The sequence below is a fragment of the Streptomyces sp. NPDC059740 genome (assembly GCF_042733155.1).
Lineage (GTDB): Bacteria > Actinomycetota > Actinomycetes > Streptomycetales > Streptomycetaceae > Streptomyces.
In genome coordinates, this window is the sequence record NZ_JBHWGP010000003.1 from 20,676 (window position 1) to 73,773 (window position 53,098).

General features: G+C 72.1%; 42 protein-coding genes. 13 read left to right on the forward strand and 29 right to left on the reverse strand.

Features of this window, described 5'->3' with window-relative positions; translation table 11 throughout:
• Nucleotides 1–534: 534 nt before the first annotated feature.
• On the forward strand, nucleotides 535–3,255 hold the full coding sequence (locus tag ACFV3R_RS04800) for a hypothetical protein (protein WP_385575563.1): 2,721 nt from the start codon (nucleotides 535–537) through the stop codon (nucleotides 3,253–3,255).
• A gap of 147 nt (nucleotides 3,256–3,402) precedes the next feature.
• Here ACFV3R_RS04800 and ACFV3R_RS04805 read toward each other — a convergent pair whose 3' ends face one another.
• Nucleotides 3,403–3,930, reverse strand: a complete 528-nt coding sequence (locus ACFV3R_RS04805; protein WP_385575566.1) for a hypothetical protein — start codon at nucleotides 3,928–3,930, stop codon at nucleotides 3,403–3,405.
• Between the two features lie 743 nt (nucleotides 3,931–4,673).
• Here ACFV3R_RS04805 and ACFV3R_RS04810 point away from each other — a divergent pair.
• Together ACFV3R_RS04810 and ACFV3R_RS04815 are read left to right on the forward strand one after the other, a co-directional pair.
• Nucleotides 4,674–5,021, forward strand: a complete 348-nt coding sequence (locus ACFV3R_RS04810) for a WXG100 family type VII secretion target (protein ID WP_385575569.1) — start codon at nucleotides 4,674–4,676, stop codon at nucleotides 5,019–5,021.
• 292 nt (nucleotides 5,022–5,313) lie between these two features.
• Nucleotides 5,314–6,426, forward strand: a complete 1,113-nt coding sequence (locus ACFV3R_RS04815; protein ID WP_385575572.1) for a PE-PGRS family protein — start codon at nucleotides 5,314–5,316, stop codon at nucleotides 6,424–6,426.
• 264 nt (nucleotides 6,427–6,690) lie between these two features.
• Here ACFV3R_RS04815 and ACFV3R_RS04820 read toward each other — a convergent pair whose 3' ends face one another.
• From ACFV3R_RS04820 to eccB, 7 genes are all read right to left on the reverse strand, one after another.
• Nucleotides 6,691–8,022: a S8 family serine peptidase gene (locus ACFV3R_RS04820; protein ID WP_385575575.1), complete on the reverse strand. Its 1,332-nt coding sequence runs from the start codon at nucleotides 8,020–8,022 to the stop codon at nucleotides 6,691–6,693.
• Nucleotides 8,023–8,107: 85 nt separating this feature from the next.
• The gene (locus ACFV3R_RS04825) at nucleotides 8,108–9,640 is read right to left on the reverse strand and encodes a WXG100 family type VII secretion target (RefSeq protein ID WP_385575578.1); all 1,533 of its coding nucleotides are present in this window, start codon (nucleotides 9,638–9,640) and stop codon (nucleotides 8,108–8,110) included.
• A 47-nt stretch (nucleotides 9,641–9,687) separates the two neighbouring features.
• On the reverse strand, nucleotides 9,688–9,996 hold the full coding sequence (locus tag ACFV3R_RS04830; RefSeq protein ID WP_385575581.1) for a hypothetical protein: 309 nt from the start codon (nucleotides 9,994–9,996) through the stop codon (nucleotides 9,688–9,690).
• Nucleotide 9,997: 1 nt separating this feature from the next.
• Nucleotides 9,998–11,209, reverse strand: coding sequence for a S8 family serine peptidase (locus tag ACFV3R_RS04835; RefSeq protein WP_385575584.1), 1,212 nt, complete (start codon nucleotides 11,207–11,209; stop codon nucleotides 9,998–10,000).
• Between the two features lie 246 nt (nucleotides 11,210–11,455).
• Nucleotides 11,456–11,746, reverse strand: a complete 291-nt coding sequence (locus tag ACFV3R_RS04840; protein WP_385575587.1) for a WXG100 family type VII secretion target — start codon at nucleotides 11,744–11,746, stop codon at nucleotides 11,456–11,458.
• A 115-nt stretch (nucleotides 11,747–11,861) separates the two neighbouring features.
• Nucleotides 11,862–12,185, reverse strand: a complete 324-nt coding sequence (locus tag ACFV3R_RS04845; protein WP_385575590.1) for a WXG100 family type VII secretion target — start codon at nucleotides 12,183–12,185, stop codon at nucleotides 11,862–11,864.
• A gap of 425 nt (nucleotides 12,186–12,610) precedes the next feature.
• Nucleotides 12,611–14,254, reverse strand: a complete 1,644-nt coding sequence (gene eccB, locus ACFV3R_RS04850) for a type VII secretion protein EccB (protein WP_385575592.1) — start codon at nucleotides 14,252–14,254, stop codon at nucleotides 12,611–12,613.
• 215 nt (nucleotides 14,255–14,469) lie between these two features.
• Between eccB and eccE the strand changes: the two genes are divergently transcribed.
• The 5 genes from eccE (at nucleotide 14,470) to helR (ending at nucleotide 23,192) form a co-directional block, all read left to right on the forward strand.
• Entirely contained in the window at nucleotides 14,470–15,834 is a 1,365-nt protein-coding gene (eccE, locus tag ACFV3R_RS04855) for a type VII secretion protein EccE (RefSeq protein ID WP_385575595.1), read from the forward strand.
• Nucleotides 15,834–16,670 carry a hypothetical protein gene (locus tag ACFV3R_RS04860; protein ID WP_385575598.1) on the forward strand — a complete coding sequence of 279 codons (837 nt, stop codon included), beginning with the start codon at nucleotides 15,834–15,836 and terminating at the stop codon, nucleotides 16,668–16,670. Before eccE ends, ACFV3R_RS04860 begins: the two co-directional genes overlap by 1 nt.
• A gap of 603 nt (nucleotides 16,671–17,273) precedes the next feature.
• Nucleotides 17,274–19,679, forward strand: a complete 2,406-nt coding sequence (locus ACFV3R_RS04865) for an SCO5717 family growth-regulating ATPase (RefSeq protein WP_385575601.1) — start codon at nucleotides 17,274–17,276, stop codon at nucleotides 19,677–19,679.
• 264 nt (nucleotides 19,680–19,943) lie between these two features.
• Nucleotides 19,944–20,498, forward strand: a complete 555-nt coding sequence (locus ACFV3R_RS04870; protein ID WP_385575604.1) for a GNAT family N-acetyltransferase — start codon at nucleotides 19,944–19,946, stop codon at nucleotides 20,496–20,498.
• Nucleotides 20,499–21,044: 546 nt separating this feature from the next.
• Nucleotides 21,045–23,192: an RNA polymerase recycling motor ATPase HelR gene (helR, locus tag ACFV3R_RS04875; protein ID WP_385575607.1), complete on the forward strand. Its 2,148-nt coding sequence runs from the start codon at nucleotides 21,045–21,047 to the stop codon at nucleotides 23,190–23,192.
• Nucleotides 23,193–23,217: 25 nt separating this feature from the next.
• Here helR and ACFV3R_RS04880 read toward each other — a convergent pair whose 3' ends face one another.
• The 8 genes from ACFV3R_RS04880 to rimP form a co-directional block, all read right to left on the reverse strand.
• Complete coding sequence (locus ACFV3R_RS04880; protein WP_385575610.1) at nucleotides 23,218–24,171, reverse strand: bifunctional riboflavin kinase/FAD synthetase; 954 nt, start codon at nucleotides 24,169–24,171, stop codon at nucleotides 23,218–23,220.
• Between the two features lie 123 nt (nucleotides 24,172–24,294).
• Nucleotides 24,295–25,233: a tRNA pseudouridine(55) synthase TruB gene (gene truB, locus ACFV3R_RS04885; protein ID WP_385575612.1), complete on the reverse strand. Its 939-nt coding sequence runs from the start codon at nucleotides 25,231–25,233 to the stop codon at nucleotides 24,295–24,297.
• An 87-nt stretch (nucleotides 25,234–25,320) separates the two neighbouring features.
• Entirely contained in the window at nucleotides 25,321–25,776 is a 456-nt protein-coding gene (rbfA, locus tag ACFV3R_RS04890; RefSeq protein WP_385575614.1) for a 30S ribosome-binding factor RbfA, read from the reverse strand.
• Nucleotides 25,777–25,968: 192 nt separating this feature from the next.
• Nucleotides 25,969–26,262: a DUF503 domain-containing protein gene (locus tag ACFV3R_RS04895; RefSeq protein ID WP_385575617.1), complete on the reverse strand. Its 294-nt coding sequence runs from the start codon at nucleotides 26,260–26,262 to the stop codon at nucleotides 25,969–25,971.
• A 294-nt stretch (nucleotides 26,263–26,556) separates the two neighbouring features.
• Nucleotides 26,557–29,649, reverse strand: a complete 3,093-nt coding sequence (gene infB, locus ACFV3R_RS04900) for a translation initiation factor IF-2 (protein ID WP_385575620.1) — start codon at nucleotides 29,647–29,649, stop codon at nucleotides 26,557–26,559.
• A gap of 93 nt (nucleotides 29,650–29,742) precedes the next feature.
• Nucleotides 29,743–30,081, reverse strand: coding sequence for a YlxR family protein (locus ACFV3R_RS04905; RefSeq protein WP_385575623.1), 339 nt, complete (start codon nucleotides 30,079–30,081; stop codon nucleotides 29,743–29,745).
• Nucleotides 30,082–30,351: 270 nt separating this feature from the next.
• Nucleotides 30,352–31,380 carry a transcription termination factor NusA gene (gene nusA / locus ACFV3R_RS04910; protein WP_385575626.1) on the reverse strand — a complete coding sequence of 343 codons (1,029 nt, stop codon included), beginning with the start codon at nucleotides 31,378–31,380 and terminating at the stop codon, nucleotides 30,352–30,354.
• 2 nt (nucleotides 31,381–31,382) lie between these two features.
• The gene (gene rimP, locus ACFV3R_RS04915; protein ID WP_385575629.1) at nucleotides 31,383–31,937 is read right to left on the reverse strand and encodes a ribosome maturation factor RimP; all 555 of its coding nucleotides are present in this window, start codon (nucleotides 31,935–31,937) and stop codon (nucleotides 31,383–31,385) included.
• Nucleotides 31,938–32,105: 168 nt separating this feature from the next.
• Here rimP and ACFV3R_RS04920 point away from each other — a divergent pair, with 168 nt between their 5' ends.
• From ACFV3R_RS04920 to ACFV3R_RS04930, 3 genes are all read left to right on the forward strand, one after another.
• Nucleotides 32,106–32,618: a hypothetical protein gene (locus ACFV3R_RS04920; RefSeq protein ID WP_385575632.1), complete on the forward strand. Its 513-nt coding sequence runs from the start codon at nucleotides 32,106–32,108 to the stop codon at nucleotides 32,616–32,618.
• Nucleotides 32,618–33,112 (forward strand): ferritin-like domain-containing protein, encoded by a 495-nt coding sequence (locus tag ACFV3R_RS04925; protein WP_385575635.1) that lies wholly within the window; start codon nucleotides 32,618–32,620, stop codon nucleotides 33,110–33,112. Before ACFV3R_RS04920 ends, ACFV3R_RS04925 begins: the two co-directional genes overlap by 1 nt.
• A 133-nt stretch (nucleotides 33,113–33,245) precedes the next feature.
• On the forward strand, nucleotides 33,246–34,154 hold the full coding sequence (locus ACFV3R_RS04930) for an aminoglycoside phosphotransferase family protein (RefSeq protein WP_385575638.1): 909 nt from the start codon (nucleotides 33,246–33,248) through the stop codon (nucleotides 34,152–34,154).
• A 199-nt stretch (nucleotides 34,155–34,353) separates the two neighbouring features.
• On the opposite strand, the gene ACFV3R_RS04935 is transcribed toward ACFV3R_RS04930, so the two are convergent.
• Together ACFV3R_RS04935 and ACFV3R_RS04940 are read right to left on the reverse strand one after the other, a co-directional pair.
• Entirely contained in the window at nucleotides 34,354–36,063 is a 1,710-nt protein-coding gene (locus tag ACFV3R_RS04935; protein ID WP_385575641.1) for a proline--tRNA ligase, read from the reverse strand.
• 98 nt (nucleotides 36,064–36,161) lie between these two features.
• Complete coding sequence (locus ACFV3R_RS04940; protein WP_385575644.1) at nucleotides 36,162–36,695, reverse strand: GNAT family N-acetyltransferase; 534 nt, start codon at nucleotides 36,693–36,695, stop codon at nucleotides 36,162–36,164.
• A gap of 75 nt (nucleotides 36,696–36,770) precedes the next feature.
• Here ACFV3R_RS04940 and ACFV3R_RS04945 point away from each other — a divergent pair, with 75 nt between their 5' ends.
• Nucleotides 36,771–37,538 carry an Asp/Glu racemase gene (locus tag ACFV3R_RS04945; RefSeq protein WP_385575647.1) on the forward strand — a complete coding sequence of 256 codons (768 nt, stop codon included), beginning with the start codon at nucleotides 36,771–36,773 and terminating at the stop codon, nucleotides 37,536–37,538.
• A 24-nt stretch (nucleotides 37,539–37,562) separates the two neighbouring features.
• Here ACFV3R_RS04945 and ACFV3R_RS04950 read toward each other — a convergent pair whose 3' ends face one another.
• The 10 genes from ACFV3R_RS04950 to ACFV3R_RS04995 all read right to left on the reverse strand — a co-directional run bounded on the left by ACFV3R_RS04950 (nucleotide 37,563) and on the right by ACFV3R_RS04995 (nucleotide 50,750).
• On the reverse strand, nucleotides 37,563–38,408 hold the full coding sequence (locus tag ACFV3R_RS04950; protein WP_385575650.1) for a GNAT family N-acetyltransferase: 846 nt from the start codon (nucleotides 38,406–38,408) through the stop codon (nucleotides 37,563–37,565).
• A 200-nt stretch (nucleotides 38,409–38,608) separates the two neighbouring features.
• The gene (gene ispG / locus ACFV3R_RS04955) at nucleotides 38,609–39,766 is read right to left on the reverse strand and encodes a flavodoxin-dependent (E)-4-hydroxy-3-methylbut-2-enyl-diphosphate synthase (protein ID WP_385575652.1); all 1,158 of its coding nucleotides are present in this window, start codon (nucleotides 39,764–39,766) and stop codon (nucleotides 38,609–38,611) included.
• A gap of 193 nt (nucleotides 39,767–39,959) precedes the next feature.
• On the reverse strand, nucleotides 39,960–41,264 hold the full coding sequence (locus ACFV3R_RS04960) for a M50 family metallopeptidase (protein ID WP_385575655.1): 1,305 nt from the start codon (nucleotides 41,262–41,264) through the stop codon (nucleotides 39,960–39,962).
• Nucleotides 41,261–42,532 (reverse strand): 1-deoxy-D-xylulose-5-phosphate reductoisomerase, encoded by a 1,272-nt coding sequence (gene dxr / locus ACFV3R_RS04965; RefSeq protein WP_385575658.1) that lies wholly within the window; start codon nucleotides 42,530–42,532, stop codon nucleotides 41,261–41,263. The genes ACFV3R_RS04960 and dxr overlap by 4 nt, the downstream gene beginning before the upstream one ends.
• A 146-nt stretch (nucleotides 42,533–42,678) precedes the next feature.
• Nucleotides 42,679–44,655, reverse strand: a complete 1,977-nt coding sequence (locus ACFV3R_RS04970; RefSeq protein ID WP_385575660.1) for an acyl-CoA dehydrogenase family protein — start codon at nucleotides 44,653–44,655, stop codon at nucleotides 42,679–42,681.
• 254 nt (nucleotides 44,656–44,909) lie between these two features.
• Nucleotides 44,910–46,031: an exo-alpha-sialidase gene (locus ACFV3R_RS04975; protein WP_385575663.1), complete on the reverse strand. Its 1,122-nt coding sequence runs from the start codon at nucleotides 46,029–46,031 to the stop codon at nucleotides 44,910–44,912.
• Nucleotides 46,032–46,270: 239 nt separating this feature from the next.
• Complete coding sequence (locus tag ACFV3R_RS04980; protein ID WP_385575666.1) at nucleotides 46,271–47,542, reverse strand: cellulase-like family protein; 1,272 nt, start codon at nucleotides 47,540–47,542, stop codon at nucleotides 46,271–46,273.
• A gap of 42 nt (nucleotides 47,543–47,584) precedes the next feature.
• Entirely contained in the window at nucleotides 47,585–48,454 is an 870-nt protein-coding gene (locus tag ACFV3R_RS04985; protein WP_385575669.1) for a carbohydrate ABC transporter permease, read from the reverse strand.
• Nucleotides 48,451–49,413 (reverse strand): carbohydrate ABC transporter permease, encoded by a 963-nt coding sequence (locus ACFV3R_RS04990; protein ID WP_385575672.1) that lies wholly within the window; start codon nucleotides 49,411–49,413, stop codon nucleotides 48,451–48,453. The genes ACFV3R_RS04985 and ACFV3R_RS04990 overlap by 4 nt, the downstream gene beginning before the upstream one ends.
• Nucleotides 49,410–50,750: an ABC transporter substrate-binding protein gene (locus tag ACFV3R_RS04995; RefSeq protein WP_385575675.1), complete on the reverse strand. Its 1,341-nt coding sequence runs from the start codon at nucleotides 50,748–50,750 to the stop codon at nucleotides 49,410–49,412. Before ACFV3R_RS04995 ends, ACFV3R_RS04990 begins: the two co-directional genes overlap by 4 nt.
• A 333-nt stretch (nucleotides 50,751–51,083) precedes the next feature.
• Here ACFV3R_RS04995 and ACFV3R_RS05000 point away from each other — a divergent pair, with 333 nt between their 5' ends.
• Nucleotides 51,084–51,821 (forward strand): FadR/GntR family transcriptional regulator, encoded by a 738-nt coding sequence (locus ACFV3R_RS05000; RefSeq protein WP_385575678.1) that lies wholly within the window; start codon nucleotides 51,084–51,086, stop codon nucleotides 51,819–51,821.
• Between the two features lie 157 nt (nucleotides 51,822–51,978).
• Here ACFV3R_RS05000 and ACFV3R_RS05005 read toward each other — a convergent pair whose 3' ends face one another.
• Complete coding sequence (locus tag ACFV3R_RS05005; protein WP_385575681.1) at nucleotides 51,979–52,851, reverse strand: D-alanyl-D-alanine carboxypeptidase family protein; 873 nt, start codon at nucleotides 52,849–52,851, stop codon at nucleotides 51,979–51,981.
• Nucleotides 52,852–53,098: the final 247 nt, after the last annotated feature.

Sequence of the window (53,098 nt, forward strand, 5' to 3'; positions counted from 1 at the left end):
TCCCCCCCTCTGCGGCAACGGGTGCATTTCCGGGGGGGGGGGGCGGTGTGGCGCCGGGTGGGGGGGGCGGCGGGGGTTGGGGGGGCCTCGGGTCTATCCGACCCGCGGCCCTTCTCGTTTCCGGTCCCCTTGCCCGATGTCCTTCCCGCCCCCGTTCTTCTCTCCTGTTTCTCGTCCCCTGTTTCTCGTCCCCTGTTCCTCCCATCCTGTTTCTCTGTCTCGTTCTCCAGTCCCGTTTCTCCTGTTTCGCGCTGCCCCTCCGGTCCCTTTCTCCTCGTTTCCTGCTCGTCGCGGTTTCTTCCGCCTTCCCTCCTCGCGCCTTCCGGAGCCCTTACGTCGGCCCTGCGGCCCGTGCGCCATCCTCGTGGCGGATACGCGGGCGGCGGGGAACCGCGGACAGCTCTGCGGTGGTCCCAGTCCACGGCCGACGTCACGGCCACCGGGCCGCTCCCCCGTCGTGCGGTGGGCCTTAGGATCGCGCCCGTCGGGACCGTTTGACCGCCGGTCGGAGTCCCACGGGAGAACAGGGGAGTCATGAGCGCCTCACACGGTGACCCGAACGCCGACTCCGGCACGTCCGCGGCGGTCGGTTCACGGGCCGAGGCGTCCGGCGCCCCGGACCGGGAGAGCGCGGCGGACGGATACCTGCCGCACCCCTACGTGGGTGGACGCACCGCGGTACTGCGGGCGCTCGCCGCGTGGCGGATGGAGTGGCCGGGCACGCCCCGCGTGATCGCCGTGACCGGGAGCCCCGGCAGCGGGCGCTCGCGCCTGCTGACGGGCTTCCTGATGCTCTGTGACCCCGAGCAGCGGTCCCGGCTGCCCGTCAACCGGATGGACCCGACGACGATCCCGCCCGACATGCCGGCCCCCGTGGTGCCCGAGGTCGTCGGCCGGACCGGTGAGGACCTCCTGTGGTCGATCGCCCGGCGGCTCGGCATGCACGTCTCGCGTCCCGAGCACGTCTTCACGCGGCTGGCGGTGGCGGCCGGGCCGGTGACGATCGTGGTGCCGGACGTGGACCGCGCCGGGCCGGTGCGCGCCGCCGGTGAACCGGAGCGGCTGGTGCGTCAGGTACTGCGCCGGCTGGCCACGACCCGCTCGGTGCGGCTGCTGGCGGAAGTGCCCCGGGACCTGGCCGCAGAGCTGACCTCCGCCCTCCCCGCAGGACAGGCCCAGGTCGTCGACCTCGACGAGGAGCGCTGGGCCGATCCCCGCGCAGTGGTGGACCAGGCGGCCGGTGCCCTCGACCCGGCGCGCGGCGGCCGGTCGTTGCCCTTCGCCGAGGACGCTGCGGCCAGGTCGGCGTTGGCCGAGGCGGTGGCGGCCGGCGCGGGCGGCAGCCGCCTCACCGCCCACCTCACGGTGCGTTCGCTGCTCTTCGGCCCCGAGGACTTCGACCTGGCCGAGGCGCCGAAGCTCCCCGCCTCCCCCGGCGAGGCACTCGACTTCCACGCCCGCCGGCTGGGTACGGACGCCGAGACGCTCCGTCTGCTGCTGGCCCCGCTGGCCTTCGCGGAGGGCGAGGGCCTGCCGGCGCCCTTCTGGGGCCCGCTGGCGCACGTCGTCGCCGAACGGGACCTGGGCAAGGAGTTGTCGAGCGTCACCGCGCTGGCGGCCCCCTTCGTCCAACGCGTCGGCTTCCGCGAGCGTCCTTCGGCCGTCCCCGGGGCGGCGCGGGCCGGCGCCCCGGCCGGTTCCCTGAGCGGGGAAGCCGCCGACGACGGGGACGAGGCGGCGAAGAGTCCTGAGGGGGGCGAGGGGGGTGAAGATTCCGGTGTCGGTGAGGAGGCGACGGCCGGGCGCGCGGTGGGTGAACGGGCGGCGGAGGACCAGGCGGCGGGTGAACCGCTGACGGACGCCGAGGCCGCTGTCCTGACCCCGCCCGGCGCGCTCCCCGAGGGCGGCCTCCCGACCTCCGAACCGGCCGGGGCCACCGTGACGGGCACCGGGGACATGGCGGCCACCGACTCCGCGGCCCGGCCCCGGCGGTTGCTGCGGCTGGTCCACCCCGCCCTGGCCGAGGAGATACGCACCCACCTGCCCGCCTCACGGGAGGCGCAGACCCGGTTGGCCATGGCGTTGCTGAAGTCGGTCCCCCGCCAGGACTGGTCCCGCGCCGACCCGTACGTCTGCGACCACCTGGCCGGTCACACCCTCGATGCCGGCCTGCTGCCGCAACTCCTCACCGATCCCGCGCTGTTCGTGTACGCCGATCCCCATCCGCTGCGTGCCGCCGTGGCCGCGGTGCCCCCGGAGTCGCTGGGCGCCCCGGCCCGTACCTACCTGCGCACGGCCGCGCTCCTCCCCCGCGGCCGGGAGGAGGCCCGCACCCGGGCGGCACTCCTGGAGACGGCGTTCGTGGAGGACGGCCTGCAGCCCTACGCCGAGGCACTGCACGGCCTGGGCCTGGACCTCCCCTGGCGGACCCTCTGGAGCGTCGACGTCTCAGGCGTCACGGCCGTCAGAACCGGTCTGCTCCCCCTCTCGCCCCCGAAGCCGTCGACGGACGCCGGGGAACCACCGGTCCGGCGCCGCGCGCACCGGGGTGGCGGGGCCGCATCGCGGTCGGTGGTTGCCCTCCTGGTGCCGGCAGGCACGCCTGGGGCCCGGCCGCTGACAGCCGTCCGCCTCGACCCGGACGCCGCGGGGGCGTCGGGGGCGTCGGGGGCGTCGGATGCTCCTGGTACCCCGGGTGCGCCTGGTGCGCCTGGTGCCCCTGGTGCCACCGATCCTGGGGCCGGTGTGCAGGCTTCGGGCGCGTCGAGTGGGGCGGGTGCGTCGAGTGGGGCGGGTGCGTCAGGTGACAGGGGGGTACCGGGGGACGAGGGTGCAGCGGGAGATGCGGGCAGCCGGGGCACCCGCTTCCCGGAGACGGCCGACGGTGTCACTCTCGCTGCGGAGCTCTCGGCGGCAGGGCTCTGGGACGGGGTGGAGGGCGTCGCGGTCCTCCTGCAGGGTCTGCACGAGTCCGGCCGGGTGGAGAGCGACCCGGGTGCCGTGCGCCTGCCGACGTCTGCGCTACGCGAGGAAGCGCCGCTGGGCATGCGGTTGGGGAGCGGCGGAGTACGCGTCTGGGACCGGGACTCTCACGAGACGATCGCCGAACTGCCCGCTCAGCCGACGTTCGTCGCAGCCGACCTCTCCTTCGACGGCGTCCTCGTGGTGGCGACCGCCGACAAGGTGAAGGCACTCCAGGTGGGGGAACGATCCTCCACACCGCACGCGCATCGAGCCGCCTCGCACGCACGCTGAGGAAGCGGCATCGAGGAGAGGAGGTTCTCCGGGCGGCGGAGGGAACGCCCGGAGCGGTACGGGGAGGCCGCTCGGAGCGATGGGGAAGTCGCTCGGGGCCGGGGAGACGTCCGGGGCCGGAGAGACGTCAGGGGGCCGGGTGGCCTCTCAGGGCAGCAGTCGGTCGGCGACGACGGCGGCTGCGAGGCCCACCACCAGCAACCAGGTACCCAGGCGCGTGCGGCCCTGCCGGCTCAGTTCGATCACTATGCCGCACAGGATCAGTGCCGCACCGTAGACACCGACCACCAACACCGAGGTGCGGGCGGCGAGCCGCACGACGAGCACCACGGCCATGACCACCATGAGGACACCGCCGGCGCCCATGCGCAGCCGTCGCGCCTGCCGCGGCGTCAACCTCGAGCGGCCTGCGCCACCGTCCACGACCTCCTCGGTGTCGTCCGCCTCACCGAACTCAGCCGGGGTGTGCGGCCCTTGCCCGGCAGCCGTGTCGTTTTCCTCTGCTGTTCCCCGGGCTGCGGACCCGCCGGCCTCCTTGACCGCCTCGGGCTCTCCGGCTTGGGGCTTGGCCTCGGACGCCGTCTTGCACCCCTTCCCGGACCGGCCGCCGACACCGACCTCGGACACGCCGTCGCCCCCGGAAACCTCGTCCGTCGAGGAGTTGGCCTCCGCCACGGGGAGCTCGTCCGCCGCTGCGAGATCGTCCGCAGGGCTCCGGGGCTTCACCACTCGCGCGTCACCGGCGACTTGACCGCTCGCCGTCGTCCGGCTGGGTACCGCGCCGTCCTTCTGCCCGGTCGCCGGCGCATCGGTGTCGGGTTGAGGCGATGCCGGGTGGGGCTGGGGCGGAGCGTCGGGGGCTCCCACTGCGAGGTCTTCCGTGGGTGTCGGCTCCGGGGACCGCCCTTCTTCGCCGACGGTGACCGCCCCGTGCGAGGCGCCCGCCGCTCCACGAGCCGCGGTGTCTGCGGTCGTCGCCGTCCGGGAGGAGTCCTCGCTCCTTGGTGCGTCCATGGCCCGACATGCTAGTGCCCCGGCCGGGGCGACCCTCGCCCGAAGCGGGTTACGAGGGGCTCCGGCTGGCGGTGAAACATCGCCGTCCGGTTATGACCAAAAATCCTCACCATCTCTTTACACGCACCATCTCGGACAGCAAGTCACCTGCCATTGCCTGACGTTGCCCTGATTCGCCCCCATAAACGGCAGGGACAGGAGGGATCAAATGGGACAAGAGTGTCGGTCCTGCCCCGCTCCCGGACCATTTGAACACCCCCCGCCCGCGCTCTAGGTTGTAGCCCCTGACGGGCTGTTCAAGCCGGACGGGCCACACAGGAAGTCCGGCCGACCCGCACATCACGATGAGACCGGACGCGCGGCCGTGAGGGTGACCGCGTCGTCCGACGGCTACCGGGGGACATGTGGCAGGCGGAACCTTCAACGTAGAACCAGACGTACTCCGTAACCAGGGAGACGTCTTCATCGGCCTGGGCAGCGACTTCACCAGTGCCTCCAAGCGGCTCCAGCAGACCCTCGAAGGCCTGAAGGACACCGAGGCCGACGGCGCGACCTGGGGCGAGGCCGACTTCGCGGACCTGTTCATCCAGATCTACGAGCCCATCCGCACGGGCCTCTTCGAGTCCATGGACTCCCTGGGTGAGCGCATCGGGGACATCGGCGACAAGCTGCAGGACATGGCGAAGCAGTACGCCGACGCCGATGACCAGAGCGTCATCCTGATGACCGACGTGCCCCAGCCGACGGTCTGAGGCGCCCGCACAGCGGTCCGCGACGCCTCGGCGGGACCGAAGCGGGACCGAAGCGGGACCGAAGCGAGGCCGGGGACGGTCCAGGTACCGGACATCAACTACCGAGTGTCCGTCCCGTGAGGTCTCTGCCCGGGTGCGGGGTTTCCCGCCCGGCGGTCGCACGTGATGAGAGACCGCGACCACCGTCCCGTACGCGCGTCTTTCCCTCACGCGTCGCACCTTCCGAGGCTCCCATATCCTCCGTTCCCTCTCTGAGAACGGCATCGACCACTTCACGCACGGGGATGAGAACGTGGCGCTGACACTGCCCGAGGAACTCACGTGGGTTCTGGACATTCTGGGCTTCGAATGGCCGAAGGCGGACGAGGACCAGCTCCACGCCTGCGCCCAGGCCTGGCGGGACTTCGCGAACCGGATCGACCAGATGGCACCTCGCGGCTCGTCCGCCGCGGCTGAGGTGACCGGCTCCAACTCCGGCGACGCCATCGACGCCTTCCGCAAGGAGTGGGGCGCCTTCGACGGCAGCGCCGGCGGCTCGGACAACTACTTCCGTGACGCCAAGGCGGCCGCGGAGGTGATCGCCCTCGCCTTCGACGTGGCCGCGGCGGCCATCCTCGCCGCGAAGATCGCTGTCATCGTCCAACTCGTCATGCTCGCCGCCGAGATCATCGCAGCCCAGGCGGAGGCGGTCTTCACCTTCGGACTGTCGGAGATCGGCGGCCTCGCCGCCACAGGACTGACGCGTGCCGCGGTGCGCGAGATCCTCCAAAAGCTGCGGCAGGAGGTGATGCGCGCGGCGACGAAGGCGATGGAACACGCCACGATGGACGCCCTGAAGAAGGTGGCGAAGAAGCTCGTCTCCAAGGAGGCCAGGAAGATGGCCCTCGACTACGGCAAGAAGGTCGTGAAGGAAGAGGTCAAGGAACGCGTCGTCGAGGGCGGCAAGAAGTTCGTGCAGGACGGCGTGGTCGGCGCCGCGAAGGACGAGGCCATCGGCGCCGGTGCGGACATCGCCGGCAACCTCGCCGCGCAGGGCATCGAGAACCACTTCGGTGCCCGTCACGGCATCGACTGGAGCGAGACCGGCGACATCGTCAAGGAGCACGCCGGCAGCTACGTCGACGACGTCAAGAAGGCGGGCAAGGAGTACGTCGACGGCGTCAAGGACCTGGGCGACCCGCAGACCTACGTCGACCACGTGACCAAGGACGCCGACAGCTACGCCAACACCCAGGCCGACCGCGCTCAGGGACACGTCGTCAACCGACTGGACCAGCACACCGGCGGCCACGCCTCCCGCGTGGTCAACGCCCTCGGAGACCAGGGAGAACCCGCACAGGAGGGCGAACCCGCACAGGGCGGCGGCTTCAGCGCCTACGAAGAGGCGAAGGCCGTCTTCGGGTGAGGGTGTCGCGAGGCGGTGCCTGACTGGAGGTGCCGACGGAGACCGAGACGAGGGCCGCGACCGCCTACCGGTCGCGGCCTCCGCCCCGTCGCAGGGCCCATCAGATGCAACGGCGCCTACGACGCCAACGCCTGGGCTGAGAGGCGGCCCTCACCGCCGCTCCCCCTGCCCGAAGATGGTCCGGGAACGGCTGTGGCCCGCAACCGGTTGGTTGCGGGCCACAGCCGTTCTTCCCGTGCCCAGCAGCGAGCCGTGCGTCTCCGGCTACTGCGGGGGCGCCGGGGGATAGTTCGGCGCGCTGGACGGCGGCTGGTACTGCGGCGGCATCTGCGGCTGGTAACCACCGGGCTGCTGACCGGGCGGAGGAGCGTAACCACCGGGGACGCCACCACCGGGGCCACCCCAACCCCCACCGGGCCCGCCACCGGGGGGCGGCCCGTTGCGACGGTTCTTGCGCTTGACCGACACGATGATGAGGACGATCACCAGGAGGACGATGACGACCACACCGACGATGATGCTGATGACGAGACCACTGCTGGAGCTGTCAGAGCTCAGGTTGGGCGCGGTGGTTCCACCGTCATCCTTGGCACCTGGGGACGAGGACGACTTCCCGGAAGCCTGGGAAAGCGGCGGGAAGGGGCCGTCCTTGGGGCCAGCGGGGACGTCCTTCGTGAGGGCGCTGTACGGGCGCATGATCCCGTACCCGTAATGGGGATCGGGAAGCTTGAGGTCCTTCTTGTCGCTGGGCATCGTCGTCGTCTTGATCAGACGGTTGGCGATCTGCCCGGCGGTCAGGTCGGGGAACTTCGAGCGAAGGAGCGCGGCCGCACCGGAGACGTAGGCGGCGGCGTCGGAGGTGCCGTTGGCTAGATGGTAACCATTGCCCGGGCTAGCTGACCGGATGTTGACACCGGGTGCAATGATTTTCACATTTGACGCATAGTTGGAGTACTTCCACACGTGCAGATTGTCGTCTACAGCCCCCACCGCGAGCACACCAGACGCCGACGCGGGATACCCGAGATGATCGACCCCGCTATTCCCTGCGGCAGCGACGACAAGCACGTCATGTTCTCTCGCGTACCGCACCGCGGACTTCTCTGCCGCAGAATAAGCAGCTTCACCAAAAGACATGTTGACCACTTGTGCATGGTGGTCAACCGCGTACCTCAGGGCTGGCCCCCAGTCCTGATCAACGCCAACAGGAAGGATCTTCGCGTCGGGCGCGATTCCCATAACCCCCTGCGAGGCATTCGGCCCGTGCCCATGGCCAGCGATCAACGAGGCCATAGCAGTACCGTGTTCCGCCCCTTTAACGGCAACGTCACCTCTGCCTCCTCCCGAGAGGAAGCTCGTACCTTGAAGAACGTTTCCTTTTAGATCGTTATGTTGACCGTCTACCGGGTCATCAATCACTGCAACGGTGACATTTTTCCCAGTTGACACTTTCCATACGTCTTGAGCTCCGAAGGCCTCCAGCGGCCACTGATCATTTCTGACTTGGTCTGCCGAGGCAACAGGGGCAGCGCCCAGCAAGAGGGCTCCCACCAACACCGCTCCGCTCGCCGCTCTTAGCGATCGCACGAACGCCATGCCCTTCACATCTCCTTCGCACGTTAGGGCCCGCTGCCGAAGCAACGGGCCCTAAGCGACGTCAGCCGGCTGCTGTCCGACTGCCCTACTCGATGACCGGGGGAGCAATATTGCGCTCCGGTGTCCAGGTCTCTTCATCCTCGATCAGGTAGTCGGGACGTTCACCTTCATGTCCCTTACCCTCACCCTTGGCACCGTGCGCGCCGTGGGCACCACCCATCATGCCAGTTGGACGGCGACCAGCCGAGCCACTACCCGCTGGCGTCGAGCCGCCTCGACTGCGATGCAAGCCAGAGCCCCCCTGCGAGCCTCCAGTCCCAGTGCCGCTCTTAGCGCCAGGGTTGGCGATGACACCTCCCTTTTGCCGTGCCAGTGGACTGCCACCACCAGCCCCTCCGGCTCCAGCGCCCCCCTTGCCAGCACCGTGCATGCCTCCCATACCGGGCATGCCCATCCGACCTGTGCTGCCGCGCCCAGCGCCTGTCGCGCTCGGGCTACCGGTGCCGGTCGTGCCCGTCTTGGGCACGCCTGTACCGCCCTTGTAGCTTCCAGTTCCACTGATCCCGCCCTTGGGGGCACCGGATCCGCCAAGCCCCTTAATCGCACTTCCGCCCAAGCCGGGGCCAGGTACGTTCGGGATGCCGCCACCGCCACCGGTGTTGCCCCTACCGCCAGGAATGTTGAGGCCACCCCCACCGCCTCCGGGCGGGTTGGCGATGGAGGGAGTGGTTTTGCCGGGGTCACCGAGACCGTCCAAGCCGGTGTGAACAGTGGGAGTACCAGGCTTCACGCTTCCTGTGCCACCGCTGATCCCGGGAGTCGTCACTGTGGGAATCTTGGGCGCGGTGGGCATCTTCGCATTACCGCCAGCGCTCCCCCCGCCCTTGGTAGGCAAGCGCAAGCTACCGCTTCCCCCGCCACCGAAACCGCCACCACCCATCGGTGGCGTCATAATGTCGGTGCCACCGCCATTACTTCCGTCGCCGTTGCCGTTGCCGTCGGGGAGGCGGTCTTCTCGCCTGTTGCTACCCGGCACCTTCAATGCGGCCGCTTTGGCCACATACGTAGTACCGAGTTCCTGCATATGTACCGCGGCCTCAAGTCGCTTTTGCTGATGCCCCGACAGGTTGTCGCGGTTGGCGTCAAGCAGAGCTTGCGTGTCAGCCCCCGTCGCCAAGGCTGCGTTTAGATCGTCATCGTCGATCTGACCGAAAGTCCAAACGTCGTCACTCCAGTTCCAACCATCGTCGACCGGCGTCACCTGCCCCATCTTCTTCGAGAGAGTATCGGCGACTTCATGCATCGTCTTAGCCGTGTGCTCTGCGTAGGGCGCACCGTCATCAATGTTTTTGACGATCTCGGTGGCCTTCTCCTTGAAGCGGTCCGCCGAGTCGCCGTGCCAGGACTCCAGAACTTTGTTGACGGCGTTTTGAAACTGCTCCTTAATGCCACCCGCCCCGACCAGATTCTGGTGCAACGTGGTCCAGTGGTTCGCCACGGTGTGCACCGCGCCCGGGTCGGCCCCGTCGAGCATGCCCTTCAACTCATCGAGGCTGTGAGCGTTGAAGCGCGTGGTGTAGCGGTAGTAGCCGTCCCCACCGCCGGCGTCAGTCGTCATGCTGTCCCCCTCTTCCATTCATTCTGCAGTTACCCGCCGCCACTCAATTACTTCATGGAGTTGTTGTGCTCGGCCTCGGTGTAAGCCTCGTGCGTCTTCTTCGACTTCTTTCCAAAGTCGTCGATCATCTTCTCGATCTGCGCCAAAATCTTGTCTTCGATGTACGACTTCATCTCGCCATGAGACTCATGCAGTCGATCCCGCTCGCTGAACCCGGTCCCCAAGTGGCTGGGCGACATGTAGGTGTTGTTCTTCGCCTTGCCCTTGGTGTCGCCCATGTCCTTGAGCACCTGGTTCAGGTTGCGCACAACCTCGTCGAGGGCGTCCAGGTCGACGCCGTACTCTTTCCCCGCCATGTCAGGCCTCCCCGTGGGTGGTGATCCCGTTCTTGCGGCGCCAGTCGCGCAGTGCGATGGAGCCGCCCACGACGGCGGCCACCAACAACAGTGTGCCGCCCAAGATGTAGATTGCGTACCTGGTTTGCCGCTGCTCCGCGGACTCACCCAGGGTGATGGCCACCGGTCTGACGTGTGCGCCGGCGGCCGCGGTGTTCTTGTCGGGCACCGGAGCGGCGGTGGGCTTCCTGAAGTCGTTGACGGCCTTGACCGGGTCGACGACGCCCCAGCCGATGTTGTCGTCCCGGCCCAGGCGGACCCGATCCGCCGTCTGCTCCAGGTGCCAGATGATCTCTTGCGGAGTCCACCTGCTGCCGGCGGCCTTCGCCTTGGACGCCACCAGGGCCGCAGCACCGGCGGCGTACGGCGCTGCGAACGAAGTGCCCTGGTCAACGCAGTTACCGCCGTCCGGGACGTCGGAGACCATGTTGACGCCGGGAGCGGCGAGGTCGACGAAGTCGCCCGCCTGCGAGAACGGGGCGCGCTCGTTGTTACGGTCGGAGGCGGCCACGGCCAGGACGTTCTTGTTCTCGAAGGCTGCGGGGTAGGTCTTACGGACCTTGCCGTCGGCACCGTCGTTACCCGCCGAGGCGACGATGAGGATGTTCGCCGCATCAGCCCTGGTGACAGCGGCGGCGAGGTCGCCGAGCTTCGTCACGGAGTCCTCGGTGCCCTGCGAGATGTTGATGATGTCCACATGCTGCTTCACGGCGTAGTCGATGGCCGTGGCGAGCCGGGCCGCCGTACCGCCCTTCTCGTCGGAGGCGGTCTGCAGGGCGAGGACCGTCGACTCGGGCGCGAGCCCGTAGAACCCGGAGGCCTTCATCTGCCGTGCCGCGATGATTCCCGCGACCTTCGTGCCGTGACCGACCTCGTCCTGCCTCGCGTCGCCTCCCACGAAGGACTTGCTGCCTGAGATGGCCGGCTTGATCTGCTGGTTGGCGGCGTCCACGCCAGTGTCGATGACCGCGACCTTGACGCCCTGCCCCTTGTTGCCGTCCGCCCACATCTGGTCGGTCAGCAGACGCTGGAGTGACCAGGGGACCTCCTTGACCCAGGGGCCCCCGAACTTGCAGTCACCGGTGTCCAGCGGCACGGTGCCGGCAGACGCCGGGACCGTGGGAAGGCAGGCCATACCGGTGGCGCACACCACCGTGACCAGCGCACCGGCCACCCTGCGACGGTGCCTCGTTCGAGGAGGGGTGCTGCGAGGTGCCACGGTGGTGTGCTCTTCCTGTGCGAGGGCAGAGGGGAATGGGGCGGCGCGGCCCGCTGCCCTTGGAGGTACAGAGGTACAGCGGGTCAGAGAGGACTCACGCGTGAGGGCGAGCGCACTGGTGCAGCGCGCTCGCCCTTTTCACTACTGTGCGAGCCTGGCGGCTGCTCAGCCGTTGTGAGTCCGTGCCGTTGAGGCGACGGATCAGCTCCAGAGACCGGAGTTCTTGTGCTCAGTGGCCTGGTAGTTCTGGGCCGCGGAGTCGAGGGCCTTGGCGATGGCCTCCAGCGTCTGGTGGAGCGACGCCGCACGCTGGTCCCACTCACGCTGGCGGGCCTGGTAGCCCTCCTGCGCCGAACCTTCCCAGGAGGCGGCGATCTTCTTGACGCCGGCCTCGAGGTCGTCGAGCTGGCTCTGGATGTTGTTGGCCGTTCCGCGCACGTCGGAGGCGGCCTGCGAGATCGTCGAGAAATTGACGAGGATCTGGCCGGACATGGTGTCTCCTCGAGGAGTTGATGAAGTCTGGTCGAGTCAGCGCCGTTCGGTCCGGCCCATGGGGTGAGCCGGCTCGGCCGCCGCTACGAGCGGGCCGCTGCCGCGGCCGGCCCCCTCATCCGAACGGCGATGCCTGGGAGGTGACCTGGTGGATCGACTGCATCTGCTCTTCCTCGGAAGCGCTGTAGTTCTGCGTGGTCTGGTCGATCGCTTCCTTGATCTCGCTGAGCAGCTGGTTGAGGCGGGTGGCGTCCTCGTTCACCTGCGACTGCAGCTGGTTGTACGAGGAGGCCGCCTGGCCCTTCCAGCCGCTCGTGATCGTGTCGACCACGGTCTGCAGACGCTGGATCTCACCCTGAATGCTCTGATTAACCGAGTCGATACGGCCGCTGAATGCGACCATCTCCTCCTCGGTGGTAGTGAACTGCTGACCAGCCATAGTCAACGTCCCCCATGAGACTTGTGTGTAACCGCGTGGCGCTGGTAGGGCGGCCGGCGGCGGCGTCTTCGGTGAAGCCTGTCGCTACCTTAACCATTCCCCACGTCCGCCCCCAACAGCGGGCCACGGATTGTGACGGGATCACAACATGCCGACTGGCGTGCTGCGTTGGCCGTTCGGGAAGAGAACGGCGACGACCGATTCTATCGGGGTGCATCGGCGGACGCGAAGGTTCCTCTTGGGGGGAATTGCCACCATTCCACCCGCCAGTGGCGTGCGGATCCGTGAGGGTGTGGTGGAGATTCCTGCCGCTGCTCGGTCCCGCACCGGACCGAAACGGCGGAGGGCCGGACGACTGGCGTCCGGCCCTCCGCCCCGATGGCGAGGGAGGACCCCTCAACCGATGTGCGGCAGCGTACCGGCGGTCAGGAGGACTGCGTCTTCCTGGCGCTGGTCTGGTCGAGGGCCGGCCCCTTGGGCAGAAGGTCCGACCAGGCCTTCGAGATGTTCGCGGGGTGCGTGACGTTCTTGTAGCCGAGCCGGACCTGTGCCTGGTTCTGCTCCTGCTTGTCGCTGCCCGCCTTGTCCTGGCTGTCGTTGTTCACCGGCACCGAGTAGCGCAGGCCGGTGTCCGTGACGAGCCAGAGCGAGCCGCCGCCCTTGTCGTTGCCCTGCGTCTCGCGGTACAGCAGTCCTTCGCCCGGCGTCACGTAGGTCGACTCGCCGTCGGGGATGTCGGCCGGGTACTCGTCGCCGGTCCACGTCGTCATCATCGGGACCGAACCGGAGCTGCTGCCCAGCAGCTTGCCCACGTCGGTGCCGAACTTCTGGTCCTTGCCGCTGTAGACGGCGCAGGACACCTGCCCCTTGGATTCGCCGTAGGCCTGCGTCCTGGTCTTGTTCGCGATGCTGACGACACTGCTCGGCCAGGGCATGGTGATGTCGCCCTGGTACTTCTCGAGGAAGTCCTTGTTGTCCTTCGTCCCGACCCCCGGCACCGTGGGGACGCTGTCGGCGGTGACCTCCTTGGCCTCCATCGGCTTGCTGCTGTTGGTGACCGCGCGGCCGTTGGGTCCATCCTCCAGGAGCTTGGCGACGAAGGCGGTGGTGGTGTAGGCCCCGTCCTTCATCATCACGTAGTACTCACCGTTGGAGACCAGGACCTGGCCGATCTTGGAGTTGGCGGCCTCGAGCTTGCCCGGGTTGTCGCTGGGCTGACCTGCGCCCGGGATCACCGGCAGGTAGATCGAGACCGGGCTCTTGTTGACCGTCTTCATCCAGTCGTCGGTCACCTGCTGCGGGTCGGCCTGGCCGAAGAGGACACTGCGCAGGGTGTCCACGGACTTCTCGTCGACGTCGCCACCGGCGGCAGCCTGGCGGGCGCTCGCGGCGTCCCCCGTCAGCTGCATGGCGATGCCCGTGCTGTCCACGATCCAGTACCTGCCTTCGGGGTCCTGGACGTACAGCACCTGGTTGCTGTCGACCTTCCCGTCCCCCTCGACCTTCTTCTTGTCGTTCCCCCCGAGCACGAAGACCGCCTGCTGCGGCGCGCTGTTGGTCCCGCTGCCCGGTCGGTCGCACACGGCCCAGCTCTTGGGCGTCTTCGCCTGGTCCGCGGTGGGGAGGCGGTCGGGGGCGTAGGGGATGCCGACGGCGGGGCCGTGCGGCAGCTTGCCGTCGAGCTCGGACTCCTTGACCTGGACCACCTGGTACTTGTCCGGGTCGAGGAGGAGCTTGGCGGAGGCCAGGTTGAGGACGGGGTGGAGCAGCTTCGTCTTCTTGCCGTCCTTCTCCCCGTCGTCCAGCACCACGTACCGGGTCGTCGAGTCACTGCCGACCAGGACGTTGCCGCCGACCTCGTCCCACCCCTGCGGCGCGACCGGCTTGAGGATGCCGCAGGCGCCGAAGCCGACCATGACCAGCGCGCCGACGACGACGCTGGGAAGGATGGTGCGGAGCGGACGCGGCACGCTCTCTATCGACCCGTTCGGCAGCGGCTTCAGGAACGCGGCGGTCGTCCGTTTCCGCGCGAACGAATACGCGTTCAGCTCGTCCCGACGTGATGCCATTGTCGCTTTCTCTCCCCGCTGTTGGATCTCGACCGTGGACCGCCCCCGGGCACTACCGGCGTCGGGCCCTCTACTATGCCGTGTGTCGATCGACCCGTACCGTACGGGTGCCACCTTCCGCCGCACCAGCTCCGCACCCCGCACCGGGGTTGTGGAGATTCGGTGGGGAATTCGGTGCGGTGAGGCCCGATATCAGCAGAGGAGCAGGCCGGGGGATGTCCAACGCCACCAGGGCTCGACGCCGCAACGGGCGGCACCAGCAGCAACGACCGCCGGTGGGCGGAGGATACGCGGGCGGGCAGGGTCCGGGCGGCGCTCCCGGGCCCGGTGACGCCGGGCGACAGGCACCCTCGGGCCCCACCGTGCCCAGGCTGCGCACACAGGCCGGCAGCATCGGCGGAATCCGGGTGCAGCAACTGGCGCTCATCGAGGTCGCAGTCGCGCTGGCGCTGCTGGGTGGTGCCTTCTTCAAGGCCGTCGGTCTCGTGGTGGGCGCGGTCATCGGCATCGTTCTGGTCTTCTTCGCCCTCGGCCGTCGCCGGCGGGTGCCGCTGGCGGAGTGGATGACGACCGTCCGGGAGATGAAGCGCCGGGGCAAGCGCACCGGCGGGGCACGGGCGCTCGCCGCCGACCCGGCCCTCGCCCCCATCGTGGAGTGCGAGCCGGCGCTGCGCACGCACCACTACACGGGCAACGACGGGCGCGCCGTCGGCTTCGTGGGCGACGGCACCTTCATGACCGCGATCGTGCAGGTCGACGCGCGGGACGAGCCGCTGCGCCCGCACCGCGGCAGCCGCCCGCTGCCGCTGAACCTGCTGCACACCGCGCTGGACATCGAGGACATCCACCTGGAGTCCGTCCAGTTCGTGCAGTACTCCCAGCCCGCTCCGGCACCGCACCTGCCCGAACAGGCCATCGCGGCGCGCAGTTACGCGCCGCTGCAGGCGCAGGCGCAGACTCCGGCGGTCCAGCTCACCTGGATCGCGCTCAAGCTCGACCCGGAGCTCTGCTCGGAGGCCATCGAGGCGCGTGGCGGCGGTCTGGGCGGTGCGCAGCGGTCGCTGCTGCGCGCGGCGGACCAGCTCGTCAGCCGGCTGGACGCCCAGGGGCTGCGGGCCCGGGTGCTGGAGGAGCGCGAGGTCGTGGCGGCGCTGGGCACCGCGGTCTGCGCCAGCCCGCGGGCCGCGAGCGTGGCGATGGGCCGGGAGGGCCGGGCCGCGCGGCGCACCCAGGAGACGATCCGCGCGATGCGGTGTGACGACCGCTGGCACTCCACCTACTGGATCAGCAAGTGGCCGCAGCTGGGCAACGGCGGCGCGCCGCTGGGCGGCATCACGCAGATGCTGACGAGCACCCCGGCCATGGCGAGCACGTTCTCGCTGACCGCGACGCACAGCGGTGGCCGCAACCCCGCCATCACCGGGTACGTACGGGTGTCGACCCGAAGTGAGAACGAACTGAACGCGGCGCACGCCGAGTTGTCACGCCGGTCGGGCGGGCTCAAGCTGGACCTGGTGCGCCTGGACCGCGAGCAGCTCCCCGGTCTGCTGGCCACGCTCCCCCTCGGAGGTACCCGCTGATGGCCACCCCCACCTACCAGCCGCGCAGCAGCGGCAACAGCTGGCGCAGCGCGCCCGCCCCCGTCGCCGGCGGGGTGCAGCGCCCCTCGCACCAGCCCCGTCCCGACGAGCGGCCCGCCGAACCGGAGGGGCCGCGCCCGGAGCCGGGGTACGGGCTGCGGGGGCCCCGGCGCCACCCGCACGTCCTGCCGCCCGAGTCCCTGCCCTCGCTGGGTCTCTCCGTCGGTGACGACGGTGTGGTCATCGGGATCGACCCGCAGAGCCAGCCGGCGGTGCTGAGCCTGCTGCGTCCGAGGCCGTTCGAGGTGGTCCTGGTCGGCAGCATGTGGATGGCGCAGGTGCTGGCGCTGCGCACGGTCGCCACCGGGGCGCGCGTCGCCGTGGAGACGGCCCGGCCGCCGGCCTGGGGGCAGATGGCGCAGTCCGCGGGCGGCGGTCAGCAGTGCGTGACGGTGCACGACGTGCGCCAGATCGCGCCGCAGGGCCCGTCGGTCTCCAGCCCGGTGCTGGTGGTCCGCGACTGCGGCGCCCGGCCGCCCCGCAACCAGCTGGCCCCCAGCCCCTGGCAGTCGGTGCTGACCCTGCTGCCCTTCCTCGGGCCGCGCTCCCCGCAGATGCTGGGCCGCGCCGACCTCGTCGGCCTGCAGCGGTTGTCGCCGGAGGAGGCCGAGGTCGTCACCCGTGTGCTGCGGCTGCCGCAGCAGGTGGGCCAGGTGCTGCCGACACTGTCGGACAACGCCATGCTCTGGTGCACCAGCGACAACCACCAGTTCGTGATGACGACGCCGACGGACGCCGAGACGCAACTGCTCGGCGGGCCGCGACGGATGGACTGACCCTCCGCCCTCCCGGCCTCGGCCCCGGTGCCGCCGCGTCTGGCGCCGGGGCCGCGTCGTGTCCGGTCCGCCCACGGAGGCGGACGGGGGCGGGGGACGCGGGGTGTGGTGCCTTGTCGCGTGAGGGTTGCGGGTGGACCCGTGTGACGGTTCTCGCAGGGGTGTGCGGCGCGGGTCCGCGTCCGGCTCCCGGCCTGCGGCGAACGGCGCGAGCCGGGTTGCCGGGCGGGGACGGCCGTCGCAGCGAGGGGCCTGGTCCGGCCGCATGAGGTGCGGCGGACCGGTGTATTCTCCTCACCCGCCGTCAACGTCGCGCCACAGCCGACCGGGCGGTCTCCGCGACCGTTTCATCCCTTTCGGGCTGCCGCCCTCCGCGTCCGCTCCGGGAGGGGGCCGGAACGGCGGGGCATCGGCTGCCGTTGGTCGCCATCTCTTGATTAGGCTGTAGTAAGAGCTGAACGGGAGCACACGCGACTGCTGCCGATACGGGGAATGGAGACGGTAGGTGTTGGCGCGACACGAGGCGGTGTGTTCCGACATCCGATGGATCCGCCTGTTTCCGGTCATGCCGTTCAGGTGCGTTTCACTACACCAGGAGGCACAGTGAACGAGCAGGGCGCATTCCACCCGGACGACGAGCAGGACGACGAGGCGTCGGAGTTCGACCTCACGGGCGAATTCAAGATCGACTTCGCGGCGCCCGCCTGGTACGCGGACCAGAGCGGTTCTGCCGCACCGGCCCCGGCACCCACCCCGCCGCCGGCCCCGACACCGCAGTCGCCGCCCTCCCAGGCCCCACCGCAGGGGCCACCGGTGGCGGCGCCACCCGGCCCGGAGGCCGCCCAGGCCGCCGCGCCCGGCTTCCCGATGCTGCGGCCTGAGGGCCAGGAGCAGGGGCAGGGCGCCCCGGCTGCCGCCCCTGCGGCACCAACCCCTCAGGAGGCGCCTGCCGCCGAGGGGCCGCGCGTGCGCGCGGGGAACGACGACCCCACCGCAGGGCTGTGGGACGACGACGAGTCGCCGGCCGCGGCCCCCGCGGAGGTGCCCGCGCAGCAGCCCCCCGCCGCCCAGGGCACGCCCGCTCAGGGAGCGCCTGCCCAGGGCGCTGAGGCGGCCGGTGGCCAGCCGGCAGCCGCCGCGGCCGAGGCGCCGCCGCAGGGCGCCCCGGTGGCGGGTCCCACCCCGCCGCAGCAGGGCACGCCCTGGGCTGCGCAGGGGGGCGAGGCGGCCGCCGGTGGAGCAGTGCCTCCGCTGCCGCCGGAGTACCAGGCCGCCGACCCGCAGCAGGCCGCACAGCAGGTTGCCCAACAGGCTGTACAGCAGGGGCAGATGCCCGCTCAGGGCGTCCCCCAGCAGGCCGTCCCTCAGCAGGGCGCCCCCCAGCAGGGCTTCCCCGGACAGCCCGGACCGCAGCAGCAGCCGCAACAACCCCAGCAGCCCCAGCAGCAGATGCCGCACTCCGGCTACGCCCAGCCCCAGCCCCAGCAGCAGGGCCAGGTGGCGGCTCAGTCCGGCTACGGCTATCCGCAGCAGGGGGGCTACGGCTACCCGCAGCAGGCCGGCCCGGCCGTTCCGCAGGGTCAGCCCGCCTACGGCTACCCGCAGGTGCAGGGGCCCCAGCAGCAGGGGTACCCGCCGCAGCAGGCCCAGCAGTACCCCCAGCAGCCGAACCAGCAGTACCCCCAGCAGCAGGCGCCCCAGCAGCAGGCCCCGCAACAGCAGGTGCCGCAGCAGCAGATGCCGCAGCAGGGTCAGCCCCAGCAGCCGGTGGACCCGCGGGTCGCCAACTACTCCTACGCCCCCGGCCAGCAGCAGCGTGCGGCGCCGGGTGCGCCGTTGGGCTTCAACGCCTCGGTCGAGCTGACCTCCGAGCGGCTGCTGCGCAAGGAGCCCAAGAAGCGCAAGCCGGGTGCCAACGCCCAGCCCTCACGGCTGAAGTTCGGCGCGAAGAAGGAGGAGCAGGAGCGGCAGCAGAAGCTCCAGCTCATCCGCACGCCGGTGATGTCCTGCTACCGCATCGCGGTGATCAGCCTGAAGGGCGGCGTCGGCAAGACGACCACCACGACCTCCCTCGGCGCGACGCTCGCGCTGGAGCGGCAGGACAAGATCCTCGCGATCGACGCCAACCCCGACGCGGGCACCCTGGGCCGACGGGTCCGCCGTGAGACGGGGGCGACCATCCGCGACCTGGTGCAGAACATCCCGCACCTGCACAGCTACATGGACATCCGCCGGTTCACCTCGCAGGCGCCGTCCGGGCTGGAGATCCTCGCCAACGACGTGGACCCGGCCGTCTCCACCACGTTCAACGACGAGGACTACCGCCGCGCCATCGACGTGCTGGGCCGGCAGTACCCGATCATCCTCACCGACTCCGGCACGGGCCTGCTGTACAGCGCCATGCGCGGCGTCCTGGACCTCGCCGACCAGCTCATCATCATCTCCACGCCCTCGGTGGACGGTGCCAGCAGCGCCAGCACCACGCTGGACTGGCTCTCGGCGCACGGTTACGCGGACCTGGTGCAGCGCAGCATCACCGTCATCTCCGGGGTGCGGGAGACGGGCAAGATGATCCGCGTCGAGGACATCGTGGCCCACTTCGAGACGAGGTGCCGCGGCGTGGTCGTGGTGCCCTTCGACGAGCACCTGGCCGCCGGCGCAGAGGTCGACCTGGACATGATGCGGCCCAAGACCCGGGAGGCGTACTTCAACCTCTCGGCGATGGTGGCCGAGGACTTCCCCAGGACGCAGCAGGGCCAGGGCGGGTGGGTCGACCCCAACCAGCAGATGATGCCGCAGGGCCAGCAGTACCCGGGGCAGGAGGCACCGCAGCAGCCGCAGCAGGGCTACCCGCAGCAGGGCCAGCCCGCCGTCCCGCCGCAGCAGGGCGGCTGGACCCAGCAGGGGGCGCCGCAGCAGCCGCCTGCCACCTGGCAGCAGCCCGCACCGGACGCACCGGCCCAGCCCGGTCCGCCGCCGGGATGGCAGCAGGGGCCGCCGCCGCAGTGAGCCGGCGGCACGGCCGGAGTGCCGGGTGGAGAGACGACGGGCCGAGGGCCCCGGTGTGCAGCAGCGCGCCGGGGCCCTCGGCCCGTCGCGGTCCCGGCCCCTCGGTCACCTGCGCCGGCCGGCAACCGGCCCGGGCGGACCCGACGGCTGAGCGGTCGACGGCAGTGGGCTGCACTGCGCCGGGCTGAGCGGTGCGGCCCTGCACGGGCGTGAGCCGACGATCGGGCACGGCGCCACCCGGCCCGACGGCGCTACGCTGACGCCGTGCCAGAGCCGAGACGAGGACATCCAGGGCTGAGGAGCGACCGCCTCCTGCTGCGGGAGTGGCGGGAGAGCGATCTCGCTCCCCTGGCGGCCCTGAACGCCGACCCCGTGGTCCGCCGGTACTTCCCCGACGTCCTCACCCGCGAGCGCAGCGACGCCGCCGCGCACCGCTGGCAGGCGGACATCGAGCGCCGGGGCTGGGGATGGTGGGCGCTGGAGGCCGTCGCCACCGGGGAGTTCATCGGGGTGGCCGGGCTGGCCCCGGCGCAGGACACCCCGTTCACCGGCGTGGAGACGGGCTGGCGCCTCGCGCGGTCCGCATGGGGGAACGGGTACGCGACCGAAGCCGCCCTGGCCGCCGTGGAGTTCGGCTTCACCACCCTGGGGCTGCCCGAGATCCTGGCGGTGACCACCGCCACCAACCTGCGGTCCCGGGCGGTGATGCGCCGCATCGGCATGACGCACGACCCGGCCGACGACTTCCAGGACCTGAGCGTGGCCCCGGGGCCGCTGCGGCACTGCGTGACCTACCGGCTGGGCCGGGGCGAAGGCTGAACCCCGCGCGCACCCGCACCCGCCGCTAAGGGGTCCTTGCCATATGAGCGTCCGATGAGGTCGCGTGGTCTGGTGCCGTGCATCGCAAGGCGCCGGAGAGTTCTCGTAGCGGAGCTACCAGGGCTTTTCGGCAACGCCGCGAGGTGCGGTGCCCAGACCACGCGGCCCGGGCGGGCATATTGCAAGGACCCCTAAGCGCCCGGGGTCCCTGCCGGCGGCGTGCCGCCCGCGCAAGCCCCGAATACAGGGTGGTCGTCCGCAGATCCCGTGGAGGGCGGACAGCGAGGGAAACGGAAAAGGAGGACTACCCACTCCCTTCCACTCTCAACGTATAGCAGTAAGGGGGCCTTGCGGCAAGGCCCCCTTACTGCTGCACAATCGCTCGCCGAGACCAGAAGCTGCGGAAACGGGTGGTTCACGAAGTGTGTGCGGTGTTGTCGGTTCAGGAAAGATGCGGCGACGGCGGGCGGCCGGGCTCCGCTCCGAGGGTGCGGGTGTGCGCGCCGGCAGGCTGGGCGTGCGTGCCCGCAGAGCGGAGCCGGTGACATGACCTCTATGACCACCAGTGCGTTCGACCTCCCCGAGCGCCTCTCCCCCAAAGCCGATCCGGCACTGATCGCTGCCGACGAACGGCACTTCGCGGCCGTCGCGGAGAGCCTGGAGTCGGCGATCGCCGAACTCTCCGACCAGCTCGACGCCGAACGCAGGGCGCCCGGTGGCGTCGGGCGGGCGGCGATGGAGCGGGACACGGAGGTCCGCCGGCTGACCGGCAGGCTGCACGCCCTACGCCGCTACGGGCTGGACCTCTGTCTCGGACACCTCGTCCGTGCGGACGACCCCGAGCCGGTGTACATCGGGCGTCTCGGCCTCACCGACAGCGCAGGCAGGCGGCTGCTGCTCGACTGGCGCTCCCCCGCTGCCGAGCCGTTCTTCGCCGCGACCCACGCGAACGCGATGGGCCTGGCGAGCCGCCGGCGGTACCGCTGGACCGGCGGCCGGATCAGCGACTACTGGGACGAGGTGTTCACCGCGGACGGCCTCCAGGGGCACGCCGCGCTCGACGACCAGTCCGCCTTCATCGCCAGTCTGGGCAGTACCCGATCGGAGCGGATGCGGGACGTGCTCACCACCCTCCAGGCCGACCAGGACGCCATCGTCCGGGCCGGATCCCGCGGCGCGCTCGTGGTCGACGGTGGTCCGGGCACGGGGAAGACCGTCGTGGCCCTGCACCGCTCGGCCTACCTCCTCTACTCCGACCCGCGTCTCGGCCACCGGCGGGGCGGCGTGCTGTTCGTCGGTCCGCACCAGCCCTACCTGGCCTACGTCGCCGACGTCCTTCCCAGCCTGGGCGAGGAGGGCGTGCAGACCTGCACCCTGCGGGACCTCGTGGCCGAAGGGGCCGACGCGGTGCCCGAGGCGGACGCGTACGTGGCCGGCCTGAAGTCGTCCGCCGGCATGGTGAAGGCGATCGAGAAGGCGGTCAGCATCTACGAGGAGCCGCCCACCGAGGGGATGACGGTCTCGACCCCGTGGGCGGACGTGTGGTTGAGCGCCGAGGACTGGGCGGAGGCCTTCGACGCACCGGACCCCGGCACCTCGCACAACGAGGCACGCGAGGAGATCTGGGAGGAACTGCTCACCATCCTGCGGGACAAACACGACGGCGACATCCCGCCCGAGCAGTTCCGCAGGGCGCTGCTGCACGACACGGAACTGGTCGGGACCCTCCACCGGGCATGGCCGATGCTGGGGGCGACCGACCTCGTCTCGGACCTGTGGACGGTGCCCGCCTACCTGCGGCTGTGCGCTCCCTGGCTCAGCCGGGACGAGGTGCGCAGGCTCCAGCGCGCCGACGCCCAGGCCTGGACGGTGTCCGACCTTCCGCTGCTGGACGCGGCACGGCAACGGCTCGGCGACCCGGCGGTGGCCCGGCGCAAGCGCCGCCACGCCGCCGCCGTGGCCACCGAACGCGCGCGCATGGCCGACGTCATCAGCGACATCCTCGCCGCCGACACCGACGGGGAGGGTGCGGTGACGATGCTGCGCGGCAAGGACCTGCAGGACAGCCTGGTCGACGAGTCCGCGCTGCCCCGTACCGACCCGGACCGCCTCGCCGGCCCGTTCGCGCACGTCGTCGTCGACGAGGCGCAGGAACTGACCGACGCCGAATGGCAGATGCTGTTGCTGCGCTGCCCGTCCCGGAGCTTCACCGTCGTCGGGGACCGGGCCCAGGCCAGGCACGGGTTCACCGAGTCGTGGCGGGAACGGCTGGAGCGGGTCGGGCTCGGCCGGATCGAGGTGGCCTCCCTGAGCATCAACTACCGGACGCCGGAAGAGGTCATGGCCGAGGCCGAGCCCGCCATCCGGGCCGCGCTCCCGGACGCCAACGTGCCGACCTCGGTGCGCAGCAGCGGCCACCGGGTCGTCCACGGTACGGTCGCCGACCGGGACGCGGTGCTCGACACCTGGCTCGCCGCGCACCCCGACGGGATCGCCTGCGTCATCGGCGACCCGACGTTCCGGGCGAGGGACCGCGTCCGGTCGCTGAGCCCGGAGCTGGCCAAGGGCCTCGAGTTCGACCTGGTCGTCCTCGTCGACCCGGAGGCGTTCGGCGAGGGCGTGGCGGGGGCGGTGGACCGCTACGTGGCGATGACCCGGGCGACCCGGGAACTCGTCGTCCTCACACGTTCCTGAGGACGCCCGGGGCGCGGGCCCGCGTTCAGCCCCGGGTAGCCGGCGTCACCAGTTCCCGGGCCTGCTTCACGTCGATCGCCATGCGCTCCAGCAGGCCTTCGAGGGTGTCGAAGCGTTCCTGTCCGCGCAGGAAGGCGACGAAGTCCACGGCGACGTGCAGGCCGTAGAGGTCCAGTCCGACCCGGTCGATGGCGTAGGCCTCGACGGTGCGGGCGGTGCCGTCGAACTGGGGGTTGGTGCCGACGGAGATGGCCGCCGGCATGGCCTCGTCCTGGGCGTGCAGCCAGCCGGCGTAGACCCCGTCGGCGGGGACGGCGCTGTAGGGCAGCGTCTCGACGTTGGCCGTCGGGTAGCCCAGCTCGCGGCCCCGCTGGGCCCCGCGCACCACGACGCCCTCCACGCGGTGCGGCCGGCCGAGCACCTCGGCCGCGCCTGCCACGTCGCCCTCGGCGACCAGCCGGCGGACCAGGGTGGAGGAGTACGGCCGGCCCTCGCCGACGGTGCCGCGCTCGAAGCGGTCGACGACCTCGACCGTGAAGCCGTGCTGCTCGCCCAGTTCGGCCAGGGTGCCCACGTCGCCGGCGGCCTTGTGGCCGAACCGGAAGTTGGGTCCCTCGACGACGACTGCGGCGTGCAGCCGGTCGGCGAGCACCCTGGCGACGAACTCGGCCGGCTGGAGCTGGGAGAACTCCTTGGTGAACGGCAGGATCAGCACCGCGTCGACGCCGAGGTCGGCCGCCAGTTCGGCGCGGCGGTGGTGCGGGGCCAGCAGCGGCGGGTGGCTGCCGGGGCGCACGACCTCGCTGGGGTGCGGGTCGAAGGTGACGAGGACGGCGGGCACGCCCAGTTCGCGGGCGCGGGCCACCGCCCGTCCGATGATGACCTGGTGACCGCGGTGGACGCCGTCGAACGAGCCGATGGTGACGACGCTGCGTCCCCAGCCCTCGGGGATCTCTTCCAGTCCTCGCCAGCGCTGCACTGTGCCCGCTCCTCGCCGATGTCCGTCGCCACTACTGGCGCGCCTGTGTGCCGTTCCTAAGCCTGCCACGTGGTGCCGTGGGCCACGTAGCGGCCCCGGCCCACCGCAGTGCGGGCCCCGGCCTCACCCGGTGAACACCGCCAGGCTCCTCGCCCGGCCCGCGCGGTCCTCCACCAGCGCCAGGAACGTCCCGTCGGGGGCGAAGGCGGCGATGGGGGTGCCGGGGTTGCGGCGGGCTGCGGGCGGCAGCGGGACCCGGACGCCGTTGCTGAGGAGGCGGACCTCCTGGGCGCTGACGTCCCAGCGGGTGAACGCCGCGCCGGCGGCCTCCGCGAGCGGCATGACGGGCAGGCCGTCGCCCTCTGCGTCGTCCACCCGCTCCTGGAGCTGTTCCAGGGTGCGGGCCTGGTCGAGCCGGTAGGGGCCGACCCTGGTGCGGCGCAGCGCGGTGAGGTGGCCGCCGACGCCGAGGTCGGCGCCGAGGTCGCGGGCGAGTGCGCGGATGTAGGTTCCCGACGAGCAGACGACGGAGACCAGCAGGTCCGTGACCGGGCTGCCCTCGTCGGTCTCGGTCTCGTGGACGGAGTGGACCTGGAAGGAGGAGACGGTGACGGGCCGGGCGGGGATCTCCACGCTCTCGCCGTCACGGACCCGCTTGTAGGACCGCACCCCGTTGATCTTGATGGCGCTGACCTGCGAGGGAACCTGCTGGATGGCGCCGGTCAGCTTGGCGACACCGGCGTCGACCGCCGCCCGGTCCAGGCCGTGGGCGGGGGTGGTCGCGGTGATCTCGCCCTGGGCGTCGTCGGTCAGGCTGGACTGGCCGAGCCGGACGGTGCCGACGTACTCCTTCTCGGTGAGGGCGAGGTGCCCGAGGAGCTTGGTGGCCCGTTCCACCCCGATGACGAGGACGCCGGTGGCCATCGGGTCGAGCGTGCCGGCGTGGCCGACGCGTCGGGTGCGGGCCATGCCGCGCAGCTTGGCGACGACGTCGTGCGAGGTGAAGCCGGCCGGCTTGTCGACGATGACCAGGCCGTCCGGCCCGGTGTTCCTGCGCTTCATGCGGTGGTGGGGTCCTTGTGTGGGGTCTGCTGGGCGACGTGGGCGGACGCCGTCCCGGGCGGGGCGGCGTCCGCGTTCAGGCCTTCGTCAGTGCTCTTCGGTGTCGTCGGCGTCCTGGTCCTCGCCCGGCTTGCGGTACGGGTCCGCCTCGCCGGCGAACGTGGCGCCGGAGGACGCCTCCCGCACCTTGGCGTCGGAGGCGCGTGCCGCGTCGAGGAGGTCCTCGATGGTGCGGGCGTTCTCCGGCAGGGCGTCGGGGACGAAGGCGAGGGTCGGGGTGAACTTGGTCCCGGCCGCCCGGCCGACCTCGGAGCGCAGGATGCCCTTGGCGCTCTCCAGGCCCGCGGCGGCGTTCCGGCGGTCCTCGTCGTCGCCGTAGACGGTGTAGAAGATCGTCGCTTCCCGCAGGTCACCGGTCACCCTGGTGTCGGTGATGGTGACGTGCGTGCCGAGCCGCGGGTCCTTGACACCGCGCTGGAGCTTGCTCGCGACCACCTCCCTGATGAGGTCGGCCAGCCGCTTCGCCCGCGCATTGTCGGCCACTGGATACGTCTCCTTCGTGTTCTTTCCTCGGTTGTGCCACCGGCCGCCCGGCCCGTGGCCGTCGGCCGGCGTGGGCCGCCGGTCCCGGCTGCCCTGCCGGACCGTGCCGGGGCACGGTCCTCGCGCCGCCGGGGGCGGTGGGGCGCCCTCGGGGGGGGGCACCGTCCGCCCCGGCGGGCACGGGCGGCGGCGTCAGTCGTCGTCGCCGTGGATCCGCCGCCGTACGGACAGCAGATCCACTTCCGGACGCGCGGCGACCATGCGTTCGCAGCGGTCCAGTACGTCACTCAGGTGCCCCGTATCGCCGGAGACCATCGCCAGACCCAGCCGGGCCCTGCGGTGGAGGTCCTGGTCGCCGACCTCGGCCGCGCTCACCCCGTGCTTGCGCTGGAGCTCGGCGACGATCGGACGGACGACGGAGCGCTTCTCCTTCAGCGAGTGGACGTCGCCGAGGAGCAGGTCGAAGGACAGCGTCCCTACGTACATGGAAGATCGGGTAAGGCCACCCGGGGGGCACTAGAGGGTCCTGCCCCGGTCGCCACGGGCCCGTGGGCCCGGCACGCCCGAGGAGGGACCCCGGATGTCGTCCGCACACCGGACCGGTGGGCGAACGCAGGCTCGACAGTGAACCTACACGCAACGGCCGGGGCCGATCGACGGAGTTTTCCCGCCGCCCCGAGGGGCGGGCGGGAGCGCTCCGGCGACCGGCCCCGGACGGATCGCTGCGCGGTGCCCGGCCGCCCGCACCAGGCGGGCGACCGGACCGACCGACCGGGGTGGTCAGCCTCGCGGCTTCTCGCGCATCTCGTACGTCGCGATGACGTCGTCGACCTTGATGTCGTTGTAGCTGCCGAGGTTGATACCGCCCTCGAAGCCCTCGCGGATCTCGGTGACGTCGTCCTTGAAGCGGCGCAGACCCTCGATGTTGAGGTTCTCCGCCACGACCTTGCCGTCGCGCAGCAGGCGTGCCTTGGTGTTGCGCTTGACCTCGCCCGAGCGGATGAGGACACCGGCGATGTTGCCGAGCTTGGACGAGCGGAAGACCTCGCGGATCTCCGCGGTGCCGAGCTCGACCTCCTCGTACTCCGGCTTGAGCATGCCCTTCAGCGCCGCCTCGATCTCCTCGATCACCTGGTAGATGACCGAGTAGTAGCGGACGTCCACGCCCTCGCGCTCGGCCATCTGCGTCGCGCGCCCCTCGGCGCGGACGTTGAAGCCGATGACGATGGCGTCGGAACCGGTCGCCAGGTCGATGTCGGTCTCGGTGACCGCACCCACACCGCGGTGCAGGATGCGCAGGTCGACCTCTTCGCCGACGTCGAGCTGGAGCAGGGAGGACTCCAGGGCCTCCACCGAACCGGACGCGTCGCCCTTGATGATGAGGTTGAGCTGCTGGACCTCGCCGGCCTTGAGCACCTTGTCCAGGTCCTCCAGGGAGACCCTGCGGGTGCGCTTGGCGAAGGCGGCGTTGCGCTCACGCGCCGCGCGCTTCTCGGCGATCTGGCGGGCGGTGCGGTCCTCGTCGACGACGAGGAAGTTGTCACCCGCGCCGGGCACGTTGGTCAGACCGAGGACGAGGACCGGGGTCGAGGGACCCGCCTCCTCCACGTTGGCGCCCGTGTCGTCGAGCATGGCCCGCACGCGGCCGTAGGCGTCGCCCACGACCATCGTGTCGCCGACCCGCAGGGTGCCGCGCTGGACCAGCACGGTCGCCACGGCGCCGCGGCCGCGGTCGAGGTGGGCCTCGATCGCGATGCCCTGGGCGTCCTGCTCCGGGTTGGCGCGCAGGTCCAGGGAGGCGTCCGCGGTGAGGACCACGGCCTCCAGCAGCGCCTCGATGTTCTGGCCCTGGCGGGCGGAGATGTCGACGAACATGGTGTCGCCGCCGTACTCCTCGGCCACCAGGCCGTACTCGGTCAGCTGACCGCGGACCTTGGTCGGGTCGGCACCCTCGACGTCGATCTTGTTGACCGCGACGACGATCGGCACGTCGGCCGCCTTGGCGTGGTTCAGCGCCTCCACCGTCTGCGGCATGACGCCGTCGTTGGCGGCGACGACGAGGATCGCGATGTCGGTCGACTTCGCACCACGGGCACGCATGGCGGTGAACGCCTCGTGACCCGGGGTGTCGATGAAGGTGATCCGACGCTCCTCGTCGTTGACCTCGGTCGCGACCTGGTAGGCACCGATGTGCTGGGTGATGCCGCCGGCCTCGCCCGCGACCACGTTGGTCTTGCGGATCGCGTCCAGCAGGCGCGTCTTGCCGTGGTCGACGTGACCCATGACGGTCACGACCGGCGGACGCGCCATGAGCGCCTCTTCGCCGCCCTCGTTCTCGCCGAACTCGATGTCGAAGGACTCGAGCAGCTCGCGGTCCTCCTCCTCCGGGCTGACGACCTCGACGACGTAGTTCATCTCGTCGGCGAGGAGCTGGAGGGTCTCGTCGGAGACGGACTGGGTCGCGGTGACCATCTCGCCCAGGTTGAACATCACCTGGACCAGCGACGCCGGGTTGGCGTTGATCTTCTCCGCGAAGTCCGTGAGGGAGGCACCGCGCGACAGCCGGACCGTCTGGCCGTTGCCGCGAGGCAGCATCACACCGCCGATGGACGGTGCCTGCATCGCCTCGTACTCCTGGCGACGCTGCCGCTTGGACTTGCGACCGCGACGCGCGGGACCGCCGGGACGACCGAAGGCGCCCTGCGTGCCACCACGGCCACCGGGGCCGCCGGGACGACCGCCGAAGCCGGGACGGCCACCGCCGCCGCCGAAGCCGCCGCCACCACCGGGACGACCGGCGAAGCCGCCGCCGCCACCGGGACGACCGCCGCCACCACCGGGACGGCCGGCGAAGCCGCCGCCGCCACCGGGACGACCGCCGCCGCCCGGACGACCGCCACCCGCGGGACCGCGGCCACCGGGGCCGGGACGCGGGCCGGCAGCCGGACGCTGCGGCATCATGCCCGGGTTCGGACGGTTACCGCCGCCGGGACGCGGGCCAGCCGCGCCGCCCTGGGCGGGAGCCTGCGGCCGGGGCATACCCGCCGGGCTTGGACGGTTGCCGCCGGGAGCCTGGGGACGGGGACCGCCCTGGGCGCCGCCCTGCGGACGCGGGCCGCCGCCCTGGCCGGGGCCACCGGGACGCGGGGCGCCACCGGGACGGGGCGCCTGCGGGCGGCCCATGCCGGTCGAACCGCCGGTGCTGAAGGGGTTGTTGCCCGGACGCGGGCCGCCGGGGCGGGCGCCGGGACGGGGGGCGTTCTGGCCGGGGCGCGGGGCGTTGCCGCCGCGGCCCTGACCGCCCTGACCGCTCTGCGGGCCCGGACGGGCGCCGGGGCGCGGACCGGGCGTGGCACCCGGCTTGGGGCCGGACGGGGCCGGGGGCGTCGCCTGGCCGGAGGACGCCGCAGGCGCCGCGGGGGCCTGGAACTCGGGCTGCGCGGGGGCCGCCGGAGCCGGCTTGGGGCCGGGGCGCGCAGGGGTGGGACGCGGGCCCGGTGCGGGGCTCGCGGGGGTGCTCTCGGGGGTCGACGGCGCCGCGGGGGCGGCCGGACCCGGCTTGGGGGCGCCCGGCTTGGGAGCAGCCGGACGGGCCGACGGCGCTGCGGCCGACGGCGAGGGGGTGGAACCGCTGTCGCGCTTGGGCGCGGCGGAACCGGGGGACGGCGCCTTGCGCGGCGCCGAGGGCTTGGCGGAACGGCCACCGTTGCCGCTGCCCGCCTGGAACGCGTCCGTCAGCTTGCGTACCACCGGCGCCTCGATCGTCGAGGACGCCGAACGGACGAATTCGCCAAGTTCTTGGAGCTTGGCCATGACGACCTTGCTCTCGACTCCGAACTCCTTGGCGAGTTCGTATACCCGGACCTTAGCCACTTCGCTCCTTCTAGGTCCGGGGTGCTACCGGACCGTCGCTACTTCATGGGCGTACTCATCGCGTACTCATCGAGTGCTCATCGCAATCTCGACCTACTTCCGAACTCGCGAGGTACCTGACCGCACGGGGTTCCGTGCGTCGTGCTGTGTCGCCTGGGGGTCGACCGTCCCGACGTACCGGCTCAGGGCCGTCGTGTCGAACGGTCCCCGGTCTCGATAGGCCCTGGGGAACGCCCGGCGACGGATCGCCAGGTCGAGACAGGTCTGCGTGGGGTGCACGTAGGCACCCCGGCCGGGCAGCGTACCGCGCGGGTCGGGGGTGCACGCACCCTCGATCACCACAATGCGCAGCAAGTCGCCCTTGGCCGCTCGCTCCCGGCACCCCACACAGGTGCGCTCTGGGCATGCGCGGGCATGCGTCCGGCCAGACACGGATTAAGTCTACCTCCCCGCGCCGCTCTCACCTCTATGGGGTAATGCGCGAACGGCTGTACAGAATTCCTGGTGGTCACCGGGGTTTCCCGGCCGTCACCTCGGCGACGCCGCACCGTGGCGGGTTCGTCACCACGGACAGCCCCTGCTCCGCGCCGGGGCGCGGGCACGCCGTCACCGGTTGTGACCGCGGGACGACGGTCCCGTCACGCAGTGTTCCGGTGCGCCACGCGGGGCGGGCGGTTCGCGCCACCCGCCCTGCGGCGGCCGTCAGCCCTGGTCGGCGTCGCCCTGCTCGGCGTCGCCCTGCTCGGTGTCGGGGCGGATGTCGATGCGCCAGCCGGTGAGCCGGGCGGCGAGGCGGGCGTTCTGCCCCTCCTTGCCGATGGCGAGCGAGAGCTGGTAGTCGGGGACGGTGACCCGGGCGGACCGGGCGGCGAGGTCGACGACCTCCACCTTGTTCACCCGAGCCGGCGAGAGGGCGTTGGCCACCAGCTCGGCGGGCTCGTCGGACCAGTCGACGATGTCGATCTTCTCGCCGTTCAGCTCCGCCATCACGTTGCGCACCCGGCCGCCCATCGGGCCGATGCAGGCGCCCTTGGCGTTGAGGCCGGAGCGCGTGGAGCGCACCGCGATCTTGGTGCGGTGGCCGGCCTCGCGGGCGACGGCGGAGATCTCCACCGAGCCGTCGGCGATCTCCGGGACCTCCAGGGCGAAGAGCTTCTTCACCAGGTTCGGGTGGGTCCGCGAGAGGGTCACCGAGGGGCCTCGGACGCCCTTGGCGACGCGCACCACGTAGCTGCGCAGGCGGGTGCCGTGGGTGTACTTCTCACCCGGGACCTGCTCCTGCACCGGCAGGATGGCCTCCAAGCGGCCGATGTCGACCAGGACGTTCTTCGGGTCCTTGCCCTGCTGCACGACGCCGGTGACGACGTCGCCCTCGCGGCCCGCGTACTCGCCGAAGGTGACCTCCTCCTCCGCGTCGCGCAGCCGCTGCAGGATGACCTGCTTGGCGGTGGTGGCGGCAATGCGGCCGAAACCGGAGGGCGTGTCGTCGAACTCGCGGGGCTCGGGGCGCCGCTCCCCACCCTCGGTCTCGGGGAGCTCCTCGGGCTCCTCCTTCGCCCAGACCGTCACGTGGCCGGTCTTGCGGTCCAGCTCCACGCGTGCGCGGCGGCGGCTGCCCTCGGTGCGGTGGTACGCGATGAGGAGGGCCGACTCGATCGCCTCGACCAGCAGGTCGAAGGAGATCTCCTTCTCCCTCACCAGACCCCGCAGGGCACTCATGTCGATGTCCACGGCTACGCCTCCTTCTGACCCTCGTCGTGCTGCCGGGCGTCACGGGCCGCGGAGCCGTCGTCGTTGTGGGCTCTGTCCTGCTGCTTGCGGTTGAACTCGATCTCCACGCGCGCCTTGGCGATCTCGGGGAAACCGAGGCGGCGCGGGGTGGGCCTGCGGCCCTTGACCCCCGGCACCTCGACGTCGACACCTTCGTCGTCGACCTCGGTGATACGTGCGACCAGTTCCCCGCCCTCGTGCAGGTGGGCCCGCATCAGCCGGCCGACGGCGCGGCGGTAGTGCCGCGGCTCGGTCAGCGGCCGGTCGGCTCCGGGGGAGGTCACCTCAAGGGTGTAGGGCGTCTCGCCCATGGCGTCGGACTCGTCGAGCACCTGGGAGATCTCCCGGCTCAGGGCCGCGCACTCGTCCAGCTGGACGCCCTCGTCGGAGTCGACCACGACCCGCAGCACCCGGCGCTTGCCGGCGGGAGTCACCTCCACCTCTTCGAGATCGAGGTCGCGGGCGGCGACCAGCGGGTCGAGCAACCCGCGCAGCCTCTCGCTCTGGGTGGTGCTCATCCGGGTGACTCCTCGGCCGCGTGTGCTGTTGTGGGATGGTCGCGTGTCAGGTGCAAAGCCTATCGGTAGCGGCGGGGTACTGACGATTCGGTGTCCGGTCGCGGATACGCTCGCCTGAGATTGATCACTTGCGACCATTTCCGGTTCGAACTCTTGAGGAAGAGGACCGTGCCGAACCTGCCCCTCACCCGCAGAACCACCCTGGCCTCCGGGGCCGCCCTGGGGGTGGCGGCCCTGCTCGTCACGGGCTGCTCCGACACCTCGGCAAGGAAGGCGCGCCGCCAGGCCGCCACCGACTCCCGGCTGCGCACCAAGGCCGCGCAGGAGGGCCGCGCCCTGCTCACCCGCTACGACGCGACGATCGCCGCCCACCCCGCCCTGCGGGAGCGGCTTACCCCGCTGCGGGTCCAGGTCGCCCGGCACCTGGCGGCGCTGAGCACCTCCGAGTCCTCGCCGGCCGCGGGCGGCCCCTCCCCCTCCTCGGGCGGCGGGCGGGCGGCCGCCCCCGAGGTGCCCGGGGAGGAGAAGGCCGCCCGCGCCGCGCTGGCGGACGGCGAGCGGCGCACGGCCGACTCCCGCGCCGGCGCCCTCCTGGAGGCCTCCCCCACCCTCGCCCGGCTGCTGGCCTCGCTCGCCGGCGCCGGTGCGGCCCACGCCTTCCTGCTCGGAGAGGACGACTGATGCCGGCACCCGCGGAAGGCGGCGCGCCCACCGCCGAGATCGAGGCGGTCCAGGCCGCGCTGGAGGCCGAGCACGCCGCCGTCTACGGCTACGGCGTCGTCGGGGCCCGGGTCACGGGAGACCGCCGGGCCGCGGCCCAGCAGGCCTACGACGCCCACCGCGCCCGCCGGGACGCCCTCCACCGCCAGGTCGTCGACCTCGGCGGCACGCCCCGCGCGGCGGCGGCGGCCTACGCCCTGCCGTTCCCGGTGCCCGACGCCGCCGCCGCGGTCCGGCTGGCCGCCGAACTGGAGGACCGGGTCGCCGCGGTCTACGCCGACCTGGTGCGCGACGGCGGCAACGGCCGGCGCCGGGAGGCGGCGACCGCGCTGCGGGACTCGGCGGTGCGTGCGGTGCGCTGGCGCGGCAGCGGCCCGGCCTTCCCGGGGCTGGGTGAACGGTCGGCTCCCGGGGAACCCTCTGCCTCGCCGACGACGGGCTCGGGAACGCTGTGAGCCGGCAGCCCGCCCGTCCACCGCGACCCTCGACCGGCGCCGACGGTGCCCGGCCGGCCGTCGGCGGGTCGCGGCACGGGCCGGCCGGCAGGACGACGAACCGACAGGTGACCGCGGAAGGAACGGCGCAGGCATGGCAACCGCACCCCTCACACCCCCCGAGCGACTGGTGGGCACGGTGCGCCGCGACCCCCGGCCCGTCGTCCACCAGTGGCTGGAGGAACTCCCCGCCACGGTCGCGCGCCGGCTGGAGGACTGGCACCTGACGCCCGAGCGGGTACTGGAGCCGGGTGGGCGGCGCAGCCTGGTGGTGTACGTCCGGCAGGAGGACGGCACCCCGGCGACGCTGCGCCTCCCGCTGCCCGGTCGTGCCGCGCGGGAGGCCGCGGCGCTGGAGCGGTGGGACGGCTGGGGGTCGGTGCGGCTGCTGCGTGCGGACGTGCCGGAGGGCGCCCTGCTGCTGGAGCGGCTGCGCGGCGAGATCTCGCTGCGTTCGCTGGCCGAGGCGAAGGCGGTGCTGGAGGCGACGGGCACGCTGCGGCGGCTGTGGGTGGAGCCGGGGCCGGAGCACCCGTGGGAGACGGTGGCCGGCCGCACCGACCTGGAGATCGACGAGATCGGCGCCGCCGTCCCGCTGCTGCCGGTGGCGGGCCCGCTGCTCTCCGAGGCCGCCGACCTGCGGCGCGCGCTGGCCGCCGACGCTCCCGAGGAGGCGCTGCTGCACGGCGCCTTCCGGCAGGCGAAGGTGCTGGCCGGTGAGCGCGTGCCGTGGCTGGCGGTGGGGCCCGACCCGGTGGTCGGGGAGCACGCCTACGACCTGGCGGCCCTGGCCCTGGACCGGTTCGAGGACCTGCTGGCCGGTTCCGGGGTGGCCGCTGCCGCCCGTCGGCGTGTGGCGCGGCTGGCCGAGGCGCTGGACGTCGACCGTGACCGGCTGCGCGGCTGGACGCTGTTCCGCGCCGTGCACCAGGCGGTGCGCGAGGTGGTGCGCGGCGACGTGCCGCGCGGCGAGGCGCTGCTGGAGTTCGCCGGCGCGCTCTGAGGCGGGCCGGGGCCCTGTCCCTCCGGGCCCCGGACCGTCCCGTTCGCACCGAAGGCCTCCGGGCGGCCCGCCTCGCGCCCGCGACCCCGGACGGCTCCCGCGCGGGACCGGGCCGTGCGTGCCGCGCCCGCCGCCCCGGCTGCGCGGGGTCGGCGGGCGCGTGCCACGGCGTGCGGCCTCCCGGCCTCGCCGGAGCCGGTCAGGCGCTGAGCCGGGCGAGCGCCTCCTCGACGGTCAGCTCCTCGCGCTCGCCGGTGCGGCGGTCCTTCAGCTCCAGGACGCGCTCGGCCGTGCGGCGGCCCGCGACGAGGATCTTGGGGACGCCGATGAGCTCGGCGTCGGTGAACTTCACACCCGGCGAGACCCCGGCGCGGTCGTCGACCATGACGCGCAGGCCGGCCTCGGCGAGCAGGTCGGCCACCTCCAGGGCCAGTTCGGTCTGGGCGGCCTTGCCCGCGGCGACGACGTGGACGTCGGCGGGTGCGACCTCGGCCGGCCAGCACAGGCCCGACGCGTCGTGCGTCTGCTCGGCGATGGCGGCCACCGCGCGGGAGACGCCGATGCCGTAGGAGCCCATGGTGACGCGGACCGGCTTGCCGTTCTGGCCCAGCACGTCCAGCTCGAAGGCGTCGGCGTACTTGCGGCCGAGCTGGAAGATGTGGCCGATCTCGATGGCGCGGTCGATGCGCAGCCCGGTGCCGCACTCGGGGCAGGGGTCGCCCGCCTCCACCACGACCACGTCGAGGTACTCGTCGACCTCGAAGTCGCGGCCGGCGACGACGTTGCGGGCGTGCTTGCCCTCCTTGTTGGCGCCGGTGATCCAGGCCGTGCCGGGCGCCACCCGGGGGTCGGCGATGTAGCGGAACGCCTTGCCGGCCATGCCCTGCGGGCCGATGTAGCCGCGGACCAGTTCGGGGCGGCCGGTGAAGTCCTCGGCGGTGACGACCTCGACGACGGCGGGCGCGAGGTGCTCGCCGAGCTTGTCGAGGTCCACCTCGCGGTTGCCGGGAACGGCGACCGCGACGATCTCACCGTCGACCTTGACCAGCAGGTTCTTCAGGGTGGCGGAGGCTTCGACGCCGAGGTGGGCGGCGAGGGTCTCGATGGTGGGGGTGTCGGGGGTGTCCAGTTCCTCGACGGGCCCGTGGCCGCTGCCGTCGACCGGCTCGATCCTCGCGGTGACGGCTTCGGTGTTGGCCGCGTACTCGCAGGAGGGGCAGTAGACGAAGGTGTCCTCGCCGGCGGCGGCCGGGGCGAGGAACTCCTCGGAGGCGGAGCCGCCCATGGCGCCGGAGACGGCCGAGACGATGCGGTAGTCCATGCCCAGGCGGCGGAAGATCTCCTGGTAGGCCTGGCGGTGCAGGCGGTAGGCCTCGGCCAGCCCCTCGTCGGAGGTGTCGAAGCTGTAGGAGTCCTTCATGGTGAACTCGCGGCCGCGCAGGACGCCGGAGCGCGGACGGGCCTCGTCACGGTACTTGGTCTGGATCTGGTAGAGCATGACCGGCAGGTCCTTGTAGGACGTGCACTGGTCCTTGACCGTGAGGGTGAAGATCTCCTCGTGGGTCGGGCCGAGGAGGTAGTCGGAGCCCTTGCGGTCCTTGAGGCGGAACAGCAGGTCGCCGTACTCCTCCCAGCGGCCGGACTGCTCGTAGGGCTCCTTGGGGAGCAGCGCGGGCAGGAGGACCTCCTGGGCGCCGATGGCGTTCATCTCCTCGCGCACGACGCGGGTGACGTTCTCCAGGACCTTCATGCCGAGCGGCAGCCAGGTCCAGATGCCCGCGGAGGTGCGGCGGACGTACCCGGCGCGCACGAGCAGCTTGTGGCTGGCGGTCTCGGCGTCGGCCGGGTCGTCGCGCAGCGTCTTGAGCATCAAACGGGACATGCGCTGGACCTGCGCGGCGTGGGCCATGGGGCTCTTCTCCTGCTGAGGAACGGTGACTGGCCCGAGGTTAGCCCTCCCGGTCGTGCACACGGAAATGGGTCCGCTCTCCCGGCCCGGGGAGAGCCTCAGCGCACGAGCGGCAGCGGGGCCCCCATGACGGCGTAGGGCCGCGGCGCGCTGGGGAACAGGACGCGCCGGGCGAGGTCGCGGTAGCCCAGGGCGTGGTAGAGGTCGCGGGCCGGGCTGTCGGTGTCGATGGCCGACAGGATGCTGCGGGGCTGGGACGCCTCGTCGGTGAGCCGGGTGATCAGGGCCCGGCCCAGGCCCCGGCGCTGGTAGCGGGGGTGGACGTGGAGTTCGGTGATGACGAAGGAGTCGTCGAGCCAGCCGTCGGCCTCACGGCGGCGCAGGTAGGGCTCGACCACCGTGGACCACCAGTGGCTGCGGTCGTTGGGCATGCCGTAGACGAACCCGACCAGCCGGCCCTCGGAGGTGGTGGCGCCCAGTGCGCGGGCGCCGGGGCTCTCCAGGTGCCGCAGCACGATGTGGCGGCGGACCCGGATCTCCTCGTCGTCGAGCCCGAACGCCACCGCCTGGACCGCCAGGGCGTCGTCGATCCGGGCGGCGAGGTCCAGCGGGGCGACCGCGACGTCTTCCATGGGCGCCGAGCGTAGCGCCTCGCGGGGCCGGGGTGGGGGTGGCGGGGTGGCCCGGTGGTCTCCTAGCGTCCTCGTATGGAGCGGACACCGGGGACGGGGCGGCGGCGGGTGGGCGTGGTCGCCTCCTTCGACTTCACCAGGCAGGCGGAGGCAGCCCGTTGGCTGCCGCCGGAGCTGGAGTGGTCGCTGACGCTGACCGACGAGGTGCCCTACCGGGACAACGCGGAGCTGGCGCGGCGGCTGAGCGATCCGGCACTGCTGGCGGCCCCGGCCCGGCGGCTGGTGGCGGCGGGGGCGGAGGCCGTGGCGTACCTGTGCGCGGTGGGCGGCTTCGCGCGGGGCCCGGCCGGGGAGGCAGCGGTGGTCGCGGCGCTGCACGGTGCGGGGGCGGCGCGGGCGGTGACCACGACGGGCGCCGTGACCGCCGCGCTGCGCCGGCTCGGGGCCCGCCGGATCGCGGTGGTCCACCCGTACCAGGAGCCGGTGGGCGACTGGCTGCGGGCGTACCTGGCGGCGGCCGGCTTCGAGGTGGTCTCGCTGACCCCGCTGGGGGCGGCGTCGGTGGAGGCGGTCTACGGGGCGACGCAGGCGCAGGTGGTGGCGGCGGTGCGCGCCGGTGACCGGCCCGAGGCCGACGCGGTGTTCGTGAGCTGCTCGGCACTGCCCACCTACGAGGTGGTGGGGCCGCTGGAGGAGCTGCTGGGCAAGCCGGTGGTCACCGCCAACCAGGCGACGATGTGGGCGCTGGCGGGGCAGGTCGGCGTCCGTGCGGTCGGCGGGGGACGGCTGCTGGAGCCGGCCGCCCCGGGGGCCGCGCAGCAGGGCGGGGTGACCTCCAGGTGAGTGGGACGCGCCGCTCGGGCCGTTCTAGAACAGCACGCTCATGAAGGCGCCGGTCTCCTCGAAGCCGACGGCGCGGTAGGCGGCGCGGGCCGGGGTGTTGTAGTCGTTGACGTAGAGGCTGACGACCGGGGAGACGTCCGCCAGCGCGTAGCGGACCACGGCTGCCATGCCGGCCTTCGACAGTCCCTTGCCTCGGTACTCGGGGTCGACCCACACCCCCTGGATCTGGCAGGCCCGGGGGGTGGCGGCGCCGATCTCGGCCTTGAAGACCACGCGGCCGCCCTCGATGCGGGCGAAGGACCGGCCCGCGCCGACGAGTTCGGCGACGCGGGCCTGGTAGAGGAGGCCGCCGTCCCCGGCGAGCGGCGAGACGCCGACCTCCTCGGTGAACATGGCCACGCAGGCGGGCATGATGACGTCCATCTCGTCCTTGCGGACGCGGCGCACCGCGGGGTCGGGGGCGACGGTCGCGGAGGGCTCGGAGGTGACCATCAGGGGCTGCGGGGCGCGCACCTCGCGGGCCGGGCCCCAGCTGGGCTCCAGCAGGGCCCACAGCTCGGCGGTGGGTTCGGCGGGCCCGACGATGGAGGAGCAGCGACGGCCCTGGCGCAGGGCGCGTTCGGCGAAGCCGCGGACGGCTTCGGGGGTGGCGTCCACGGGCACCAGGTTGGCTCCGGCGTAGCACAGTGAGCGCAGTCGTCCGTCGACGTAGAAGCCCCACATCTCGCCGCCGAGCCGCCACGGGTCGAGGCCGGCGACCTGGACGCGGGCGGTCACGAACGCGTTGGCCACCGGGTCACGGTGCAGGACCGCCAGCGCGTCGTCGAGTTCCCCCGGCTCAAGGACTCGGGTGGTCGTGGTCGTCAGCACGAGTGGACGGGCCTCATCGTTACGGGCCCGGGCGGCGCCCGGGCGGGGGCGGGACGTGACGATTCTTCGAAGGGTACCTCTCGTGGTTCCGGTACCCGCTCGCGCCGTCGGGATGGCTCCCGGTACCGGGGCGGGCACGCCCGAGCCCTCCCGCCGGGGTGGGGCGGGAGGGCTCGGGCTCAGCGGTGTGGCCGCGGGGGTCAGCCGGCGACGGCGACCTGGGGCTCGCCGGAGGTGATGCCCTCGGCCTCCATCTCGGCCGCGATCTTCTGGGCCTCCTCGATGAGGGTCTCCACGATCTTGGACTCGGGGACGGTCTTGATGACCTCGCCCTTCACGAAGATCTGGCCCTTGCCGTTGCCGGAGGCGACGCCGAGGTCGGCCTCGCGGGCCTCGCCGGGGCCGTTGACGACGCAGCCCATGACGGCGACGCGCAGCGGCACCTCCATGCCCTCCAGGCCGGCGGTGACCTGGTCGGCGAGCTTGTAGACGTCGACCTGGGCACGGCCGCAGGAGGGGCAGGAGACGATCTCCAGGCGGCGCTGGCGCAGGCCGAGGGACTCCAGGATCTGGATGCCGACCTTGACCTCCTCGGCCGGCGGCGCGGAGAGGGAGACCCGGATGGTGTCGCCGATGCCCTCGCTGAGCAGGGCGCCGAAGGCGACGGCCGACTTGATGGTGCCCTGGAAGGCGGGGCCGGCCTCGGTGACGCCGAGGTGGAGGGGGTAGTCGCACTTCTGGGCCAGCAGCCGGTAGGCGTTGACCATCACGACCGGGTCGTTGTGCTTGACCGAGATCTTGATGTCGCGGAAGCCGTGCTCCTCGAAGAGCGAGCACTCCCACAGCGCGGACTCCACCAGCGCCTCGGGGGTGGCCTTGCCGTACTTCTCCAGCAGGCGCCGGTCCAGGGAGCCGGCGTTGACGCCGATGCGGATGGGGACGCCGGCGGCGGAGGCGGCCTTGGCGATCTCCTTGACCTTGTCGTCGAACTGCTTGATGTTGCCGGGGTTGACGCGCACCGCGGCGCAGCCTGCGTCGATCGCGGCGAAGACGTACTTCGGCTGGAAGTGGATGTCCGCGATGACCGGGATCTGCGACTTCCTGGCGATGACGGGCAGGGCGTCGGCGTCGTCCTGGGTGGGGCAGGCCACCCGGACGATCTGGCAGCCGGAGGCGGTCAGCTCGGCGATCTGCTGGAGCGTTGCGCCGATGTCGGACGTCCGCGTCGTGGTCATCGACTGGACGGAGACGGGCGCGTCACCGCCCACGGCGACCGGCCCCACCTGGATCTTGCGACTGACGCGGCGGTCGGCGAGCTTGGCCGGAACGTCCGGCATTCCCAACGAAATGGCAGTCATCTGGCGAGCAACCCCAAGTTGTGGATCTAGGTCCCGAGATCGGCGGGCTCCGGCATTCGAGACTACGGCACGGGGTGGCCGGAACTCACACCCCGTCCCGGGCGGCCCACGGGCGGGTGACGGCCGACCGGGTAAACCCGGACCGCCCGGCGCCCCGTGGCGTGCGGGGGCGCCGGGTGCCCCCGCACGCCGGTCAGCCGGTCAGCTTGACCGGGTTGACCACGTCGGCCACCAGGACCAGCAGCGTGAAGCAGACGAAGACGCCGGCCACGACGTAGGCGACGGGCATGAGCTTCGCCACGTCGAACGGTCCCGGGTCGGGGCGGCGGAAGACCCGGGCGAGGTTGCGGCGCAGCGCCTCCCACAGGGCGCCGGCGATGTGCCCGCCGTCCAGTGGCAGCAGCGGCAGCATGTTGAAGAGGAACAGCGAGAGGTTGAAGCCGGCGACCAGGAACAGCATGGTGGCCACGCGCTGCACCGGCGGGATGTGCAGGGAGAAGACCTCGCCGCCGACGCGGGCCGCGCCCACGACGCCCATGGGCGAGTCGGGCTTGCGCTCGCCGCCGTTGAAGGCGGCGTTCCACAGGTCGGGGATCTTCTCGGGCAGGTCGACGATGGACTGCACGCCCTGCTCCACCATGCCGGTCATGCGGTCCACGGACTGGCCGAAGGACTGCCGCACGACGCCGCTGGCCGGGGTGAACCCGAGGAAGCCGGCGGTGACGTACTTGCCGTCGACGTAGTTGCCGTGGCCGTCGGTCTTGGCGACCTTGTTGCGGATGAGGTCGGCGTGCAGGGTGCGGCTGTGGCCGTCGCGCTCGACGGTGATCGTGGCCGGGCCGGTGGTGTCGCGGATCCGGCTCTGGAGGGTGCCCCAGTCGGGCACCTTCCTGCCGTCGAAGGCGGTGATCCGGTCCCCGGGGCGCAGCCCTGCGGCCTTGGCCGGGGAGTCCGGGGCATCGGCGGGGCACTTGTCGGTCTTGGCGCTCGCGGCGATGACGCAGTCGGAGACGGTGCTGACCTGGGTGGTCTGGGTGTTGATGCCGAAGCCCATGAGGACGCCCATGAACACCACGACCGCGAGGATCAGGTTCATGAAGGGCCCGGCGAACATGACGATGACCCGCTTCCAGGGGGCGCGGGTGTAGAAGAGCCGCTTCTCGTCGCCGGGCTGGAGCTCCTCGAAGGCGGCGGAGCGGGCGTCCTCGATCATGCCGCGCCAGGGCGAGGTCGAGCGGGCCTGGAGCTTGCCGTCGTCACCGGGCGGGAACATGCCGATCATGCGGATGTAGCCGCCGAGCGGGACGGCCTTGACGCCGTACTCGGTGTCGCCCTTCTTGCGGGAGAAGATCGTCGGTCCGAAGCCGACCATGTACTGCGGCACCCGGATGCCGAACATCTTGGCGGTCGAGAGGTGGCCGAGCTCGTGCCAGGCGATGGAGAAGAGCAGCCCCACCACGAAGACGACTATGCCGAGGACGGTCATCAGGGTCGTCATACGCGGGCCTCCGTGACGTGGGCGGCCGCCGCGGCGGCCAGTTCGCGGGCGCGGGCGCGCGCCCAGGTCTCCGCCTCCAGTACGTCCGGGACCGTGAGAGTGGTTCCCGGAGCGGGCGTGCCGTGTTCGGCCACGACCTCGGCGACGGTGTCGACGATGCCGTTGAACGGGAGCTTCCCCGCCAGGAACGCCTCGACGCACTCCTCGTTGGCGGCGTTGAAGACGGCGGGGGCGGTGCCGCCGAGCGCGCCGACGTGGCAGGCCAGCGGGACGGAGGGGAAGGCCTCCTCGTCCAGGGGGGCGAACTCCCAGGTCTGGGCCTTGGACCAGTCGACGGCCGGGGCGGCGTCCGGCACCCGGTCGGGCCAGCCGATGCCCAGCGCGATGGCCATCCGCATGTCGGGCGGGCTGGCCTGGGCGAGGGTGGAGCCGTCGGTGAACTCCACCATCGAGTGAACGTAGGACTGCGGGTGGACGACGACCTCGATCTGCTCGAAGGGCACGTCGTAGAGCAGGTGGGCCTCGATGACCTCCAGGCCCTTGTTGACCAGGGTGGCCGAGTTCACCGTGATGACGGGGCCCATGGCCCAGGTCGGGTGGGCGAGGGCCTGCTCGGGGGTGACGCTCTCCAGCTCCTGCCGGGTGCGCCCGCGGAAGGGGCCGCCGGAGGCGGTGACGACCAGCTTGCGGACGTCGCGGCGGGCGCCGCCGGCCAGGCCCTGGAAGAGGGCGGAGTGCTCGGAGTCGACGGGGACGATCTGGCCGGGGACGGCCGTCGCCTTCACCAGCGGCCCGCCCACGATGAGGGACTCCTTGTTGGCGAGCGCCAGGGCGCGGCCGGCTTCGAGGGCGGCCAGCGTCGGCGCCAGACCGATGGAGCCGGTGATGCCGTTGAGGACGGTGTGGCAGGGGGAGGCCGCGAGCTCGGTGGCGGCGTCGGGGCCGGCCAGGATCTCGGGCAGCGGCTCGCCCGGCTGGTAGTGGGAGGAGAGGGCCTCGCGCAGCGCCGGGACGACGTCCTCGTGCGCCACCGCGACGGTGCGCACCCGCAGCCGGTGGGCCTGCTCGGCCAGCAGCGCCACCCGGCCGCCGGCCGCGGACAGGCCGGTGACCTGGAAGCGGTCGGGGTGGCGCAGCACCAGGTCGATGGCCTGGGTGCCGATGGAACCGGTGGATCCGAGGATCACCAGGGTGCGGGGGCCCTGCGACGCGCCGGGGACGGCGGCCGGCGTGTAGCGCAGCTTCGGGTGGGCGAGGGAGTCCGTCATGGCGTCCATTGTGGCGTGTGACGGAGGCGGCGGGACGACAAGGGGTGAGGCGTCACCCGTCCGCGTCGCGCCGGGGCCCGGGCCGGCGCCGCCGCACCACGCGGTGGCGGTGGTGGGCGGCGGTCCGGGGCGGCGCGGGAGGCGACTCAGCCGATCGTGCGGTGGACGTTCTCCTTGAGGCTGGGCCCCGGCGTGGCGTCGGCGATCCAGGGGCCCTCGCCGCTGGGGTCGACGACACCGTCCTCCAGCCACTCGTAGGCGCCGGCCAGCACCCCGGTGACGACCTTGCGGTCGAGGTCGTCGGTGTTGGTCCACAGCCGGCCGAAGAGCTCCTCGACGCGGATGCGGGCCTGGCGGCAGAAGGCGTCGGCGAGCTGGTGGGCCTCGCGGCCGTTGTCACCCGCGGTGCGCAGGTGCTCGGCGCGCACGCACGCGGCGCTCATGGCGAACAGCTCCGCCCCGATGTCGACGACGCGGCCGAGGAAGCCCTGTTTGGTCTCCATCCGGCCCTGCCAGCGCGACATGGCGTAGAAGGTGGAGCGGGCCAGCTTGCGGGCGGTGCGTTCGACGTAGCGCAGGTGCGGGGCGAGCCGGCCGAACTCGTGGTAGCCGGTGGGGAGCGCACCGGGCCCGGCGACCAGTTGCGGCAGCCAGCGGGCGTAGAAGGCGCCGGCCTTCGCGGCGGCGCGGCCCTTGTCGCCGAGCGACTTGTCGGGGTCGATGAGGTCGCCGGCGGCGGAGAGGTGGGCGTCGACGGCCTCACGGGCGATGAGGAGGTGCATGATCTCCGTCGAGCCCTCGAAGATGCGGTTGATGCGCATGTCGCGCAGCATCTGCTCGGCGGGGACGGCCCGCTCCCCGCGGGCGGCGAGGGAGTCGGCCGTCTCGAATCCGCGGCCGCCGCGGATCTGCACCAGCTCGTCGGCCATCAGGTAGCCCATCTCGGAGCCGTAGAGCTTGGCGAGGGCGGCTTCGATGCGGATGTCGTTGCGGTCCTCGTCGGCCATCTGGGAGGCGAGGTCGACGACGGCCTCCAGGGCGAAGGTGGTGGCCGCGATGAAGGAGATCTTGGAGCCGACCGCCTCGTGCCTGGCGACGGGCCGGCCCCACTGCTCGCGCACCCCCGACCACTCGCGGGCGATCTTCAGGCACCACTTGCCGGAGCCGACGCACATGGCGGGCAGCGAGAGCCGGCCGGTGTTGAGGGTGGTCAGCGCGATCTTCAGGCCGGCGCCCTCGGGCCCGATGCGGTTGGCGGCGGGGACGCGGACCCGGTGGAAGCGGGTGACGCCGTTCTCGATGCCGCGCAGCCCCATGAAGGCGTTGCGGTTCTCCACGGTGATGCCCTCGGCGTCGGCCTCGACGACGAAGGCGCTGATGCCGCCCTTGTGGCCCTCGGCCTCGGGCACCCGGGCCATGACGACCAGCAGGTCGGCGACGACGCCGTTGGTGGTCCACAGCTTCACGCCGTCCAGCAGGTAGTCCTCGCCGTCGGGGGTGGCGGTGGTGGCCAGCCGGGCGGGGTCGGAGCCGACGTCGGGTTCGGTGAGGAGGAAGGCGGAGATGTCGGTGGTGGCGCAGCGCGGCAGGAAGGTGTCGCGCTGTTCCTGGCTGCCGAACATCTTCAGCGGCTGCGGCACGCCGATGGACTGGTGGGCGGAGAGCAGCGCGCCGATGGCTGGGCTGGCCGAACCTGCGAGGGCCAGCGCCCGGTTGTAGTAGACCTGGGTGAGGCCGAGACCGCCGTACTTCCGGTCGATCTTCATGCCGAGGGCGCCGAGTTCCTTCAGGCCCCGCACGGTCTCGTCGGGGATGCGGCCCTCGCGGTCGATGCGTGCGCCGTCCACCTCGTTCTCGCAGAAGGCGCGGAGCTTGGCGAGGAAGGCCTCGCCGCGCCGGGCGTCCTCCTGGTCGGGGGTGGGGTGGGGGTGGATCAGGTCGAGCCGGAAGCGGCCGAGGAAGAGCTCCTTGGCGAAGCTCGGTTTGTGCCAGTGCTGCTCGCGGGCGTCCTCGGCGACCTGCCGCGCCTCGCGCTCGGAGACGTTGCGGGTGCCGCCGGGCTCCCGTGCGGTCCTCGGGCCGGTCGGGCCGGATGGGGTGGTTGGTGTGGAGGGAGCGGTCATCGTCCTTCACCTCGCCGCCAGGCTTCTCGCGCCATGCCGCGGTCCGGGGCGCCGCGGCGGGCGGGCGCGGTGCGCGTGGCTCGCCGGGTGGCCACCGGTCCGTGGCCTTACGGGTTTGACTCGTCCAGACGAAGGAGTCCCTACCCCGTCGATCGGCGGGCGCACCTGCCGGTTGCGCCAGTCGGCGGCCGGTGGTGCCGGCGCCGGGCGGGCTGCCCGGCGCCGGCGCCGCGCGGCGGGTGCGGCGGCGGTCCTCAGCGGCGGAGGAGTGCGGTGACCGGGATGCGCTGGAAGGTGACCGTCGAGTAGGCGCTGAAGTCGCCGGTCTCGTAGAGGAGGCCGACGGTGTCCGCGTCGACGCGGACCAGGTCGGAGTAGGCGGCGGGCAGGCCGGAGGCGGTGAAGGCCGGGCGCCAGGTGAGTCCTGCGTCCTCGCTGGCGCGGACCGTCATCAGGGCGCGGTCCTCGGGGTCGGCGGGGCCGGAGAAGAGCAGCACCTCGGGGTCGGTGAGCGCGAGCACGCTGCCCTGGCAGATCGGCGTGACGAGGCCGGCCTGCGGGCGGAAGGGCTTGACCAGGCTCTCCCCGCCGTCCTCGGAGTAGGCGTCGGCGCGGTGGCCGGGCGAGGTCGCGTCGTTGCGGGTGTTGAGGTAGAGGCGGCCGTCGGGCAGTTCGGTGCCGGTGGACTCGTTGACGTTGACGTAGCCGTCGGGGTTCTCGTCGAGGTAGCCCAGGCGCCAGGTCTCGCCGCCGTCGTCGCTGAGGATGGAGTTGCCGCTGTTGTACTTGCCCTCGTTGCCCTTGTCGGTGCCGGTGGGCGGGGTGGTGTGGTTGCAGGGGACGACGATGCGGCCGGCGTGCGGGCCGTGGCGCAGGAGGACGCCGTGGCCGGGGGTGGTGGCGTACCAGCGCCAGTCCGGCTTCTTGACGTCGGCGGTGATCTCGCGGGCGGACGACCAGGTCAGGCCGTCGTCGTCGCTGTGCTGCACCCAGACGCGGCGGGTCTCCTCGGCGCTCACCTGGCCGAGGAGGATCTTCTGCTCGGTGGCGGTGGCGGCGTTGTGCGTGGTGACCAGGACGATCCGGCCGTTGTCGAGGACCACGGGGGCGGGGTTGCCGGCGGTTCCCTGGCCGGGTTCCTCGCAGACCACCTGGAGCGGTTGCCAGGTGAGGCCACCGTCGGTGGAGCGCCGCAGGACGGTGTCGATGTGCCCGGTGTCGGAGCCGGAGTCGTGCCGGCCCTCCGCGAAGGCGAGGACGGTGCCCTGCCGCGAGGTGACGACGGCGGGGATGCGGTAGGTGTCGTAGCCCTCCTGGCCCTTGCGGAAGGGGACGGAGGCGGTGGGTGCGGGGTGGCGGTGGGCCGCGGTGGTCAACGGACTGCTCCTCACGGTCGGTGCGGCGTCGCGGTGGCGGCGCCGGGGGCGACGTCCCGTGGTGGCGGCGTCGTGACGGTACGGGAGTGCTGAAGCAGGACTTACGGGGTGAAAGACGCTGAAGGTACGTCCGGGGTTCACGTGACGGAGTGGCGGTCGGGTGAACTCCGGGAGGCGTGTGGGGGACGCCGGGGGCAGGGGCCGCGGGAGGCGGGTGGCGTCCGTCCGGGGCCGGCGGGTCAGGCGGCCCGGAATGCCTCGTTGCACGCCTTCTGCAAGGCCACGTCCGCCCACATGGGGTGGTGGGGCGCGGCGTTGGAGCAGACGACGGTGCCCCAGGCGCCGGTGCGGGCGGCCTCCGCGACGGCCAGGCGGCACAGCGCGGCTCCGGCGGGTCCCTCCTCGAAGGTGCCGTGCAGCGGGGTGTAGCCGACCCAGCCCTCGCCCAGGACGAGGGGGACGCCGGTCTCGGCCGCCCGGTCCGCGGCGGCGGCGATCCAGGTGCGCAGCCGTTCCTCCATCAGGGGGCGGTGCAGCGCGTAGCGGTCGTACAGCCAGGCGTCGAAGCGTTCCGGGTCGCACCAGTCGTGGAGGTAGAGCTCGCGCTGCCCGACGGTGGTGGCGGCCAGCTTCCACCGGTCGGCGGGCGGCAGGGTCCACTCCGCCAGGTCGGGGGCGCCGGCGCGGAGCAGCTCGCGGCGGACGGCCTGCTGCGGGAAGGGGCGGTCGCGGTTGCGGACGGCGAAGGTCTCGTTGAGTTCGCCCAGGACGCCGTAGACGTAGGGGTGGAAGACGAGGACGTCGGCGGTGCGGGGCACCCCGCGCAGCGCGCCGAGCGGCACTCCGGCGTAGTCGAGGGCCACCAGGTGGTCGGGGTGGCGCTTCTTGAACGCCTCGATGCCGCGTTCGAGCCGGGGACGCAGGGCCACCACCCGCCGGGTGCGGTCGGGGTCGAGCCCCTCGGCCAGCAGGCTGCCCTGTGCCTCGTTGTGGAGTTCGGCGCAGACCACGCGGTCGGCCAGGCCGTGTGCGGCGAGGAAGTCGACGAGGTCGGCCAGGGCCTCGGCGAGGGCTTCGGCGCGCCGCTCGGGCTCGACCCGGCGCAGCGCGTCCCACCAGGCCGGGTCGGTGGCGAAGCTCGGGCTCTGCTGGTACTCCCAGCTGGAGAGGACGACGAAGCAGTCGTGCCGCCGCGCCGCCTCGAACAGCTGGAGCAGGCGGGCGCGGGCGTCGATGGTGGTGCCGGCCCGCACGTCGTACCAGCGGGTCCGCTGTCCCAGGCCGCCGCCGAGGGGGCCCAGGCGTAGCGCGGTGGTGTCCAGTCCGGAGCCGAAGAGCAGGTAGGGCATGGCGCAGACCCGGACGGTGTTGTAGCCGCGCTCGACGGCCTCGGCGAAGGCGCGGTCGAGGTCGGCGAAGGGTTCGCCGGGGCCGGTGCGGGTGTACCAGGTGAAGTCCCAGAGGGTGAGGGTCAGCCGGGCCGGGAGGTGGGCGGGCGGTGCGGTGGGCACGGGGCCTCCTTGGGGCGGCGGGCGGCGGGCGCGCTGGGGCGGTCAGCTCTTGACGGCGCCCGCGGTGAGGCCGGAGAGCAGTTGCCGCCGCAGCAGGAAGAAGACCAGCAGGCTGGGCAGGGCGGCGAGGACCGCTCCGGCGAGGACGAGGTCGTAACTGCGGCCCTCGGCGCCGAACAGCGCCTGGAGGCCGAGGGGCACGGTGTAGCGGTGGGGGTCGCTCACCACGATCAGTGGCCACAGGAAGCTGTTGTAGCTGGTGAGGAAGGACCACACGCCGAGCGCGCCGAGCGCGGGCCGCAGCAGCGGCACCACGACGCGCCGGAAGAGGGTGAACTCGGTGCAGCCGTCGACCCGGGCGGCGTCCAGCAGTGCGTCGGGAATCGCCTGTTCGGTGAACTGCCGCATCATGAAGATGCCGAACGCGGGGGTCATCCAGGGGACGACGAGGGCGAACCAGGGTGCGGTGAGGTGGGCCTTGGCGAGCATGAGGAAGAGCGGCACCACGATGACGGTGAGCGGCACCGCCATGGAACTGAACATGACCTGGAAGAGCGCGTTGCGGCCGCGGAAGCGGTACTTGGCGAAGGCGAACCCGGCCAGCGAGCAGAGGCCGACGGCGAGCACGGTGGCCGCTGCCGCCACCACGGTGCTGGTCAGCAGCCAGCTCCAGAAGGGCTGTTCGCTCAGCAGGGAGCGGTAGTTGGCCAGCGTCCCCGGGTGGGGCAGCAGCTGGGGCGGGTAGCTGAAGATGTCGCTGCGGGCCTTGAAGGAGGAGCTGACGGCCCACAGCATCGGCAGGACGAAGACGAGCAGGAGCAGCAGGAGGGCGGCGTGGAGCAGCAGCCGCCCGGGGCCGCGGCGCGGCGCGGCGCCGGCCTTGCCGCGGACGGCGGACGCGTGCTCGCTCATCGCTCCCGCCCCACTCCCATGATGCGGTTGGCGAGCTGCCCGAGCACCAGGACGGCGGCGAAGAGCAGCACGCCGGCGGCGGACGCGTAGCCCAGCTGCTGGCGCTGGAAGCCCGCGCGGTAGAGGAACATCGCGACCGAGTAGGTGGACTCGCCGGGCCCGCCCTGGGTGAGCAGGAACGGTTCGTCGAAGATCTGCGCGGTGTGCACGAGGACGGTGACGGCGACGAACGCGGTGACCGGTCGCAGCACCGGCAGGGTGACACAGACGAAGGTGCGCACCCGTCCGGCGCCGTCGAGCTCGGCGGCCTCGTACAGGTCGCGGGGCACGTTCTGCAGGCCGGCGAGGAAGAAGACCGTGAGGTAGCCGGTCCACCGCCACAGCACGAGGACGATGACGGCGGCCTGGGCCCACCAGGGGTCGGTGAGCCAGCTGGTGCCGCCGAAGCCGAAGAGCGCCCTCAGGACGGTGTTGAGCAGTCCGTACTCGCCGTCGAAGACGAGGCCGAAGACGAGCGAGACGATGATCGGGGAGATGACCACGGGCAGGAAGAAGGCGAGCCGGAACATGTCGCGGCCGCGCAGCCCCCGGGCGTTGAGCGCCTGCGCGATCAGCAGGGCCGCGGGGATGATGACCAGGAGGGTCACCACGGTGTAGACGGCGGTGTTGCCGACCGCGTTCCACCAGCTGGAGTCGGTGAGCAGGTCGGCGTAGTTGCGCAGCCCGACCCAGTGGGTGGGCCCGAGGCCGGCCCACTCGGTGCAGCTGAGGTAGAGCGCGAAACCGATGGGGACGATCATGAAGAGGGCGTAGACGACGTAGAACGGCGAGACGAAGACGTAGGGCGCCAGGTCGCGCTGGTGCCGCGACCACCAGGAGCGGTGGGGCCGCCGCTCGTGGTCGGGGGCGTCGGCCCGGGGTGCGGCGGGCACCGGCCCGGCGGGCACCTGGGTGTTCATCGCTTCACCTGCTCCCGGTAGTCGTCGAGGCCCGCTCTCAACGCCGCGGCCGGCTCAGCACGGCCCAGGACGGCGTCCAGGACGTGGCCGCCCAGGACGTCGGTGAGGATGCGGGTGTCGGGCGACTGGTAGTAGGCGGGCAGGTCGGCGGCGGCCTGTGCGTAGACGTCGAAGACGCGCTGGCCGCCGAGGTAGGCGTCCTGCACGCCGGTGAAGGCGGGGTCGCGGTAGAGGGACCGGAGGGTCGGCAGGTAACCGCCGGTGCGGTAGCGCAGGATCTGGCCCGCGCGGGTGAGGTAGACGCGGCGCAGCAGCTCCAGCGCCGCCTGACTGCCGGGTTTGTCCTTGACCACGCAGAAGGCGGTGCCGCCCCAGGTGGAGGCGGTGTGCCCGCCGGCCGCGAACCGGGGCAGCAGCCGCAGCCGCCACTTTCCCTTCTGTTCGGGGCAGTTGGCCTGGAGGCCGTACTGGTTGTACCAGTTGGGCATGGCAGTGCCGATGAGCCGGCCGGACTTCAGGGCGGCGGCGCAGGCACTGCCGTAGGGGTCGATGAGGGGCACGAGGAAGCCGCTCCTGACCCCGTCCCGCAGGAAGGTGAGGGTCTGCACGGCCTCGGGCGAGTCCAGGCGCAGTCGGGCGTGTTCGTCGAAGACCTGGCCGCCGCGTTGCAGGAGGAACTGGAAGAAGGTGAAGCAGGCGTTGGACGTGTTGCCGGTGGAGACCATGCCGAGGTACTGGCCGGTCCTGCGGTGCAGCCCGGCGCCGGCTTCGGCCAGTTCCTCCCAGGTGTCCAGGTCGTGCGGGATGCCGTGCCGGGCGAACTCGTCGTGGCGGTAGTAGTAGACGCTGACCGAGTTGTCCGACTCCAGGCAGTAGGGCGTGCCGGCGATGCTGTACGAGGGGAGTTTGAGCAGGTCGGCGTGGTGCGGGGCGACGGTGGCGGTGAGGTCGGTGAAGAGCCGGCCGGCGAGGTCGTCGCGCATGACGCGGGGGAACTGGTCGACGACCATGCCGACCAGGTCGGGGGTGTCGCCGTCGGCGATGGCCTGGGCGACGAGCCGGGTGACCAGGTCGGTGGGGTTGGACTGGGTGACGTTCAGCGTGTACCGGAAGCGGGAGCCCTGCATCAGCGCGGGCCGGCGGAGGGCGGCCTGGAAGGTCTTGGAGTAGCCGGGGTCGTGGGTCCAGAAGCGGAGGGCGGCCTTCCCTGAACTGAGGGGCGGGGCGGTGTCTCTGCCGCAGGCGGCCAGCGCGGGTGCGGCGGCCAGCCCCAGTCCGGTGAGGCCGAGGACGCGCAGTGCCTCTCGCCGGGACGGGCCCGGATGGTGTGGTCTCAACGCGAAGTACCCCCTCTCGGGGGGAGGTTGGCGGTCCGGGTGCGTCCCGGTCCGTTTGCTCGCCGCTCATGGTGGGGCGGGCTCTTCGCCGCGTCAATGACTCTTCATAAATTAGGTGCAGAAGGTTACGGTGCTGACGGATCCGTGCCGGTCGGGCGAGCGGGGGCGCGTGAACGCCACGGCGTCCGGGCGGTGTCGGGCCGGGGCGCGGGCCTGGTGCGGTGTGCCGACCGGGAACGGTGGCCGGCGGCCTCGCGGCGGCGCCGCGGTCCCCCGTCCCCTCCGGCCCGGCGCCGAGCCGGCCGGACGAAACAGCGAGGAGGCGCCACCGCCATGGCGTCCTACCGAGGTCGAGGAACCCACGGCCAGACCGTGGAAGTGCTGGGAGCCCGCATCGTCGCGGGCCGGATACCGGAGGGAGGGACGCTCGACATCGGCGGCCTCGGCGCGGAGCTGGACATCAGCCTGACCGCGCTGCGCGAGGCGCTGAAGGTGCTCGCGGGCAAGGGCCTGGTGGACGCGCGGCAGCGGCGCGGCACCTTCGTGCGTGAGCGCGCCGCCTGGAACCTGCTGGACTCCGACGTCATCCGCTGGCAGTCCGAGGCGGGCGGCGACGCCGCCTTCGTCCGGGACCTGACGGAGATGCGGGCCGTGGTGGAACCGGCCGCGGCCCGGTACGCGGCACTGCGGCGCACCGCGGCCGATCTCACGGCGCTGGAGGCGGCACTGGCCGCCATGGCCGCGGACGGCGAGGACGCCGCCGCGGCGGCCACCGCCGACGTCGCCTTCCACCGGGCGCTGCTGGCCGCCTCCGGCAACGCGCTGCTGATGCGGCTGGACATGTTCCTGGAGCCCGGGCTCTTCCTGCGGGACCTCCTGGTCCACCGTGCGGGCTCGGCGGACGACCCCGTTCCCGGCCACGCCGATCTGGTGGCGGCGGTGCGCGCGGGCGACCCGGACACCGCCGAGACGCTGATGCGGGGGCTGCTGGAGAAGGCCGCGGCGGACGTGCGGCGGTTGCAGGGGCCGTCGGTGGCGGGGCCGGACGGGGCCGGGTCGCGGGAGGTGTGAGACCCGGCGCGGCGGCGGGCCCGGCGTGCGGTGGTGCCGCTGTCCCCGTCTCGTGCGCCCCGGTGAGAGGGGCGGGAGCCGCAGGACGCAGGGCCCGCCGCGGCCGGTCGGTCGCGGCGGGCCCTGCGGGTGGTGGCGTGCGGGCGGTGGCGTGCGCCTACTTCTTGAAGCCGTAGTCCATGAGCTTCTTGGCGTCCGCGGTGCGGCTCGCGACCGAGGAGGAGGCCAGGACGGTGCCGATGACGGTCCTGCCCTTGCGGGTGGCCGCGAAGACCAGGCAGTACTTGGCCTCGGGGCCGGAACCGGTCTTGACGCCGATGGTTCCCGAGTAACTGCCCAGCAGCGTGTTGGTGTTGGTCCACGACATGTAGCGGTAGCCGCCGCTCTTCGTGGTGACCTTCTGCTTGGTGGACCGGGTGGCCACGACCTGGCGGAAGGTGGAGTACTTCATCGCGTTGCCCGCGAGCTTGGTGAGGTCGCGCGGCGTGGAGTAGTTGGAGCCGTTCCCTATCCCGTCGAACGAGTCGAAGTGGGTGTTCTTCAGCCCGAGGGACTTGGCGGTGGAGTTCATCTTGCCGATGAAGGACTTGACCCGTGCCGCCCGGGTGGAGCCGGTGCCGTACTTGTCGGCGAGCGCGTAGGCGGCGTCGCAGCCCGAGGGCAGCATCAGGCCGTAGAGCAGCTGGCGGACGGTGATCCGGTCGCCGACGATCAGGTGGGCCGAGGACGCCGTCTTGGAGACGATGTAGTCGCTGTAGGCCTTCTGGACGGTGACCTTCGCGTTCAGGTCGAGGTTCTTCTGCGCCAGGACGACCCGCGCCGTCATGATCTTGGTCGTGGAACCGGTCGACCGGCGGGTGTCGGCTGCCTTGGTGTAGAGGCTCGCCCCCGTGCCGTTGTTCATCACGTAGCCGCCCTTGGCGACGATTGTGGGCGCCTTGAGCGTGGCCGCCTGGGCCGGGGCGGCGGCGAACGCTCCCGCCGCCGCGACCGCCCCCGCGGTGACGAGCACCGCGGAGGTGCGGCGCATCCCCCTCATGCCGGTTTTCACAGTGAGTTCTCCATGTGGCCTTCCGTGCGACCGCATACGCGTGCCGCTGACACGTCAGACGCACGGGGGCCCGCTCATGGATGCACGCCCGCCGGGACGGAATCCGGTGGGCCTGCTCACATCTCGCACACGCAGCCGCCCGGCGATCAGGTGGCCGATAAGGGGTCCTTGCAAGATGAGCGTCCGATGAGGTCGCGTGGTCTGGTGCCGTGCATCGCAAGGCGCC

Excerpts from the sequence above, each read along its gene's own strand:
- ACFV3R_RS04940 (WP_385575644.1), bottom strand. The coding sequence starts at position 36,695 with ATGGAAGACGTCGCGGTCGCCCCGCTGGACCTCGCCGCCCGGATCGAC.
- dxr (WP_385575658.1), bottom strand. The coding sequence starts at position 42,532 with ATGACGGACTCCCTCGCCCACCCGAAGCTGCGCTACACGCCGGCCGCC.
- ACFV3R_RS04840 (WP_385575587.1), bottom strand. The coding sequence starts at position 11,746 with ATGTCCGGCCAGATCCTCGTCAATTTCTCGACGATCTCGCAGGCCGCC.
- ACFV3R_RS04985 (WP_385575669.1), bottom strand. The coding sequence starts at position 48,454 with ATGAGCGAGCACGCGTCCGCCGTCCGCGGCAAGGCCGGCGCCGCGCCG.
- ispG (WP_385575652.1), bottom strand. The coding sequence starts at position 39,766 with ATGACTGCCATTTCGTTGGGAATGCCGGACGTTCCGGCCAAGCTCGCC.
- ACFV3R_RS04990 (WP_385575672.1), bottom strand. The coding sequence starts at position 49,413 with ATGAACACCCAGGTGCCCGCCGGGCCGGTGCCCGCCGCACCCCGGGCC.
- ACFV3R_RS05000 (WP_385575678.1), top strand. The coding sequence starts at position 51,084 with ATGGCGTCCTACCGAGGTCGAGGAACCCACGGCCAGACCGTGGAAGTG.
- ACFV3R_RS04970 (WP_385575660.1), bottom strand. The coding sequence starts at position 44,655 with ATGACCGCTCCCTCCACACCAACCACCCCATCCGGCCCGACCGGCCCG.
- eccB (WP_385575592.1), bottom strand. The coding sequence starts at position 14,254 with ATGGCATCACGTCGGGACGAGCTGAACGCGTATTCGTTCGCGCGGAAA.
- truB (WP_385575612.1), bottom strand. The coding sequence starts at position 25,233 with ATGAAGCGCAGGAACACCGGGCCGGACGGCCTGGTCATCGTCGACAAG.
- eccE (WP_385575595.1), top strand. The coding sequence starts at position 14,470 with ATGTCCAACGCCACCAGGGCTCGACGCCGCAACGGGCGGCACCAGCAG.
- ACFV3R_RS04945 (WP_385575647.1), top strand. The coding sequence starts at position 36,771 with ATGGAGCGGACACCGGGGACGGGGCGGCGGCGGGTGGGCGTGGTCGCC.
- ACFV3R_RS04825 (WP_385575578.1), bottom strand. The coding sequence starts at position 9,640 with ATGACGACTGACGCCGGCGGTGGGGACGGCTACTACCGCTACACCACG.
- ACFV3R_RS04935 (WP_385575641.1), bottom strand. The coding sequence starts at position 36,063 with ATGGCCCACGCCGCGCAGGTCCAGCGCATGTCCCGTTTGATGCTCAAG.
- helR (WP_385575607.1), top strand. The coding sequence starts at position 21,045 with ATGACCTCTATGACCACCAGTGCGTTCGACCTCCCCGAGCGCCTCTCC.
- ACFV3R_RS04925 (WP_385575635.1), top strand. The coding sequence starts at position 32,618 with ATGCCGGCACCCGCGGAAGGCGGCGCGCCCACCGCCGAGATCGAGGCG.
- ACFV3R_RS04960 (WP_385575655.1), bottom strand. The coding sequence starts at position 41,264 with ATGACGACCCTGATGACCGTCCTCGGCATAGTCGTCTTCGTGGTGGGG.
- ACFV3R_RS04895 (WP_385575617.1), bottom strand. The coding sequence starts at position 26,262 with ATGTACGTAGGGACGCTGTCCTTCGACCTGCTCCTCGGCGACGTCCAC.
- ACFV3R_RS04845 (WP_385575590.1), bottom strand. The coding sequence starts at position 12,185 with ATGGCTGGTCAGCAGTTCACTACCACCGAGGAGGAGATGGTCGCATTC.
- ACFV3R_RS04860 (WP_385575598.1), top strand. The coding sequence starts at position 15,834 with ATGGCCACCCCCACCTACCAGCCGCGCAGCAGCGGCAACAGCTGGCGC.
- rimP (WP_385575629.1), bottom strand. The coding sequence starts at position 31,937 with ATGAGCACCACCCAGAGCGAGAGGCTGCGCGGGTTGCTCGACCCGCTG.
- ACFV3R_RS04820 (WP_385575575.1), bottom strand. The coding sequence starts at position 8,022 with ATGGCGTTCGTGCGATCGCTAAGAGCGGCGAGCGGAGCGGTGTTGGTG.
- ACFV3R_RS04800 (WP_385575563.1), top strand. The coding sequence starts at position 535 with ATGAGCGCCTCACACGGTGACCCGAACGCCGACTCCGGCACGTCCGCG.
- ACFV3R_RS05005 (WP_385575681.1), bottom strand. The coding sequence starts at position 52,851 with ATGCGCCGCACCTCCGCGGTGCTCGTCACCGCGGGGGCGGTCGCGGCG.
- ACFV3R_RS04830 (WP_385575581.1), bottom strand. The coding sequence starts at position 9,996 with ATGGCGGGGAAAGAGTACGGCGTCGACCTGGACGCCCTCGACGAGGTT.
- ACFV3R_RS04930 (WP_385575638.1), top strand. The coding sequence starts at position 33,246 with ATGGCAACCGCACCCCTCACACCCCCCGAGCGACTGGTGGGCACGGTG.